Below are 57671 nucleotides of genomic sequence, written 5' to 3' on the forward strand. Positions count from 1 at the left end.
TAAGATCTCTTTTTTTATGTTGAATTGCCAGCGCTAGCGTCCCGCTCGTGAACGTTTCAATTGGTTTTTGAATTTCTTTGTGTTCACTAGCGGGACGCTTGCGTTAGCAGGGTTTATAAACAGGACGCTTGTGCTAGCGGGGAATATCCTGTAAGGTTGCTGTTGTAATCATTGGGGTAAAAAAATATTTTGCAAAAATTAAGAAACAGGTTTATTAATAACCTCTAAGATTTGTTCTAAAATTAAATCGACTGTTTTTTCTCTTATCTCATTTCTTATTTCAATTTCGTCAGTCTTGTGGAAATCTATTATTTTATCAATTTGATAAACTTCTTTATTATAATGTATGGCAATATATACTTGCCCTAATTTTTTAATTACCCCTGAGTCTTTTAATGGTTCAGATGCAACTCCTGTAACTGCTACATATAATTGTGCATTTGAATAAGTTTTTATTAAACCGTTAACCATTTCAACTGTGGTTTCAATTGATTCAGCAGAATATTTTAATAGAGTTTGTGGGTTTACCCCTAAAATAGAAATTTTAAGCTCGGGGCTATATGTTACAATACTACCTTTAAGGATACTAGAAGCTCCAGGAATAGATGCAATTGTACTAGCTAAAAGTCCTGCAGTGATGCTTTCTGCACAACATATCGTTATCTTTTTATCGGATAATTGAGAATTAAATTTTTGTATTGTTTCTATATTCATTTCTTTTAATTAAGAATGGTTTATTATTATTATTTAACGTGAGCGTCTCGCTCGTGCCGGCTCCGATTGAAATATGCATCTCTTTGCGTTCACGAGCGAGACGCTCGCGCTAGCATGGGAAATATTAGGATTTAATTTAAAAGCTAATTATAATACAGTAATTTGTTTATATAAAACTACAGATTAACAATTTAAAAAATCTTAATATACGGTTTTCCTTTTCGTTCGTGACTGTCAAGAAATTTTAATATTCTATATCATTTTCAACACTGCTATCTAAATCATTTAACTCATCATATGCTTTTCTCATATCTCTTTTTCTGAAAATTTCTAATAGGGATTTTTTAGGATAAGATTTATTATCATTTAGTTTCATAGCTTCATTTAAAATTTGTGTAGATTTTGATAAATCATTATTTACATAAAATTCATATTCTCCTTCCATACATCTGTAAACGTCTTCAGCTTTTATATCTGCACTATTTTTTACCGATTTCATTAAAGCTTCTAAAATCTGAATTTCGCTATGTGAAAAATGATTCCCTTGCCTGATTAATGAAATAAAATAAGAATGAATATGAAAAATATTTGTCTTTTTCCTTTCATAATTATCTTTTGCGAGCGATAATGCCTCTTTATATTGCCCTTTATTAAGATATATGTTAACTATTTCTCTTTTTGATATTGAATGTTCTGGGTAAACCTCTAATGCTTTAAAAAAATATTCTAATGCTTTTTCTCTATTTTTATCATGTCGGTAAAAGAAGCCAAGAAGGAAATAATAATCTAAATTATTAGTTTCATTTTTAAAATATCCTATGTAATCAAAGAATTTTTGGTTTCTTGTTCTTGCATAAGCCAACGTCAACCTGTAATTAGTTTCCCAAACTAATTGCTCATCGTAGTTTTTAGTCTGAAGTAATTGTAAACAAATCTTTATTACATATTCATAATTTCCTTTATCATATTCCCTAATTATATTTTTAATTATTAGTGCAGGAATAAAATATTTTTTTGGAATTTTTTGCTCAGTTTCAAGCATTTTTTGAATTGTTATAATAAATTCTGTATAATCATTTTTTAATAGATCATCTAGATCTTCTTTTAAAAGACCTTTGATTACAGCAGTTAATTTTTCTTCATAAATAGGATTTAATGAAAGTTTGGATCTGTTAATATAATCTGAAATGTATGAATTCAATTTTACATATTCGTAACTTGAAAACATAAAATTAAACACTGATAAATCATATAAGGTTTGTATTGCATTAGTTGTCTTTTCATTATCTCCAAAAATTTTATTTATTAGATCTAAACTAAATATTTCATTTTTTGACAAAAATATTATGATCTCATATGCTAATTCGTTCTCTTTGATGTGATTAACTACAGTGCTTGTAAATGTATCGGAGAATTGAACAATTTCATTTATATTTCTTTTTGCATCTGGTAAATTTATGGCAATTTGGTTTACAGCATAAATTATTTGTGATGGTATACCATTTAGATGATCTACAAAAAATTTTTTCTCTTCAATTTTTATATTCTCTAGATTATAAATGTTTAATAGTTTGATAAATAAATTTTTTGAATCTGGAACTGATAATTCTGGAATTCTAAATACCAAAGATTTTTTTTCCTTTTTTAATTTTATTTCATTAGGTCTATATTTTGAAATTAAGCAGAATGCTAATTGGTTATCAAAATCACTATCATTTAATAAGCTATTAAACCATTCTACTATTTGAGTGTTTGGTAATATAATCCCACCATCATCTATAATAAAAATAATCTCTTTAAAAGCTACAAATTCTTTTATTAAATCTTTTGCAATATTAATTTTTGATTCCAAAGTTTCTTCTGAAAAATCGTATTCAATTATAGAATCGTCTTGCTTAATTGTATTTAATTTGTAAATAAAATTTTCAATACTTTCTTTAGCATCAATTGATATAAATATAGGTTGATAAGAAAAGTCTACAATATTTACTTTTTTTAATGCATTTTTTAAAAAGGTTCTGCGCCCAATACCTTCGAAAAAATTATAAGCGATAATACAAGTTGGCATCCAATTCTCAAGATTGTTTATACTACTTTCAAATTTTTCCATTTGTTCATTTCTGCCTACAAAATTTCTTTCGATTTCTTCGTTATATTTATTTTTTTTAAAATTGATTTCTCTTAGACCTTGATTAATTTTTTTTAGTAATATGACTTCATTTCCAATATATTTTAAATTATAAGGTCTTGCAATCCACTTAGGAATTCGTGGATCTTCATGAGTAATTTTTTTATCAATGATTATTGGAAGAATTCTTTGAATTATATCGGAGGAGATATTATTTTTAGCTCTGTTAATTTCCTTTTTTACCCATCCTGATTCTAGGGATTTATCGGAAATAAATAGTACAAATAAATCTGTTTTATCCAATTCATTAAAAATTTGATCCAAGGTTTTGCTGCCAGCATCAAAAGTAATTTCATCTAAAACGCAATTCTGTACACCTAATTGCTTAGCTATTTTTCGTACTAACTCTTTGTCTGCACTACTATGAGATAAAAATGCTTTTGCCATATTATTTTATTTATTTATTTTGGAAATTAATTCTAGAAATATTAGTTTTTATAGCCTATTTTATTAAAATTGTCTAATCAAACATAATCATTTCCCTTACAAAAAACTAATCTTGATATAATTAAAAAACCACGAATTATAAATAACTAATCCGTGGCTTCTAAATTTATAAAGAGATAAATTATTACCCCAAAAACGCCTTCAATTCCTCATAACTCTTAATCTTCACACTAACCTTATCCTCATTCATAACACTTTCAATTTGTTCTGGAATCGGAAGTGTAATGCCTAAAGCAGGTTCAACAACATCTAAGAATTTAATAGGATGTGCGGTTTCTAAGAAAACACCAATCGCGTTATCGTGTTTTTGTAATTCTTTTTTCAAACCTAAATAACCCACAGCGCCATGAGGTTCTGCGATGTAACCATCGGTGTTGTAAATTTGTTTTAGGGCTGCGAGTGTTTCTTCATCTGTATAACTGTACGATGAGAAATCTTTTTCGAAAGCCTTTAAATCATTGTTGTACAATTCCTGAATTCTAATAAAGTTACTTGGGTTTCCAACATCCATAGCGTTTGAAATTGTTGCTTTAGAAGGTTTTGGATCGTATTGTCCGCTTTCTAAGAATCTTGGGACGGTATCGTTTACGTTAGTAGACGCTACAAAATGTTCAATTGGCAAACCTAATTTCTTTGCCATAATTCCGGCGCAGATATTCCCGAAATTCCCGCTTGGACAAGAGAAAATCAACGGTTTGTTTTGGCTCTTCAAAGCTTTGTAAGCAAAGAAGAAATAGAACATTTGTGGCAACCAGCGCGCAATATTAATGGAATTCGCCGAAGTCAGGTTTTTATGGGCTAAAGTTTTATCTAAAAACGCTTTTTTAACCATATCCTGGCAATCATCAAAAACACCATCTACTTCAAGCGCTTTAATATTTTTTCCTAAAGTCGTCAATTGCTTTTCCTGAATGTCACTCACTTTTCCTGACGGATATAAAATCACCACATCAACACCGTCAACGCCAAGAAATCCGCTAGCAACCGCACCGCCCGTATCTCCGGAAGTCGCTACCAAAACGGTATTTTTACTATCTTTTTTGTCTTTATTAAAATACGCCAGACAACGTGACATAAATCGAGCTCCAACGTCTTTAAAAGCCATTGTTGGCCCGTGCCATAATTCTAATGAATAAATGCCGTTTTCAACTTCCACAACCGGAAAATCAAAAGACAAAGTGTCTTTAATAATTTCGCGTAAGTTTTCCTCCGGAATATCATCACCCACAAATTGCTGAATCACATCAAAAGCAATATCGTTGTGGCTTAAATTCTCGATTACATTAAAAAACGCAGGATTTAAAGGCGTAATGATTTGCGGAAAATATAATCCTTTATCACTCGCTAATCCTTGTATTACAGCTTCTTTGAATGAAACTTCTGGTGCATTATGGTTTAAACTATAGTATTTCATTGTTGTTAAGTTCTTAGTTATTAGTAATTAGTCCTTAGTCTTAATCTTTAGTTTTTTTCAACTAAGGACTAATTACTAAGTACTCATTTCAAATAATTCTTAGTTATTAGTGCCTAGTCCTTAGTCTTAATCTTTAGCTTTTTTCAACTAAGGACTTTACTATGAACTAAGTACTCATTTTAAATAATTCTTAGTTATTAGTACCTACTCCTTTAGTCTTAATCTTTAGCTTTTCAAAACTAAGGACTAATTACTAAGAACTAAGTACTCTTTTTACAAAATTCTAACGCCATCTGGATTAATCTTCGAAACGTGAATTTCATACGGCAAATTCATCTTCTCATAAACGTCGCTCATGGCTTTAGCGATTTGATCGGCGGTGTTTTTTCCTCTGCTTAAAGCAAAAATCGATGGGCCAGAACCTGAAATTCCGGAACCTAAGGCACCGTTTTCAAGAGCCGTTTGTTTGATTAAATCAAAACCTGGAATCAAAACACTTCTTAAAGGTTCAACGATTTCGTCATGAAGTGATCTTCCAATCAAATCATAATCTTTGGTGTATAAACCGGCTATTAATCCGCCTACATTTCCCCATTGCATGATGGCGCTTTTCAGGGAAACGGTTTGTTTCAATACCGAACGCGCATCTGAAGTTTTCAATTCAATTTGAGGATGAACTACAGTCGCGTACAATTCTTCCGGACTATCAATTCGGATAATATCAAGCGGTGCATAACTTCTTACCAAAGTAAATCCGCCTAAAAGGGCAGGAGCAACGTTGTCTGCATGCGCGTTTCCGCTGGCTAATTTCTCGCCCTGCATCGCAAACTGCACCAAATCTTTACGGGAATATGGTCTTCCTAACAATTCATTAATCCCGAAAACCGCTCCGGCAGAACTGGCAGCACTGCTTCCGATTCCGCTTCCGGCTTTAATGTTTTTGTAAATTTCGATTTCAAATCCGCAATCGACATCCAGCGTTTCCAGCATTGCCAAAGCCGCAATACCTGAAACATTTTTCTCGGTTTCCAAAGGTAAATCGGCACCCACAATTTTAGTAATACGAACGCCTTTTTGATCGACTTTTCGAACAATCATTTCATCGCCCGCAGTATCTAAGCAAAGTCCAAGTACGTCAAATCCGCACGAAAGATTCGCGATAGTTGCCGGGCAAAATAGTTTAATTTCTTTCATTTCTGGTTGGTTTTGCCACGAAGGCACAAAGTCACAAAGTTTTTTTTGCTTTTGTGTTTTAGCCACGAATGCGCTAAGGCACAAAGTATATTTTAATTTTTAGGACACAAAGTTTTTTAGATTTAAAATTTAAAAACTTTGTGTCTTAGTGCCTTAGCGGCTAATTATTACCTATTCTGATGACGTCCGCAAAAATTCCTGATGCTGTAACCGCAGCTCCGGCTCCGGCGCCTTTGATCAATAACGGCTGATCTACGTAACGATCTGTGTAGAACAATACGATATTGTCTTTTCCTTCTAAATTATAGAAAGGATGATCTTTTGCGATGAATTGCAGGCCAACGCTTGCTTTTCCGTTTTCGAATTGCGCTACGTATTTCAATCTTGAATCTTTCGCTAACGCTTCTTCATAGATTTTCTCAAAATGAGGAGCGTGTTTAATTAACGATGCAAAAAAGGCTTCGTTATTTGTTGTGTCCAAACATTCGGCAGGTAAGAACGATTCGTTTGCGATAGCGTCAATATCCATTTCGTAACCGCTTTCGCGAATTAAGATCAGGATTTTACGGGCAACGTCAATTCCGCTTAAGTCAATTTTCGGATCTGGTTCTGTAAATCCCTGAACTCCGGCTTCTTTAACCACATCATGAAAAGAATTGTTCTTGTCAAAATTGTTGAAAATGAAGTTCAGACTTCCGGACAAAACCGCCTGGATTTTATGCACTTTATCGCCAGAAGCAATTAAGTTTTTTACCGTATCAATAATCGGTAATCCTGCGCCCACATTCGTTTCAAATAAAAACGGAGCGTTATACTGGCGGGACAAACTTTTTAGTTTTTTATAATTGTCATAAGCCGATGAACAGGCTATTTTGTTGCAGGTTACAACGGCAATACTTTCTTTTAAGAATTTCTCATACATTTCAGAAACGCTTGCATTTGCTGTAATATCCACAAAAATACTGTTACGTAAATTCATTTCTTTGGCACGAGCGATAAATTCTGTTGGAATGGCATGTTCACCTTTGTCTAAAGTCGATTTCCAGTCTTTTAATGAAATTCCGTCTTCGTCAAAAAGCATTTTTCTTGAGTTTGACAAAGCGATAACGCGAACGTTTATCTTTAAATTATCTTTTAAGAATTTTCTTTGGTTATGAATTTGCTCGATGAATTTTTCGCCCACATTTCCAACTCCCATTACAAATAAATTCAGCTGTTTTGTGTTTTCTTCAAAGAAGTTTTCATGTAAAGTATTCAATGCTTTTTTAACGTCTCTTTCGTTAATTACAGTCGAAATATTACGCTCAGAAGCACCTTGCGCAATCGCACGGATATTCACGTTGTTTTTTCCAAGAGTACTGAACATTCTACCGCTTAAACCCTGGTGGTTTTTCATGTTTTCTCCAACCAAAGCGATAATGCAAAGGTCTTTTTCTACAATGGCAGGATCGATTTTGTTTTGAAGAATCTCCACTTCAAAAGCTCTGTTGATGGCAGCTTCAGCACTTTCAGCATCCGAATTCAAAATCCCGATACAGATTGAGTGTTCAGAAGAAGCCTGAGTGATGAAAATAACGTTGATTTTTTCCTGAGATAATACTTCAAACAAGCGTCTTGATGAACCTGCAACTCCAATCATTCCCGGACCTTCAAGTGTTACAAGCGAAATATTATCAATATGGCTGATTCCTTTTACAACCGAATCTTTAGACGAAACCTGATCAGAAATCAAAGTTCCTACAGCTTCAGGTTCAAAGGTATTTTTAATTAAAATTGGAATATTTTTTCTTAAAACAGGCTGAATCGTTGGCGGATACAACACTTTGGCACCAAAATGTGACAATTCCATCGCTTCCTGGTACGAAATATTGGCAATTGGCTGCGCCTGTTTTACGATTTTTGGGTTGGCAGTAAACATTCCGTTTACGTCTGTCCAGATTTCTAATTGTGATGCATCAAGCGCTCCGGCAATAATGGCAGCAGTATAATCAGAACCACCACGACCTAAAGTAGTAGTGATTCCGTCAAGAGTTAAAGCTATAAATCCAGGTAAAATATTGATTTGCGAATCATTTTGATTAAAATATTCCTGAATCAATTGGTTTGAAATCTCAAAATTCACAACCGCTTTTCCGAAGTCAGCATTTGTTTTAATTAATTCACGACTGTCTTTATAAACTACATTTTTATCAATTTGCTGATACGCCTGTGCAATGATATAAGACGAAAGTAATTCTCCAAAACTCAAAATAGTATCAGCCGTTCTTGGAGATAATTCGCCTAACAAGAAACATCCGTCAAGCAAAGTTTCTAAGTGATTGATGATTCTTTTTATATGGCTCAACAAGCTGCTTTGTTCGCTAACCGGAATAAGTTCTTTTAAAGTGTCAAGGTGTTTTTTCTCGATTTCAGCCACAATTTCTCTAAAACTTTCGTCATTTGCTGCCGCTTTTGCTGCTGCCAATTGTAATAAATCGGTCACTTTGCTTAAAGCTGAAACCACAACAACTAATTGATCTTGTTTTGATTTTTGGTTAACAATTTCGAGAACGAGTTTTATATTTTGAGCATTGGCAACCGAAGTTCCGCCAAATTTTAATACTTTCATTTTGATGATTTTTTTCTTTTTATGCAAATATTTTTATGTATCCAATGACTTTCTTCTTTCACGAAAAAAGTATAGATAACCAGAATTATATGTAAAATGTATACCCCTAAGGGGTAGTAGTTGTTGTAGAAATTGTTGTAGCAGCAATTGCAACTCCAGTTAGAGTTGTCATTGTAGATTGATATTTTGCGCTGTTACTTTTCATTTTTGATGTTTCAAAAGTACAGATTTTTATAAAAGCGAAAAACCTTTATTTTCTTTTTGCGAATATTTTAATAATTCAAATCTCATTCATTTAATATTGAGGTTTTGTCAAGATTGAATATCATAAATTGATGTATTCGTATATTTAAACCTGTATTTGCTGGGAATACATGAGGTTAAAAGGTTGATTTTTATTAGAATATTGGATAAAAACAGTCATTAGTCTATAAATTAAGTAGGAAATTAATTTTTATAATAAGCTTTTGGGTTTGATTTTACAGAAGAAAAAATAAAGCCTTGATTTTGTATGATTAGTAATGTGAAATAGATAAATACGTAGAATTTCTTCTGTTCATTTTTTAATTATTATGAACAAATGTTGCTTTTTAATATTGATTTGTTGAATTTTGATGCCTTAAATTAAAAATGCTATGAGAGAAATCCATTATATAAGTACTGAAACCTTAAGCTTAGAAGATTTACAAGAAATCATTGTGAATCAGAAAATGCTTGAACTATCTGAAGAAGCAAAAATAAACGTTCAGAAATGCCGTGATTATTTAGATAAAAAAATGGCATCGCATTCAGAACCTATTTATGGAATAAACACTGGTTTTGGATCACTTTGTAATGTGAAAATCTCAAATGAAAATTTATCAAAACTTCAGGAAAACCTGGTAAAGTCTCACGCTTGTGGAACTGGTGAAGAAGTTCCTGCCGAAATTGTAAAATTGATGCTGTTGCTAAAGATTCAATCTTTGAGCTACGGGCATTCAGGAATTCAGTTGCAAACGGTAAGTCGTTTGGTTGATTTTTATAATAATGATATCCTTCCTATTATATATACACAAGGTTCACTTGGGGCATCGGGAGATTTGGCACCATTGGCCCATTTGTCTTTACCTTTACTAGGAGAAGGCGAAGTGCTTTTTGAAGGAAAGAAAGTGGCTTCCGCCGAAGTTTTAAAACAATTTAACTGGGAACCAATCGTTTTGCAGTCAAAAGAAGGGTTGGCTTTGTTAAACGGAACTCAGTTTATGAGTGCTTATGGAGCTCATATTTTATTGAAAGCGTATAAATATTCCTATTTAGCAGATTTAATCGGAACTATTTCTTTGGAAGGTTTTGATGGAAGAAGCGAACCTTTTAACGAATTGATTCATTTTATTCGTCCTCACAAAGGTCAAATTGTAACGGCGCAACGCATCAATGAATTTTTAGAAGGAAGTGAAATTATTGCTCAGGAAAAAAAACACGTTCAGGATCCGTATTCCTTCCGTTGTATGCCTCAGGTTCACGGCGCTTCAAAAGATGCGATTGATTACGTTAGAAAAGTATTCAAAACCGAAATTAACTCGGTTACTGATAATCCAAATATATTTATTGAAGCCGATCAGATTATTTCTGGCGGAAATTTCCACGGACAACCTTTGGCTTTAGCTTTAGATTTTATGGCAATTGCTTTAGCCGAATTAGGAAGTATTTCTGAAAGAAGAACGTATCAGTTGATTTCAGGTTTAAGAAATCTTCCGGCATTTTTGGTTGATAATCCGGGATTGAATTCTGGATTTATGATTCCGCAATATACTGCTGCAAGTATTGCTAGCCAAAACAAACAATTGGCAACTCCATCAAGTATTGATAGTATTGTTTCGAGTAACGGACAGGAAGATCACGTGAGCATGGGAGCAAACGGAGCGACAAAGGCGTTGCGCGTTATGGATAATTTAGAGCGTATTCTGGCAATTGAATTAATGAATGCTTCTCAGGCAATTGCTTATAGAGAGCCTTTAAAATCAAGCGATTTTATCGAAATGTTCTTAAGCAGTTACAGAGAGGTAGTGCCGTTGGTAAAGGAAGACAGAATCTTACATTACGACATTGAAAAGACAGTTGCATTCCTGAATAGTTTCCAAATTGAAAACGATTTGTTAACAATGGCTTAACATTATAGAATATTAATGAAGTAATTTTGCACTATCAAAAATAAAAAAATGTCAATAAACAGTATTTTCCAATTTTTAGTGCCGAAAGACAAGAAATTCTTTCCACTTTTTGAAGAGGCTTCAAGCAATTTAATTGAATTAGCTTCTAATTTACACGAAGCTGTAAACCTTCCATTAAAAGAAAGAGAAGTTCTTTTTCAAAAAATTGATGAATTAGAGCAAAGAGGAGAAGACATTACACGTCAAACCAATTTAGAATTGAGCAGAAACTTTATTACCCCATTTGATAGAGAGGATATTCACACCTTAATTACTTCTATTGATAACGTTGCTGATTACCTTCACGGCGCAGCAAGCAGAATGAGATTGTATCAGGTTGATAAGATTACAAAATCGATCAGAAAAATGACAGAAATCAATCTTGAAGCTTGTCAAAACATTGATAGTGCAGTAAAAGAATTGAGAAATTTAAAGAATTTCAAAGTCATAAAAGATGCTTGTGCCAGAATTAATAAATTGGAAAACAAGTCGGATAACGTTTATAACAAAGCAGTTTTTGAAATTTTTGAAAACGAAACAGATGCTAAAAATATTATTAAATATAAAGAGGTGTTATCTGTTTTAGAATCAGCAACAGATAAATGTAAGAGTGTTGCAAACATACTGGAATCTATTTCTGTAAAACATTCTTAAATTCAATTTATTTCATTCTGAAGTTATAATTTTATGACGCTACTTATAATTATTATAGTATTAGCTTTAATTTTTGATTACATCAATGGTTTTCATGATGCGGCAAATGCTATAGCTACCGTTGTTGCTACAAAGGTACTAACGCCTTTTCAGGCCGTTCTTTGGGCAGCATTTTTTAACTTTTTAGCCTATTGGGTTTTCGGATTTGGTGTTGCAGATACTGTTGCTAAAACAGCGCACACTATGGAGATTAATCTGGTTGTAATTCTGGCAGGTGTTATTGCAGCGATTTGCTGGAATTTATTAACCTGGTGGTTGGGAATCCCTTCAAGTTCATCTCATACTTTAATCGGTGGTTTTGCCGGAGCAGCAGTGGCGCATGCGATCGCTGTACACGGTTTTTCAGGATATGCCGGAGAAGATGGAACTACTCATTATTGGTACGAAATCGTAAGCTGGTACAAAGCAGGAAAAGATGGCGGAATGCCTTCGGGAGTTCTTATCATTATTGCATTTATTGTTTTAGCGCCATTGTTAGGAGCATTAGCTTCGTATTTAATTTCAATTTGGTTATTAAATGCTTCCCGTAAAAGTATTTTTCCTAAGATATTTACTGTAGCATTAATGATTGCGACTGTTTGGCTCGTGAGTAATCTGATGGTACCGTACGAAGAGATTCTTAAGCATGGTAAACCTAGATTTGATTCTCATTTTTGGAGTGTCGCTTTTGATCCACACAATATTAAATGGTTTTTAGTAGCCTTTATTATTTTAACTGTAAGTGCTTTTTGTTTAATATTCAGTAGTTTAAATCTTCATCAGGCTGATGCAGCTTTGAAAAAGATGCAATTACTGTCTTCTGCTGCCTTTAGTTTAGGACACGGAGGAAATGATTCTCAAAAAGTAATGGGTATTATTGCTGCAGCTGTAGCGGTTTATATCAATACAAATCCCGGAGTTCATATGGCATCCTGGTTAGACGTTGTTTTACCAAACGATGATATGGGAATAAAAGGAGTAATGCCAGGATGGATTCCATTAGCATGTTATTCTGCAATCGCAGCTGGAACTTTAAGTGGTGGATGGAAAATTGTGAAAACAATGGGTTCTAAAATTACTAAAGTAAGTTCGTTTGAAGGTGTAGCAGCTGAAACTGCTGGTGCTTTGACACTTTACTTTACAGAACATTTAAAAATTCCGGTAAGTACAACACATACAATTACAGGTTCTATCATCGGGGTTGGATTAACAAAACGTGTATCTGCTGTTCGTTGGGGAGTAACTGTAAGCTTGATATGGGCTTGGGTATTAACGATTCCTATTTCTGCTATTTTGGCAGGGTTGGTTTACTTTGTATTGAGCGTATTTATTTCTTAGAAAAATGATTTTTGTAAAATGTGAGAAGTTTTGATTGCATTTTAAAACATATAAAAAAAGCAGGTTTCATAATTTGAAACCGGCTTTTTTGTTTACAATTAAAAAATTCCAAATCCCAAAATTCGATAAGTTCTCATCTTTGGTTTGGAATTTGGAATTTAAAATATTGGAATTTCTAAATTTTATTTTCTAAAATTCTTATGATTGTGTTTTCTTTTATAGTGTGTCTGTTTGAGATGTTTTTTATCTTCAGAAATCACACTTATGGTACCGTCAATTTCTAGCATACAAAGCTTTACATCGGTAAAATGTTCTAAGCCATGTTCACGCATCGCTTCTTTTAATTCGTCGTTAGAAATGTCTAATTTGCTTAAGGCTTTAAAATCCAGCTTTCCGTCGTGAATTAAGATTTCTGGTTTATCTAAAAGCAAATCATTCAGTATTTTGTATTTGTGTGTTAGTTTTTTAATGATAAAATTAATCACAAACAAGGCTAAAGCAGCAACTAAACCTCCCCAAAGGCTGGTATCCGGACCGACCATTGCATTTTGAACCGAATTACTTATCAATAAAATCAGGATGATATCAGCCGTATTTAACTGTGAAAGTTCCTTTTTGCCGAACAATCTTAAGGCAATCGTCATGAAAAAGTAAACGGCGAGACTTCTTAAAATAATATCTAAATAGGGGTTAAGCATTGTTTTTTATTTTAAAGGTAAAAAAAAACTTTGTCAAAGTTTTAAACTTTGACAAAGTTGCTAATTTAAATATTGAATATTAAGTTCGAATGAACTAACTAATTATTTTGAAATTCTTCTCGATAGCTTTGATCATTTCTCCGGCGATATCTTTATTGGTTGCGCCTTCAATTCCTTCAAGTCCTGGCGAAGAGTTTACTTCCAGCAATAATGGGCCTTTAGAAGAACGAATGATATCTACACCTGCTACTTTTAAGTCCATTGCTTTTGCTGCCTTTATCGCGATTTTTTTCTCTTCGGCTGTAACCTTTATAACTGATGCAGTTCCGCCAAGGTGAATGTTTGCTCTGAATTCTCCCGGCATAGCTTCACGCTGAATCGCAGCAACGACTTTTCCGTCAATTACAAAACAACGAATGTCTTTTCCGTTGGCTTCTTTGATGAATTCCTGAACTAAAATGTTTGCATTTAAACTTTTGAACGCGTTGATAACACTTTCCGCCGCTTTTTTGGTTTCTGCTAAAACAACACCTTTTCCTTGTGTTCCTTCCAGTAATTTTACGATTAAGGGTGAACCCCCAACCATTTTAATTAAGTTATCTGTGTCCAAAGGAGAATTGGCAAAACCGGTTGTCGGAATGTCAATTCCACTGTTTAAAAGCAATTGCAATGAATATAGTTTGTCACGTGATTGTGTGATGGCTGTAGCCGAGTTTAAAACGAAAACCTTCAAAGCTTCAAATTGACGTGTCAGGGCACAACCATAAAAAGTAATGCTTGGTCTGATTCTGGGAATAATTGCATCAAACTGATTTAATATTTTTCCGCCTCTATAATGAATCTCAGGAGTTTTGGCATCCAGTTTCATGTAACATTCCTTGATATTCAAAAAATGCATTTCATGACCGCGCATTTCGCCCGCTTCCATGATTCTTTTGTTACTGTATAATTCAGGATTACTGGCTAAAAGTCCGATTCGTAAACCTGACGTTGCTTTCTCTGAGTTTTGATAAAGTTCTTTTAATGCTTCCGTTGTAGGTTGTCCTAAAAGATATTTTTCTTCGGGATCAACTAATACACGTCCACTCATAGCTTCACGTCCTAAAAGCATTCGAAAACCCATTGAGTCACGATTGGTCAAAGTCATTTCAATCGGCCATTTTACATCACCAATTTTTAGATTCGTTTGAATTACATAACGATGTTCTCTAAAACCACTTGAGCTTTTTACAATTCTTTTGTCAACCAACGGAGCTTCGCAATGAATGATGGTTTTAATATTATTCTGAATTGGATTAATATCAAATTTCACCCAATTGGCATCATTTTTTATAAAAGGAGCGATGTTGATGGCGTGCATTGCCGAAGTTTTGGCACCAGAATCAACACGAGCCTTGATTGTCGGGATTCCTAGTTCTGGAAATGAGCACCATTCTTCACTGCCTAAAATGACTTTGTTTTGAAGCATATGTTGTATTTTATTTATAGAATTTAAATTCAAAAGTAGCTATTTGCTTTTACTAAAGATAGCAAATTATCTAAAAAATATACCCGTTATGTTATGAAAACGTAACGGGTATATTATTTTTGTTAGAAATTTAAACTAATTTATTGATTAGTCGGCTCTTCTGCTTTGTGTATTTCTACTGACAATTCTTGAGAGTCTTCTTTCAGATCCATTAAGATTTCATCACCTGAATGTATTTTTGAAGTGATGATTTCTTCAGCTAACAAATCTTCAACATATTTTTGAATCGCTCTTTTTAGAGGTCTTGCACCAAATTGTCTGTCAAAACCTTTCTCAGCGATAAATGCTTTTGCTTTATCCGTTAAGCTTAGAGTATATCCTAATTCAGCAATACGAGAATATAGTTTTTTAAGTTCAATTTCGATAATCAAATCGATATCTGCTTTTTCTAAAGCATTGAATACAATTACATCATCAATTCTGTTTAAGAATTCAGGAGCAAAGGTTTTTTTCAATGCATTTTCGATAATGCTTTTTGAGTTTTCATCGGCCTGAGCCACTTTTGCAGCAGTTCCAAATCCAACACCTTGTCCAAAATCTTTCAATTGACGTGCTCCAACATTAGAAGTCATAATGATAATAGTGTTTTTAAAGTCAATTTTGCGACCTAAACTATCTGTCAAATAACCGTCATCTAAAACCTGAAGCATCATATTAAATACATCTGGATGCGCTTTTTCGATCTCATCTAAAAGAACAACACAATATGGTTTTCTACGAACTTTTTCAGTCAATTGACCACCTTCTTCATATCCTACGTATCCCGGAGGCGCTCCAACTAAACGAGAGATAGCAAATTTTTCCATGTATTCGCTCATGTCAATGCGAACTAACGCATCTTCAGAATCGAATAATTCTTTTGCTAAAACTTTGGCTAATTGAGTTTTACCAACTCCAGTCTGACCCAAGAAAATGAACGAACCAATTGGTTTATTCGGATCTTTAAGTCCGGCTCTGTTACGTTGAATAGAACGTGCGATTTTCAATACAGCTTCATTTTGACCAATTACTTTATTCTGAATTAACTCAGGTAGTTTGGCCAATTTATTGCTTTCTGTCTGTGCAATTCTGTTCACAGGAATCCCTGTCATCATCGAAACAACATCGGCTACATTATCTTCTGTAACTTCAATTCTGTTGTTTTTTGAATCTTCTTCCCACTGTTCTTGTGCAACAGCCAGATCTTTTTCAATACGCTTTTCATCATCGCGAAGTTTGGCAGCCTCTTCATATTTTTGTTTTTTAACTACCATGTTTTTGTTTTCACGTACTTCTTCCAATTGACGTTCTAAATCAAGAATTTGTTTAGGAACATCAATATTAGTAATGTGTACGCGAGAACCAGCTTCGTCAAGAGCATCAATCGCTTTGTCCGGTAAAAAACGCTCAGACATATATCTGTTTGTTAATTTAACGCAAGCTTCGATTGCTTCCTGAGTATACGTAACATTGTGGTGATCTTCGTATTTATCTTTTATGTTATTCAAAATAGCAATCGTTTCTTCAACAGAAGTTGGCTCCACAATTACTTTTTGGAAACGTCTTTCTAAAGCACCATCTTTCTCAATATATTGTCTGTACTCGTCAAGAGTTGTGGCACCAATACATTGGATTTCACCTCTTGCTAAAGCAGGTTTGAACATGTTTGAAGCATCAAGTGAACCAGTTGCTCCACCAGCACCTACAATGGTATGAATTTCGTCAATAAAAAGAATGATGTCATCGTTTTTCTCCAGCTCGTTCATTACGGCTTTCATTCTTTCTTCAAATTGACCGCGATATTTTGTTCCGGCTACTAAACTAGCCAAATCAAGTGTTACTACACGTTTATTGAAAAGAATGCGAGATACTTTCTTTTGGATAATACGCAAAGCCAGTCCTTCTGCAATAGCAGATTTACCAACTCCAGGCTCCCCAATAAGAAGTGGGTTATTCTTTTTTCTACGGCTTAGAATTTGTGAAACACGTTCAATTTCTTTCTCGCGTCCCACTACCGGATCTAGTTTTCCTTCTTCAGCCATTTCTGTTAAATCTCTCCCAAAATTATCTAAAACCGGAGTCTTAGATTTTTTGTTTGACTTATTGGCTGGATTATTAAAACTACTTTCTTTAAGACTGTCATCTTGTCCTGAATCGTCATTATACGATTCGTTTCTTGGCAAGTTTTCTAAGAATTCTTCTTCGTTTGGCGTCATGTTTAAATATTGTTCTTTAGCTATGTCATAATCTATTTTTAGTTTATTCAATAGCTTGGTTGTTGGATCGTTTTCGTTTCGTAAGATGCATAAAAGCAAGTGTGCTGTGCTAATCGACGAGCTTTGAAATACTTTAGCTTCAAGAAAAGTGGTCTTCAGGGCTCTTTCTGCCTGTCGGGTAAGATGAAGATTTTTCTTTTCAGCATTTACTTCAACGCTCTGGTTGGCTGGACTCAGTATTTCTACCTTCCTGCGTAAATGATCTAAATCGACTGCTAGGTTATTAAGTATATGAATAGCTTTTCCGTTACCATCTCTTAAAATGCCTAGCATTAGATGTTCAGTACCAATAAAGTCGTGTCCTAAACGAAGGGCTTCTTCTTTACTGTATGTAATAACATCTTTTACTCTTGGTGAAAAATTATCATCCATAATATATTTATTGGTATTGTAAATTTAGTGAATTACAGTTTGAAAAACAAAAACCGTACCCTTCAAGAACTACTGTCAGCTAATTGACAAAAAAAATAACAATAAAAGCGTTAAAAAACGCTTAATTTATTAACTAAAAGTAGAAATAAAGTTGTTAATAAATCATTGAAATAAGTGTAAGTAAATAGCTGAAAAAATTCCAAAAAACCGTATCTTGGCACGCTTTGAAACTAATATAATTATTTAATATAACAACTTATGTCTGAAGGAGAAAAGTTAATTCCTATTAACATAGAAGATGAAATGAAATCAGCTTACATCGATTATTCGATGTCAGTAATCGTATCTAGAGCACTTCCTGATGTTAGAGATGGCTTGAAACCAGTACATCGAAGAGTTCTTTACGGAATGTATGACTTAGGAGTAACATCAAGATCTGCCCACAAAAAATCTGCGAGAATCGTAGGAGAGGTTCTGGGTAAGTACCACCCTCACGGAGATACCTCTGTTTATGATGCGATGGTGCGTATGGCCCAGGAGTGGAGTATGCGATATTTATTAGTGGACGGTCAGGGTAACTTTGGTTCTGTTGATGGTGACAGTCCGGCAGCAATGCGTTATACTGAGGCCAGAATGCGCAAAATCTCTGAAGATATTATGGCAGATATCGAAAAAGAAACAGTTGATTTTCAATTGAACTTTGACGATACTTTATATGAGCCAAAAGTAATGCCAACAAGAGTTCCTACTTTATTAGTAAACGGAGCAACAGGTATTGCAGTTGGTATGGCTACCAATATGCCTCCACATAATTTAACTGAAGTGATCAACGGTACATTAGCGTATCTTGATAATAATGATATTGAAATAGACGAATTAATGACGCATATTAAAGCTCCGGATTTTCCAACCGGTGGTGTAATATATGGTTATGAAGGCGTTCGTGAAGCTTTTAAAACGGGTAGAGGGCGTATTGTAATGCGTGCTAAAGTTGGTTTTGAAGAGGTTGACGGAAGAGAATGTATCATTGTTACTGAAATTCCATATCAGGTTAACAAAGCCGAAATGATCAAACGTACGGCTGATTTGGTTAACGATAAAAAAATTGAAGGTATTGCGAATATTCGTGACGAATCGGATAGAAACGGTATGCGTATCGTTTATATCCTGAAACGTGATGCTACGCCAAACGTAGTTTTGAATACCTTATATAAGTTCACCTCATTACAATCTTCTTTTAGCGTAAATAATATTGCATTAGTTAAAGGTCGCCCACAAATGTTGAATCTAAAAGATATGATTCACTATTTTATTGAGCACCGTCATGATGTTGTAGTTCGTAGAACGCAATTTGAATTGCGTAAAGCAGAGGAAAGAGCGCATATATTAGAAGGTTTAATTATTGCTTCTGATAATATTGATGAAGTAATTGCTATCATCAGAGGTTCTAAAAATACAGAAGAAGCTCGTGAGAAGTTAATCGAAAGGTTCAGTTTGTCAGATATTCAGGCTCGTGCTATTGTTGAGATGCGTTTGCGTCAGTTAACAGGTCTGGAACAAGATAAGTTAAGAGCTGAGTTTGAAGAATTGATGAAGTTAATTGAGCACTTAAAAGCATTATTAGCGGATGTTAATTTAAGAACTAACTTGATTAAAGAGGAACTAGAAGAAATTCGTGAAAAATACGGAGATGAGCGTCGTTCTGTAATTGAATATTCTGGTGGAGATGTAAGTATTGAAGATTTAATTGCAGATGAAAATGTGGTAATTACAATTTCGCATGCAGGTTATATCAAACGTACAAACCTTACAGAATACAAAACTCAAAATAGAGGAGGAGTTGGGCAAAAAAGCGCCGGAACAAGAGATCAGGATTTCCTTGAGCATATGTTCGTTGCAACCAACCACCAATATATGATGTTCTTTACGCAAAAAGGAAAATGTTTCTGGATGCGTGTTTATGAAATTCCGGAAGGAAGCAAAACAGCTAAAGGTAGAGCAATCCAAAACTTAGTGAACATTGAAAGTGATGATAAAGTTAAAGCTTTCATTTGTACACAAGATCTAAAAGATAAAGATTATATCACAAGTCATAATCTTGTAATGGTTACCAAACAAGGTCAGGTTAAGAAAACTTCTTTAGAGAAATATTCTAAACCAAGAGTAAATGGTGTTGCCGCTATTACGATTAAAGAAGGTGACGAATTAATGGGAGCACAATTAACTAACGGAGAAAGCCAAATTATCTTAGCAGTTAAGTCTGGTAAATTGGTTCGTTTTGAAGAAACCAAAACACGTCCGATGGGAAGAACGGCTTCCGGAGTTCGTGGAATTACTTTAAAAGATAATACCGATGAAGTAATTGGTATGGTTACTGTTGATAAAAATGATATTAATGATTCACAAATTTTAGTTGTAACTGAAAATGGATATGGAAAACGTACCAAATTAGTTGACGAAGATGGTGAAGATGTTTATAGAATCACGAATCGTGGAGGTAAAGGTGTTAAAACGCTTAATATCACAGAGAAAACAGGAAAACTTATTTCGATTAATGCGGTTACAGATGCTGATGATTTAATGATTATCAACAAATCTGGATTAACTATCAGAATGGCTATTGAAGATTTACGTGTTATGGGTCGTGCAACGCAAGGTGTGCGATTAATTAACCTAAAAGGAAAAGATTCTATTGCTGCTGTAACGAAAGTTATGAAAGATGATGTCGAAGAGGTTATTGTTGATGAAGAAGGGAATGTAGTAGGGCCTGTTATCGAAAGAGTTAAACCAGATTTAGAAGTTCTTGAAGATGATGGAACAGTAGAAGATGACGACGATGACGATTCTGATGAAGAAATAGCAGACGAGGATGATTCTGAGGAAGAGGAATCAGAGGAATAATAAAAACCACGTAAATTAAAATTAAATACACAAATTGAATATTATGAAAAGTAAATATGTAATACTTGCATCAGCATTATTGATTTCAGTAGCTACTTTTGCTCAAAAAGATCAGATTAAAAGTGCTGAAAAAGCATTAAAAAGCGGAGATGCTCAGGGAGCAATTGCGATATTAAAAGATGCAGAAAATTTGGTGGTTAACGCCAAAGATGTGGAACAAGCACAGTACTACTCTGTACAAGGAAATGCTTATTTAGATTTAGCGAATAAAAAAGTAGAAGAGAGTAAAAACTTATCACTTGCTGCTGAAAGCTATAAAAAATTAATTGATATTGAAAAAGCGTCCGGAAAATTAAAATATTCAACTCAGGCTGCAACTTCAATCACTGAAATTAAAGGAAAATTGATTAATTCTGCTATCGCAGATAGTCAGGCAAACAAGAATGGAGAAGGTGCAAAAAAATTGTATGATGCTTATTTATTAGATAAAAAAGATACAATTAATTTATACTATGCAGCTTCTACAGCAGTAAATGCTCAAGATTATAAAACTGCTTTGCCAATGTATGAAGAATTGAAAAAATTAAATTATTCTGGTAAAGGAACTAGTTATACTGCTTTAAATAAAGCTTCTGGTAACGAAGATGGTTTTAATACTGCTAATGAAAGAGACTTAGCTGTAAAGTTAGGAACTCACGAAAAGCCTAAAACTGAAACTATCCCTTCTAAAAGAGGAGAAATCTACAAAAACTTAGCTTTAATTATGGTTCAGGAAGGTCGTACAGAAGATGCTAAAAAAGCAATTGCTGATGCGAGAAAAACGAATCCTGACGATTCTTCTTTGATTCTTACAGAAGCTAATTTATATCTTGAAACGAAAGATTTTGATACTTACAAAAAATTAGTTGGTGAAGCTTTACAAAAAGATCCAAACAATGCTGATTTAATTTTCAATTTAGGAGTTATCAGTGGTAACGCAGGTAACAAAGCTGATGCTGAGAAATATTATTTGAAAGCTATTGAAATCAATCCAAGTTACACTAATGCTTATCTTAATCTTGCAGCTTTAAAATTAGAGGCTGAGAAACCAATTATTGATGAAATGAATAAATTGGGTACCTCTGATAAAGATACAAAACGTTATAATGTTTTAAAAGGACAAAGAGAAGACGTTTTTAAAGGTGTTATTCCTTACCTTAAAAAAGCGCATGAATTAGATCCTAAAAACGAAGATGTATCTAAAACATTGTTGGGTGTTTACAAAGCGTTAGAAATGACTGCTGAAGCAAAAGCACTAAAAGCTACAATGAACTAAGAATTATTTATTTCTTGTTTAAATAAAAAAATCCTGCTAATTAGCGGGATTTTTTATGCTTAAAAATTAATGTCCTAGCTAACTAGTGTTGCTGTCAATGTAATTGTAGTATTTAAAAGTTTAGAAATCGGACAAATTTCTTTTGCTTTTGCAGCTGTTTTTTCAAATTCTTCAGCTGAAATTGAGGGTACTTTACCTTTTAAGTCTAAGTGAATTAGAGTAATGGTTCCATCTTCAAAAGTTACTGTAGCTTCTGTAGATAAGTCATCTGCAGTGAAACCTCCTTCGTTCAATAAAAAACTTAATTGCATTGTAAAACAGCCTGAATGCGCTGCTGCAACAAGTTCTTCCGGATTTGTACCAACGCCGTCTGCAAATCTTGTTTTAAAGGATAATTGTGCATTATTTAATGTAGTACTTTGAGTACTGATTGTTCCTGTTCCTTCCATGCCTGTTCCTTTCCAGTTGGCATTTGCTTTTCTAGTAAATTTCATTTTATAAAATATTAAGGTTTATAATCTTTTGATACTCAAATATAATCAATATTTTACAGAATAGTTTTATCAAATTGTATTGCAATGTTAAGTTTGGTTGGAATGAAAGTTTAACCGCAAAGAGCTCAAAGATTCACACAAATTTGCAAAGCTAATCTTAGCGTGCTTTTTGGTAAAATTATTTAGTATGAAAAAAAAAGGTGTAATGATTACTTTCATTACACCTCATTTATTTTTAATATTTAAATCTTATTCCTGACCTAAATTACGTAATTGTTTCAATTTATCTTTCCAAACATCTAAACTCTCTTTATGGATAGCAATGTTTTTTCGAACTTCAAGAACAATTGAATTTTCTTTTTTCGCGTTTTTGGTATTCGTAAAAAATTGAATATTGTTCTCTAGTTGAAAGATTTCATTTTGAACTTCTTCAATTTTACGCATTAAGAATATTTTTTCGTTATCTAATTTGCGGGTATCATTACTTTCAGATAAAGAATCAATTCTGTTAGAGAAACGCATCATCTCCGTTTCTTTTTTACTCAAACTTAGTTTTTCAAAAAGTGCATCTAAAATTTTATTGAATTTCCCTTCGATGTGTCGTCTTGAAAAAGGTACTTTTCCAAACCCTTTCCAGGTTTCAATATGTAATTTTATAGCATCCAGATCTGTTTTATGATCTCCCGTTAACTGATAAGCCCTTAAGGTATCCAGATATGCTTTTTTATTATCAAAAGCAGCTACCTCATCACCATTCTCTTCAGATTTGTGCTCTTTTAACTTGTTGAAATAATGATTGCAGGCATCTTTGAATTCTTTCCAGATTTTATCTGAATATTTTTTTGGAACATGACCAATTTGTTTCCATTCTTCCTGAATTTGTTTCATTATTGGAGTCGTAGCACCAAAATCAGTACTTTCTTGTAATTCTTTAGCTTTGGCTACAAGAGCCATTTTTTTGTTTAAGTTGTCGTTTTGATCTTTTTTAATGTCTTTATAAAATGAATTTTTAAAAGAATTAAAGTTTCTAACGGCAGTTTTAAAAGCAGCCCAGGTTTCTTCGTTTACGTCAGATGGAACTTTTCCGGCAGCAAAGAATTCATTTCTTAGTGCTTCTACTTTTTGTATTTGTACCAGCCATTGCGAATGAGATCCAACTTTTTCAGTGGCCAGAACCTCTATTGTAGCAATAATACCTTTTTTAACTTCAAGATTCTGTTGTTCGTTTGCTTTTTGGCTTTCAAATAAAAGTTCTCTTTTATCGTGAATTTTTTTAGTCAGTTCACTGAATTTATTCCATATTGCATCACGGTGTTCTTTAGAAACAGGCCCGATATCTTCTTTCCAGATTCTGTGTAAATCCTGCAATTCACGAAATGCTTTGCTGATATCAGTTTCGTTTACCAATTCTTCAACACGAGCAATTATTTTTTGCTTTTGATCAAGATTGTATTTGAAATCTAAGTCTCTTGCTTCACGATCTAAGTGCAGATAATCATAGAAATTCTCTACATGAAAATGGTAATTATTCCAAACGTGATTGTATTTATCTTTAGGGATTGATCCGGCATTTTTCCATCTTTCTCTTAAATCATTAAAATGTTTAAGAGTGTCTTTGATATTTTCCTGTGGATTTATAAGCTCTTTTAGTTCTTCAACAATGGCAAGTCGATTCTCTAAATTTGATTTTAAATTGGTTTGCAAATGTTTAAAATGGGCATTCCTTTTTTCTCTGAAAACATTATAATATTCATCAAATTTAGATTTCAGTGGAGAATGATATTCGAATTCTTCGTTTGGATCTTGTTTAGAGGCATTAAATTCCTCTTTTTTCTCCTCTATAAGATGATTGTATTGTAATAAAAATGATTTTTTGATTTCTTCAATATGATCTTTTACAGACATTACTTTATCTGTATTGACAAGCTTTTTTAATTCATCAACAAGGGCATCTAATGAAAAAGTGTCATAATCCTGCATAGGAATATCATGACGCTCTTTTAGTGTCTCATCTTCACTTTCTTCAGCATTAGAATTTGTTATAGCGTCAAGTGCTGTTTGATGATTAGTTTCTGTAACCTCGGCAGCATTTTCAGTTTCATTTTCGGTTATCGAAATTTCATTTTCTGTGGTTGCTTCAGAATCCAATGTTTCAATTGCATCATTTTGTATAGAATCGTTAGTTTCGATTCCTAATTTTCCGTCTGCTTCTTGCAGGTTATCATTCTTTTCTTCTAACATTTTAAATGTAATAAGGTTTTTATTTTAAACATTGCGAAAGATAGTAAAGGTGTTTCTAAATACAAAATAAATCGTTTGTTTATACGCTATTTTACGATTAAATCTCTATTTATTAAACTAATTTGCAATTATGTTATGTTTTTTTTATTGATTTTTTTAAAGTTAATTTAAATTAAAAATAAATACTGTTTTAAGAAAAAGAGTTGGAAATCTACATTTTAAGAGTAGAGTAATTGATTTTTCCTAATATTGAGAAGTTATTATATAATACAGACTTTTGGTCGGTCTGATAGAAAATTAGAACAAAATAAGCATGCCTACTTCAATACCGAAATTATACGTTTTATGATTTCCAAAAGCTACACTTGGATGAATATACGCCATATTATTTTTGGTTATTCTTCTGCCAAATTCTAAAAATGCATTATTAGGGAAACCTTTATTTGTGGCATTATACCGAAATGCGGCATCGGCAGCTATCCAGTTTTTCCCAATAAAATACATAAAGTAATTCTCAAATGCTGTAAGGTTTACATCATTTCGGTTGTCTGATCCGGCAAAACTTATTTGATTTTCTAAAGAGGTTATCCATAACATTCTTTCCTTTATTAAGTATTTTCCATAAAAAACAGCAGGAGAGAAAACCCATTTACCAGACCCGAGTGCCGGATCAACAGCAGAATTAGAAATTATTCTGGCTCGAAAAGCCATCCCTTCATTTTTATATTTCATATAAGGAATGTAACTAAGACCTACTCCTATATCACCTATTCCTGTTTGGTTTATAGAACTGGTATTGGTAGAAATTAAGGGAAGATCTACTCTTAAATTCCATGCACCATTGGCAATAGGATGTAAAAAACGGAGTTGGGTGGTATTAAAAGATCCTGTATCTGTATCTAAATATTCATTAAATAATAAAATGGTTTTTAGATAGTAGTGATAGCGCGCTTCTGTATAAATATTTTTTTTCTGCTCAATGGTATCCTGAGCTAATAGAGGAATTGTAAACAAAAAAAATAGCAGGAAAAAGCGTAGAGTTTTATTCATAACTATCTATTAATGAATAGACTAAGTTACGAAAATTACTTTAAGATTTAATTTCCCCGGATTTTTTTATTTATTCCATATTTTCCAGGCTTTCTCCGCTTGGAAAATAAGCATATCATACCCGTTTTTAGTAATTGCTCCGTATTTTTTTGCGTTTTTCATAAACTGCGTTTCTGCCGGATTATAAATTAAATCGTATGCAATATGTTTATCAGTAAAGAATTCGTACGGCAAATCAGGACAAGCTTCAATATTTGGACTTGTTCCAACAGGTGTACAGTTGATTATGATTTGAAAATTGTCAAAAGTTGTGGCATTAATTAAGTCGTAATCAATAATATTTTCCTTTGCTTCTCTCGATACAAAAGTATAGGGAATATCAAGTTCATCAAGAGCAAAAGCAACACCTTTTGATGCTCCTCCGGTTCCTAAAATAAGTGCTTTTTTATGATATGGTTGTAATAATGGCTTTAATGATTTTTTAAAGCCATAATAATCGGTATTATAACCTTTCAGTTTTCCATTTTTGGTAAACTTAATGGTATTAACAGCACCAATTAATTTTGCCTTTGTTGATAGTTTATCTAAATAAGGAATTACTTGCTCTTTGTACGGAATCGTAACATTAAGTCCCTTTAGATCCGGGTTGTTTTTTAATAATCCGGTGAAATGATTTATTTCAGATATATCGAAATTTTCATAGCTGTTGCCGACAAAAACTTCATCACTAAATTTTTCTGTAAAATATCCCTTTGAAAAAGAGTAACTTATATTACGACCCAATAAGCCAAAACGCCTTCTTAAAATATCAATCATTATTGTTTTCTATGTTTTTCAATATAATTTTTAACCATTTTTTTTGTCCAGACTACAGGAAATAAATCTTCGATCAAAATATAATTGTCAAAGTTTAAACGTAATCCGTTGCTTAAATGAAATTTCGCTTTTGTGTTATCCTGAACCATAAAATACAGTCCGGCTAGACGATATTCGATTTCGTTTTCTTCCGGAAAATATTCTGAAGCTTGCAATAAGGTTTGAATTGCACTTTCAAATTCACCTAAGAACTGTAAAATATCAACCCAAAACAACCACGTATCTAAAGCATAATCACCAAATTCAACCGCTTTTCTGTATCCAAATTCAGCTTCTTCAAAAAAGTTCATTTGCTTGTTGATCGTTGCATAACGCTTCCAATACAAACGATTTTGATTGTCAATAGCCAAAGCTTTATTCACAAAAAATAACGCTTTTTGAAAGTTTTTCTGGCGAACATAAAAGTCGGTAATCGCAATCCATCCTTTGTCTAAAAGAGGATCTTCATGAACGGTTTGGTTATAATATTGAAGTGCTTTTACGGCATTCCCCAATTTTTCATAACATTTTCCGATACGCAATAGAGCATATGAAGTTGCATCATCTAATTCGATGGTTCTGTTATAGCTTTCAATAGCTTCATGATATTTTTTCAAACGCTCATGCGCTTTTGCTTTTTCCATGAAAGCGCCTAAAAATTCGTCATCAATTAAAGTTGCATAATCAAAGGCACGAATAGCATTTTCATATTCTTTTACACCATAATGCAAACGGCCAAGCTGATGCCAGGCAATTTCACTATATGGGTTTTTGTTGATATAATCGTTCAGATAAACAATGGCTTCTTGGTTTTGATCTAAAAATTCAAAACAATAAACCACGTTATACAAGGCAGATTGATCTTCTAAATCTTCTTCCAGACATTTGATAAAACTGTCTTTTGCCATCTCAAGGTTATCCATAAAAAGATATTCCATACCAATCAAGTTGTACACGTCAGCGTAGTCGTCAGTATATTGCAAAGCAATTTTAAGCAATTCTACCGCTTTTTCGTGTTGATCTCTTTTGGAACAGATATTGGCTTTCTGGATGTAAATTTCCTCGTTGTTAGGTTCGATTGCATATAACTCATTCAAGAGCTTTTCGGCGATCTCGAGTTTGTCATCATAAACCAGCATTTCTACTTGTACTAATTTTAAGCCCGTAGATTTTGGGTGTTGGTCCAATGCAAGTTTTAAGGCCTTTTTTGCTAAATTAGCCTTGCCTATGTCTAAATAATGAAGAATAATTTCTTCAAATTCTTCAGAATCAAAAAAGAGTACTTTGTTAGTTTTTAACATTGACTCAAATTTGGATAGGGATAGGTTATAATCTTCTTCTTCGTTGCTTAATTGCATACTGTCTTTATTTGAAATTAGCCTGTTATAAATTTAGGCAACCATATTATTGTTGTGGGGAAAGGAAATTAATTGTTTTGAACAATTTAATTAACAATATGGACAGAATTTTTATTCTATTTTTAGTCATAATCTTCTGATATGTAAAAGATTATTTTGTTATTATTCTAATTTTATTTTTAATGGAAACACGTTCCAATAGCTTTAAATTAGCTTTTACTCTTTTTCATGATTTCATCCATAACGTTTAATATTATGGCACAACCTTCTTTTATTTCTTCTTCAGAAATGGTTAATGGCGGTGTTATTCGTATAGCGCATCCTTCAAACAACAGCCAGAATAAAATCAATCCTTTATCCTGACAATTTAAAATAACCTGATCAGTTATTTCAGCTGTTTCAGTCATCGCAGCAAGCATTAATCCTTTTCCTCTAACTTCCTTTATCAAAGGATGTACCAAAAGCGATCTGAAGAGTTTTTCTTTCTCTAAGGTCTCTTGCATTAAATTAGTCTCAGTTAATTCCTGCAAAGTCGCTAAACAAGCTGACGCAATGACAGGGTGACCTCCAAAAGTAGTGATATGCCCTAATTTCGGGTTTTCTGTTAAAAGATCCATTTTTTCTGCAGAAGCAGTGAATGCACCTACTGGCATTCCGCCTCCCATTCCTTTTCCCATGACCACAATATCCGGAACGACATCGTAGTTTTGAAAGCCGAAAAGTTTTCCGGTTCTGCCGAAACCGGGCTGAATTTCATCTACAATCATCATAGCACCAACTTCATCACAACGTTTACGAACTTTCTGCAAAAAGTTGTTTTCAGGCTGAATAAATCCGGCACCGCCCTGAATTGTTTCTAAAAGAATTGCGGCGGTTCTGGTTGTTATTTTCTGTAAATCCTCTTCATTATTAAAAGTAATAAAATCGACATCCGGAAGTAATGGGCGAAAAGCTTGTTTGCGTTCTTCAAATCCCATAACACTCATCGATCCCATTGTGTTGCCATGATACGCATTATGGCACGAAATAAGCTGACTGCGACCAGTTGTTCGTTTGGCCAATTTAAGAGCACCTTCAATTGCTTCTGTGCCTGAATTGACTAAATAGGTTTTATTTAAAGATTCGGGCAGGAGAGAAGCTAATAATTTACAATATTGAACGGCTGGACTTTGTGAATATTCACCATAAACCATTACATGTGAATATTTGTCTAACTGATCTTTTATGGCCTGATTAACTCTCGGATGTTGATGTCCAAGTGTACACGCAGAAACGCCGGCAACAAAATCTAAATATTTTTTATCGTTTGTGTCGTAAATATAGGAACCAATAGCGTGCGAAACTTCCATTCCGAGTGGATATGGGGAGGTTTGTGCCTGGTATTTTATAAAATCTGAATTCATTTTTTGAGGTTCTAAGTTGCTGAGCTTCTAAGATTCTGAGTTTTAAAACTGCGACTAAATTTTAACCGCAAAGATCGCAAAGCTATACGCTGAAAACTGAGACTGAGACTGAAAACTATTTCTTAGCCTTTGCACTGGTTTTTGTCGAATCTGCTTTGGCAGTCTTTGTTTTTACCGCGGGTTTCTTTTTATCGTAGTCGAGAGTTTCTTTCCTAACTTTCATCGGGACGTCTTTGTCTTTTGCTTCCTGGTCTTTTCCTTCCTGAATTAATTTGTCATTCATTTCATTATCCTCGGCGGTAAAAATATCATCTTTTGATTTTATTCTTTCATCGCCGCGCCAGACGAAACCTCTTAATTTTCGGGCATTTTCAGGTAAATCGACTTCGGGGTAAATATCGCCGTCAACATTCTTAAAAAAAGTAATGGTTTCAATAGCATTATTTTCTAAGATAAGATTGATTTTACTACTTACGCTTTTATTAATTCCCACAAGTTCGTTAGCGTCATTCCGCGAATAATAAATCACTTCTGTATTTTTGATAATATCAACATCATGGAGTTTTCCATCCCTGAATTTTCCAAATAAATTGAGCCCTTTTACCTGATTAAATCCTGTTCCAAGAGTGTCCTTCGAAATCAGGAAAGTGTTATTTAGGACTTTTAAGGAATCTAATTTTTTGGTAGTATTATCTCCAATTAAATGCATGACATCACCGGTAATCTGGTTATCACCATTCCACAGAATTGGATTTCCTATCAATTTTGTTAAGGCAGTTTTAGAATTTGAGTGTATTGAATCGCATTTACCACTCATGTCTATTTTAAAGAAACGAACATTGTTATAGGCTCTCAAAATTCGTTCGCCTTCCTTTCCGGTAACCATTAATTTTTTTCCGTGAATGTAAACCGAATCATTTTCTACAAAATTAATAGCCACTGCTCTTTTGGTTACAAACATGGAATCTTTCAGCTTATAAACTTCGGCATAATGTCCTTTTACGACTCCACGATTAATTGAATCAGTAATTTTTACATTTCGTGTCGCCGATGCAAATTCCGTATTCCGATTGTAATATAAACTGTCGCCTTCTATAAGTCGGTCGTCATATTTTATATAAGATTTTCTGAGGAAATGGGCCAGGTTTTTCTTGGTGTCATAAAAGCCTTTTTCGGTATAAATATAATTTGCTTTACTGGTAATAGTTGAGGGTCCAAGTAAATAGGTGTGTCCTGAATTGCTGTAATAATCTAAATGATTTGATTTTACAACGTATTTAGGATTCGTTAGTGTTACTTCTGTCAAAAACTGGAACTTTTTTTCGGCTACATAATATCTTCCGGATTTACTAACCAGAGTGTTATCCTTATTAACGATGGTACCTTTTGTGTTATAAAAAACCTCCTGAACATTTCGGTCAAAATTTATAGTATCAGTTGCTAGAGTTGCATCTGGAGAGGTCATAACGGCATTTCCGGTAGCAAATGCTTTTTTTATGTTTCCGTTATATTCGGCATATTTACTATTTAAAAATAAAGTATCGCCCTGAACCAATTGTACATTACCAAAGGCTTTAAGATAATTTTCTTTTTGAAAAAAATAGGCCTTATTGCAAGTTAGTACCACACCGTCATGATTTACCTTTACATTTCCTGTAAGTAAAAGTGCATCTGGCATTAATTCTTGATTGACATCAGAAAAATCGGCATTTTCTACAATGATTTTTTTAGGTGCCTGCGCAAAAATGCTCTGAACACTTAAAAGAAGTAAACAATAAGATATGAAAAACAGTAATTTCTTCAATTGATTAATTTTTTGTCAAATTTATGAAAAAGGATACAACCTTAATGGATATTAGGATTAATTTATAATTGTTTCTTTTTAGGTGCAGAGGTTCATAGTAGCAAAGGTTCAAAGGTTTTTTTAGTTTAGGATTTGATAAAATCCTGAAATCGATTTGAAAATTAATTTAAGTTACAAACAAAACGAATAACTATTACGTTGTAGTTTAACTTTTTAATTAGAAGTTAAAATCAGTTTCTTTGAATTTTAAAAATTAAACTAAATTTAGAAAATGGTTTTAGAGGAATAATTTAGCTCAGGGACGTAAAAAGATCAGATTATAAAAAAAAATATGATAAATAAACGATTTATAGTTACAGGAATGGCTGTAACCGTGCTGTTTTCGGCATGTAAAACAAAAGATTTAAAAATGAATACGGCTCAAGAAGAAAGTACTGCAGAAAAGAAAATTGTAGTGTATCAGGTTTTTACACGCTTATTTGGAAATAAAAACAAAACAAACAAACCCTGGGGAACTATTGAAGAAAACGGAGTCGGAAAGTTTAATGATTTTACAGATACAGCACTTCATGAAATTAAAGATTTGGGTGTAACCTATATTTGGTATACTGGTGTTCCTCATCATGCTTTAGTTCGTGATTATACAGCTTACGGAATTTCAAATGATGATCCTGAAGTAGTAAAAGGTCGCGCCGGATCGCCTTATGCAGTTAAGGATTATTATAACGTAAATCCTGATTTGGCTGTAAATCCAGCGAATAGATTACAAGAATTTGAAACACTGATTGCTCGTACACATAAAGCTGGTTTAAAGTTAATTATTGATATTGTGCCAAATCATATTGCCCGAAAATATGAAGGAAAGAATAATCCGGAAGGTGTAAGAGATTTTGGTGCAGATGATGATGTAAATGTTGAATACAAAAGAGATAATAATTTCTATTACATACCGAAAGTGCATTTTGAAATTCCGGATGGTGATATTCCATTAAATGGAGAAAAAAATCCAATGATTGATGGTGTATTTGATGAAAATCCTGCAAAATGGACAGGAAATGGTTCCCGAAAAGTGAAGCCGGATCAAAATGATTGGTACGAAACCGTAAAAGTAAATTACGGAATTCGCCCGGATGGCTCGAAAGATTTTCCAGAACTTCCGACCGGATTTGATCAAAAGTCTTATCAGGAACATTTTGCTTTTTGGCAGGATAAGGATGTTCCGGATTCGTGGAAGAAATTTAAATCTATTGCTTTGTATTGGACAGCAAAAGGAGTTGATGGTTTTAGATATGATATGGCTGAAATGGTTCCATATGAATTTTGGAGTTATATGAACTCGGCAATCAAAATGAAAAATCCAAAAGCTTTCTTATTGGCAGAAGTTTATAATCCGAATGAATATCGGAATTATATTCGTTTAGGAAAAATGGATTATTTATATGATAAAGTAGAAACTTACGATAAACTGAAAGATGTTATTAGAGGAAAAACATCTCCGGATGGTTTATCTAATATTCAAAAAGGGATGTCGGATATCGAGCATCATATGCTTCATTTTTTAGATAATCATGACGAACAACGTTTAGCAAGTCCTGAATTCGCCGGAACTCCCGAACGTGGAAAACCTTTGATGGTTGTTTCCACTACAATTAGTACATCGCCAACAATGATTTATTTTGGACAAGAAGTAGGAGAGGCCGGAAATGAAAATGCCGGATTTGGAATCCATTCCAGAACTTCTATCTTTGATTATATTGGAGTTCCAAATCATCAACGTTGGATGAATAATGGCAAATTTGATGGAGGACAACTTTCTGATTCTGAGAAAAATTTGCGTGATTTTTACAAACGATTATTAAATTTTTCGATTAGTAGTTCTGCTTTAATGGGAAGTTTTCAGGAAATTCAATCTGTAAACCGTCAGAATAATATTGGTTATGACGAATTAATTTATTCATATGTTCGTTGGTCTGAAAATCAAAAATTAATTGTTGTTGCCAATTTTTCTTCTGAAAAAACAAGTGAGTTTGATTTAAAAATACCATCTGATATTATTTCAAAATGGAAATTGAAAGATGGCCAATATCAGTTAACTGATCAACTATATCAAAAGAATACAGTTCAGTTAAAAGTCAATAATGGAGAAGGAATAGCAAAAGTAAAAATTGCACTTTCTGAATCGTTTATTTTCGAATTGAAATAATTCGATATAGAAATACATAAAAAAAGCTGATACATTGTGTATCAGCTTTTTTTATACCTTTTTGACTTTCTTCAAAGCTTCTTTATAATTTTCGTTTACTTTTTCCCAATTAATATGTTTGTAAAAAGCATCGATATAAGTTCCTTTTCTATTTTGATAATCTAGATAATAAGCATGTTCCCATAAATCAATTCCCATTATTGGAGTTCCCGGAATCAAAGCATTTTTCATTAATGGATTATCCTGATCTCCTGTAAGAGTCACCTGAAGTTTTCCATATCTGTCAACAACCAGCCAAACCCATCCCGAACCAAATTGTTTCGTGGCCATAGCTTTAAATTGGTTCGTTAAGTTATTAAAAGAACCAAATTCTTTATTTATAGAACCTGCTAAAGTGTCTTTGGGAGTTTGCTCTTTTGGGGTCAAAAGATTAAAATACATAGTATGATTGTAATACCCTCCTGCGTTTTGACGAAGTTTAGCATTACTAAGATCCATTTTTTTTAGAATATCTTCAATCGGCATGTTTTCAAATTCCGTCGAAACAATTTCTTTATTTAAATTATTGGTATACGATAGATAATGTTTCGAATAATGTGTTTCTAAAGTAAGAGAACGTATGTCAGGAGCTAGTCCGTCATAAGCAAATGCTAATTTGGTAAGTTCAAACGAACCGGGATCAGCTTTTACATCATCAGGTGTACCGATCGTTATTTTTTCTTCTTTTGTTGGTAGAGGAACTTCAACAACTTCCGTTAGTTTATTGCTATCATTACAAGAAAATAATATGAAGAATGAAGTTAAAATACCAAAACGAATAATTTTTTTCTTCATAATGTAATTTATTTTGATGTTAGAGAATCTATAATTTCGATGTAATTTTCTTTTGCTTCGTCAATTGATATATGACTAATTTGCATCCACGCATTTGTTTTAAACGCATCACGTAAATCAAAATTCTCAGATTGATTATATACAGCCGTTCCGAAAGTTGCCTGTTTATAATATGCATAAAGTCGTAGCTGCACATCTTGTGGCAGTGAGGACTGAGTCATTTTTAAAGCGATTTCTACAGCCTCTGAAAAACGAGTATCTAAATCTTTTTTGGTCATTTAAGCTTTTGTAGCAATGATGGTTTTTCCTCCAATTGCTTTTTGATTCAACTCTACGTTAATTTCGGTACCTAAAGGTAAAAATAAATCTACTCTTGAACCAAATTTTATGAAACCAGCATCAGTACCCTGAACAACCTGCATTCCTTCTTGTGCATAGTTTACAATTCTGCGAGCTAAAGCACCGGCAATTTGTCTGTATAATATCTGACCAAAGGTCTCGTTTTCAATAACAACAGTAGTTCTTTCGTTTTCTTCGCTAGCTTTTGGATGCCAGGCTACTAAAAACTTACCTGGATGATATTTACTAAATTTGATAATTCCATCCATTGCATAACGCGTAACGTGTACGTTTATTGGAGACATAAAAATAGAAACCTGTAAACGTTTGTCTTTAAAGAATTCACCTTCATAAACTTCTTCAATAACTACAACTTTTCCGTCAACCGGAGCAAGTATGTGGTCGCTGTTTCTGATTGCTATTCTTTTAGGGTTTCTGAAAAATTGCAGAATAATAATCAAAATTACTACACCAGCAATTTGTACCAGAATTCTTAACCAACTAATATCAATGAATTTGTCGGCAATTAAAAGCACAGCAACTGCAAAAACAGTACCTAATAAAATGGATGGGCCTCCTTCTTTATGAAACATAATATAAAATTTGATAAAATAAAAATATAATTGGTGCTACAAATATAACACTATCTAATCGATCTAGGATACCTCCGTGGCCAGGCATTATGGAGCCACTGTCTTTTACACCGGCAATTCTTTTAAATTTGGATTCAATCAAATCTCCAATGGTTCCAAAAACACTAACAATCAAAGCGATTATTGTCCAAATCAGGATAGATTTACTACTGAATTCAGGTTTTGGCTGAATGTATAATTTGGAAATTAAAAATCCGGCAAAAGCTGCAAAAACAACTCCACCGATAAATCCTTCAATTGTTTTTTTAGGAGAAACACGTTCAAATAATTTATGTTTTCCTATTGATTTTCCAACCAAATAAGCAAAGGTATCATTGGTCCAGATTAAGATGAATAATCCAAGAATAATTTTTGGATTATAATCATTAGTACCAAAAGAAATTTTGACAATAAATATAAATGGAAGAGTGATGTATCCTAATAGGTATAAGTATTTTGAAGATGTGCTGACACTTTGAACATTGTCATAAAACAAAAATAAAATACATTTAACAGAAATAACTAGTGTTACAGCAAGCAATACAAGGTCTAATTGCTGAATATTGGTAGTTAAATTTAGATTTGAATTAAATTGCTCATTCAAAAACAAGGTAGTCTGTTTGTTGTAATGACTAATTAACAAAATAGTGGTGTACAACAGGATTCCAAACAGGATAGAAAAGACTTTGCTAAGGTTAACTAAATTGCAAAATTCGTAAATTGTAATTATTAAGAAAAGACCAAAAAGGATAATAAAGCTTTCAGTAGAAAACAGAATTGCGGTTAATAATAAAGCGATATAAACAGCACCAGAAATGGTTCTCTTGAGTGTTTCGTTCATCTTAAAGGTCTTCTAAAAGCAATAAATAGAGATTTTTTGCAACGCTTCCGTATTGTGTAAAATCTTCCTCTTTTGCTTTTTCGAAATATTTTATAGTGGTAATGTTAGTTGGATAGTCTCTTTCGTATTTTCGTTTAATAGCACTCAAACCATCACTTTTCATGGGTAGAATCTGACTTGTTGTGGCTATTATAACAATATTTGCAGGTAACTCGTTTGGTTTGTCTTGTCTGATTTGCTTTGATGAAAACAAAATAGAACCTTCATCAGCAATAAGGTTTTCGCAGGAAGCTAATAAAAATTTAGGAGCTTTTGGTGCAATATAAATAAGTTTGTTTTCTTCTAATAAATGAAAAAGACCTGGTTCATAGCATAAAACTTCATTTTCAAACCAGTCGTTTTCTTCTAAAATATTTTCAAATTGTTCTGCAACTTCTTGCTTGTTCTCACAATACAAAAATTTACCACCATTTTTCTTAAAATTGAAAATGAATTGTTCGTCAAGAGATAAATGACTGTTCGGAATTGGATTTCCTCCTCCATATTCGCTTTCATGTTCTTCGTCAGATGCGGCGTCGCCAGAACCAAATATTTTTTTGAAAAAATTCATTTTATATGAAATACTTTACATGTTAATTGAAAACGTTCAAAGATAAAAAAATCTTAATTCAAAAGCCTGTTTTGAATTAAGATTTTAAAAAATATTACATATTTCTGAATAATTTACGAAACCACTTCTTCCAGATTTTTGTCAAAAGTACGTTTTCCGAAAATTGTTTCTAAGTCATCTTTAAAAATAACTTCTTTTTCTATTAGTATATCAGCAAGTTGATTAAGTTTGTCTTTGTTCTCTTGCAGGATTTGAATAGCTCTTTGATATTGTCCTTCAATTAATTCTGAAATTTCTTTATCAATAACTTTTGCAGTTTCATCAGAATATGGCTTAGAAAAGTTGTATTCGCTTTGTCCTGTTGAGTCGTAATAAGTAACGTTTCCGATTTTTTCATTCAAACCGTAAATAGTTACCATAGCACGGGCCTGACGAGTAACTTTTTCTAAATCGCTCAATGCACCAGTCGAAATTCTGTCAAAAGTTACTTTTTCAGCAGCTCTTCCACCCATAGTTGCACACATTTCGTCTAACATTTGATCTGTTCTAACGATTTGTCTTTCTTCTGGTAAGTACCATGCAGCTCCTAAACTTTGTCCACGAGGAACAATTGTTACTTTAATAAGTGGTGCGGCATGCTCTAACATCCAGCTTACAGTAGCATGTCCGGCTTCGTGAATTGCAATTGCTCTTTTCTCTTCCGGAGTAATGATTTTATTTTTCTTTTCAAGACCACCAATGATTCTGTCAACAGCGTCAAGGAAATCTTGTCTGTCAACTGCAGTTTTATTGTTACGGGCAGCAATTAAGGCAGCTTCGTTACAAACATTAGCGATATCAGCACCAGAGAATCCCGGTGTTTGTTTTGCTAAGAAATCTAAATCAAGACCTTCTATTTTTTTGATAGGCGCCAAGTGAACTTTAAAGATTTCAGCTCTTTCGCGAATGTCCGGTAAGTCAACAAAAATTTGTCTGTCAAAACGCCCGGCACGCATTAAAGCTTTGTCAAGAACATCAGCTCTGTTTGTTGCAGCCAAAACAATTACGTTAGAGTTTGTACCAAAACCATCCATTTCTGTCAATAATTGGTTCAAAGTGTTTTCTCTTTCGTCATTTCCGCCTGACATATTGCTTTTTCCTCTTGCTCTACCAACAGCATCAATCTCATCGATGAAAATGATAGCAGGAGATTTTTCTTTAGCTTGTTTGAATAAATCACGTACACGTGAAGCACCAACTCCAACGAACATTTCCACGAAATCAGAACCTGATAATGAGAAGAATGGTACTTGGGCTTCACCGGCAACAGCTTTAGCTAATAAAGTTTTACCGGTTCCGGGAGGCCCTACAAGTAAAGCCCCTTTTGGAATTTTACCTCCAAGATTCGTATATTTTTCTGGGTTTTTAAGGAATTCTACAATTTCTTGTATTTCTTCTTTTGCACCTTCTAAACCAGCAACATCTTTAAATGTTGTTTTGATATCTGTTTTTTCATCAAACAATTTAGCTTTCGATTTTCCGATGTTGAAAATTTGTCCGCCACCGCCACCAGCGCCGCCTGACATTTTACGCATAATGAAAATCCATACACCAATAATAATGATGATAGGAAGCAGACTAATTAAAATGTCGCTCCAGTTGTTTTTCTGCAAGAAATTAAAATCTTTCAGTTTGCCTTCGCCAACTGCTTTTTCTAATTTAGTTTGAAAAATTTGATCGTTACCAATTTCTAAAGTATAGTGAGGACCTTTGTTTGCTCTGTCAAAAATATCTTTAGCTACTTTTTTATTGGCAGCATCTTTAAGGGCCGCAGCAGTTAAATATACTTCAGCTTCAGCTTTATTATAAACGATAACTTTTTCGATTTGTCCTTTTTCTAATAATACATTGAATTTAGAAGAAGTTAATTGAGCAGGTTCGCTTAAGTTAGATCCTCCGGTTGCAAAACTTATAAATAAAAAAACTAAAAGTATTGCAGTATATATTAACCAGGGACTTATTTTAAATTTACTCGGATTTGGATTATTATCTTTAGCCATTAGAAAAAATTTTCTTTAGTATTTGTTTTCGATTGTAGTTATTTTGGCGTCACCCCAAAGGCTTTCGATATTATAGTATTCACGAATGTGTTTTTGGAAAACATGTACCACGATGTGCACATAATCCATAAGAACCCATTCCGCGTTATCGGTTCCTTCTACGTGCCATGGTTTATCTTTTAAATCTTTAGATACTGTTTTTTGGATAGAGTTCACAATGGCGTTAACTTGAGTGTTAGAACTTCCGTTGCAAATAACAAAATAGTCACAAACAGCCGTGTCTATTTCTCTTAAGTCAAGAATATCAATATCATTTCCTTTTACTTCTTCAATCCCTTTGATTATGTTCGCCAGTAGAACATCATTATTAATAGTCTTTTTCGCCATGAATTATTTTATATGAATTTGTAAAGTTACCAAAATTTGTGATTATTTTTGAACCTTAACAAAATATTAAATTAAGTTATTTAAATTACTTGAATGAAACTAATCAAACTCGATGCCATAGATTCTACAAACGACTTTCTTAAGGCATTATCAAGTCAGGATGAACTTGATAATTTTACTGTGGTAACAGCTGAAAATCAGACAAAAGGCAAAGGGCAAATGGGAGCGAAGTGGGAATCAGAATCGGGTAAAAACTTAATTATGAGTGCCTTGGTAAAGGATTTTCTATATGATAATGAGCAGGTTTTTAATTTAAGCTTAATTGTTTCCTTGTCCGTAATTGAAGCTTTAAAATCATTAAATATTCCTGATTTAAGCATAAAATGGCCAAACGACATTATGTCATACAATAAAAAGATTGGTGGCATACTAATCGAAAATACCATCAAAAGTGATGGCAGAATCGTGTCAGTAGTCGGATTAGGGCTAAATGTTAATCAAACAAATTTTGATGAATTGCCAAATGCTTCTTCCTTGGCAGTCATTTCAGGTCATACTTTTGATAAAGAGATGTTGCCAGCTTTAATTATTGAAAAAATACAGCAGAATACAGAATCATGGGAATCAAATTCGGCTATTTTCTGGAAAGAATATTTTAATACGTTATTCCGAAAGGGCGTGCCAATGCCTTTTAAAAACCTTAATTCCGAATCACGAGAAAACTTTATGGGAATCATTCAGGGCGTTTCTTCAGTAGGAAAAATACAAATTATGCTCGAAGACGATTCTGTTTCAGAGTTTGATATTAAGGAGGTTCAAATGCTTTACTGAGAGGTTCAAAGATGCAGAGTTACAAAGGTTCATAGGTTTTGAAATCTTTGTGTCTTAGTGACTTCGTGGCAGATTACACTTTTATTAGATTTTCTTTTTTCGGTGCTATTTTTCTATTCCAATAGATGATATAAATTGTACCTAAAACAGAGGGCAGCATCCAGGAAATTATATTCCCGATTCCCATTCCGGCAACAATAAAAGCGGTAATGGAAGCTATTAATGCGCCAACCATTTTTCCGATATGTTTAGAAAGCCACTTCTTCCTGAATTCTGAAGCATTCTTGTAAAAAATAAAATCTTTTATGGTCATAAAGAGGCCAAATCCCCCAAAAAAAGTAAATAAAATACCATTTTCAATTGCGTTTAGTTGACAATATAGTCCGATGAAAATCATTACAACAGAAAAAAACAACATAGTTCCAGAGATTAATTTGTCCATAAAATTAGCTTCCGATTTGTATTTGAAAGACGATGCCCTGTTTCCTGAAATCACAAGATAAATGGTAAATAATCCAATCAGGAATAAAAAGATATTCTGATGATTAGGTAACCAACAAATAGGCAAGGATATTAAGCAGCTTACTAACATGCCGATAGTAAATAATTTCCCCATTTTTTTATGCAATGAACTTCCTTTTTTTACCAAAACACTTCCAATTCCGGTCATTAAACCGATTCCTCCAAAAAACGCGTGAATGTAAATTAAAATCTTAATAGCTGTTTCCATTTTAGTTTGAGTTAGTTTATGGATCAAACTTCGATTAATTATTTTTTCTGCTATAATTTATAATTCCCAACTGTTGTTTTTTGAGGATGAAGTGTGGGTTTTGCCACAAAGTTGCTAAGACACAAAGAAAACTAAACTTTGCAACTTCGCGACTTTGCGAGATTATTCTAAAAAAAAAAACTTTGTGTCTTAGTGTCTTCGAGGCAAAAAAAAGCCTGATCGTAAAATCAGGCTTTAATTTTTTATGTAAATAGCGAATTAACAATTTACCATTTATAATTCACAATTATAACTTAGTCATATTGTTGGCTAGAGTTTCAATGAATTTACTGATTGGTCCTTTGATCATCATGGCCATCATGGCATTGAATTCTCCTTCAAAGAATAATTGTACAGCACTTTCTGAATCAGAAACACTGTCAATGTTTGAAGTCAAAGTAAAAGGAAGTTTATCGCTTGCAGCTCCTAAAACAATTTTGTTTGGTGCTGTTTTTTCCTTCATTTTTAGTTTTATTTCCGGCATTCCTTTCAATCCAAAAATAAAAGCATCTTCGCCAATGACTTCAAATTTAGCGATATTATCCGGCATTAATTTTTCAAAATTCTTTACATCAGATAATTGATCAAATAGATCTTGAGCTGATTTCTGAACAGTAACTTTTGGACTTTCTAAGTTCATATTTTATTTTTTATTTAAATAACATCGTGTTTTTTAACCGCAAAGAACGCAAAGGTTTTTTTCTATTGTAAACCTATCATAAATGAAAGTTCGCAAAGCTTTGTAGAAAAGGTTAATCTAAAATCTACAATCTAAAACCTAAAATTAATCCTGTCCCCAAGTTGATGGAATTGCGTTCCATTCTTGCAAAGTAGACTGTTGCTCTTCAGTAATATATTGTTTTTGAACTGCTAATTCCAATAAGTTCTCGTAGTTGCTCAAGGTATATAAATCGATGTTTGCATTTTTGAAGTTTTCTTCGGCAACACCAAAGCCGTAGGTAAAAATCGCTGCCATTCCTTTAATATTGGCACCTTCGTTACGTAAAGCTTCAACAGCCATCAAACTGCTGTTTCCGGTACTAATTAAATCTTCAACGACAACTACATTTTGTCCTTTTTGTAAAAAACCTTCAACCTGGTTTTGTCTTCCGTGTTTTTTAGCTTCCGGGCGCACATATACAAATGGCAATCCAAGGCTTTCAGCAACAAGAATCCCAATTCCAATAGCTCCAGTGGCCACTCCGGCAATTACATCTGGTTTTCCAAATTGTTTTTCAATGTTCTTCGCAAATTCATCACGAACATAATTTCGGATGATCGGAAATGAAAGAATTAACCTATTATCACAATAAATAGGTGATTTCCATCCAGAAGCCCATGTAAAAGGATTTTCTGGATTCAATTTAATTGCATTTATTTGCAAAAGCAATTCGGCTGTTTTTTCGGCAGTATCTTTATTAAAAATCATAATACAAATGTATAAAGTTTTTGTGAACGACAAACCACTTTTTTTGACAAATGAAATCTCAAGAGAGACTAATTTTCAATTATTCTTGTTGGAGAGTATTGATATTGAGCAGCTTATAGTGAAAATTTTTCAAAATAAAATTCAAAAGGCTTACTTGTATCATCCCGACGAAAGAGAGATTATGAAGACTCTCAAAGCTAAAATCCCTGTTAATAAAGCGGGAGGAGGCTTTGTATACAATAAAAAAGGCGAAGTTTTATTCATTTTTAGAAACGGAAAATGGGATTTGCCAAAAGGCGGAATCGAAAAAGGCGAGGAAATTGAAAACACTGCCATGCGCGAAGTTGAAGAAGAAACCGGCGTAGGCAAACTCCGAATCACAAATAAACTCCAAAAAACCTATCACGTTTTTAAGCGAAACGGAAAATACAAACTCAAAATAACGCATTGGTTCGAAATGTTTTCTGATTTCGAAGGAACACCGCAAGGTCAAATCGAAGAAGGAATCGAAAAAGTGGCCTGGCTAAATCCGGAACAAATCAAAGAAGCATTGAAAAACTCTTATGAAAATATTAAACTGCTTTTTGAAGAAGAGAGTAAGATTTCAATTGAAGAATAAAGAATAAAGAGTATAGAATATAGATTTTTCAAACTTAGCGCCTTAGAATCTTACATTGGGCGTGCCACCATTTAAAAAAAGGCCTAATCAACTTTGCGTTCATTAGGCCTTTTTTTAAATGCTGTCGGGCTTTCGCTGCTACTTCGGTAGCTTAGCTCTATCCCTCACGCAGAGCTACACTTTGTGGTTAACTATATTTTTTAAATCATTTAGAAGTTTACAAAATCAGGATAAAGTTATTTGGTAATAAGTAAAGTTGGTCCGCACAATTCTCCTTTTTCACTTTCGCCAGTTACATTTATCATGGCTCTTTCAAAGTTAGATCCAAAAGTAATACTTATTTCAGATTGGTTATCATTTCCATTTACAATGACACATCCATTTGGCTCTGCCGAAATGATAGTCCATTTTGTACTTTTAGATTTAAAAGAGCTATTGTAAATAAAATTAGCTGTAGAACCTGGTTTTGCAATACAACTGCCAATATTTGTTACTTGATCATAAAAAACCGTCCTGCCAGAAATAAAGCAATAAGTTCCTTTTAGATTAGATGGCTGACTAAATTCTGTAGCAGTTTCTATAGATTTCTCATCATTAGAACAAGAAACAATTAAAAGTGCAGCAAACAATGTTATTATTTTTTTCATTTCGTTTTTCAATTTGATTTATATTCCTTAGTAAAATATCTTCAAAAAAGTTGCGTACTAAAATGTTAAAAATATAAAAGGTAAAAAGTTGGGCGTGCCACCATTAAAAAGAGGCCCAACAAACTTTGCGTTCATTGGGCCCTTTTTTAATGCTGTCGGGCTAGTCGCTCCGCCGCGGCGGACAGCTTCTATCCCTCACGCGATTTTCGTTTTCAAAAGCTCGTTTCAGTTTTCATATTAATTTTCATTTTCCATTTATTCAAATTACTCAAAGCTAAAGAAGATAAAAATCCACATAAAGCTAGCAGAATTAAAAACAAACTTCTTAGAGGTCTTTCATTAAATGCTGATAATGGTAAAATGCTAGTTAGAATTAAAAGACAAAATGCGATCCAATAAATATTTCTTCTGAAAAATTCCAGATAAAAATTGAATACAAAAATTGAAAATATAAAAACATATCCAGTGGATAATATGGTCAATCCAAAACCAACCGATTTATGTTTTATTGGATAGAAATGATTTAAACTGTCATGAATAATTACTATAACAACAATTTGAATTATTGAAATTAATATTGATCTCAGCATTTTTATAATCATTTCTAATCCTCTTTTAGTTTAACAAAGATTTTCTACAAAGCTTTGCGATCTTAGCTTTTTTCAAAACATTCAAAATCAAAAAAAATCTTAGCGCCCTTTGCGGTTAAATAACTCACAGTACGCGATAAACAGGATACTGCATATGAGCCTTTTCATAATACACAGAATTTTTATAAATCCAATTTAACTGCGCTTCAGAGTTCTTCGCAAATTCGCGATCGTTTTGTTTTTTGGTTTCTAATTCAGCTTTTAATTGTGGATTCTCTTTTAGCAATTTCGCCGCGGTATCCTCAAAAATATATTCTGAGTAATGCTCTTTTTGCTGTAGAATCGGATCAAAGAAATTCCAGTTAAAAAATGAGTCAACGCCTTCTGGTTCAAAAGCTTCTACGAGATATTTTACACCTTTCTGTTTTGTTGAAACGAGATAGTCACCTTTGGCGAAAGCTATTTTTATAATTTTAGAATTTACTGTTGTGTTGTAGTGTAAATAATGTCCTTCATAGGCACTTGAAAATGTTTTAAAATCGGCAATTTTATAACTTTCTACTTCAATAATCGTATCGTTTTTAAGCTGCGTAAACGAAATATTATTGTTCTTTAAAAGATCAATAATATTCCAATAACCACGCGGAATGATATAAGCAGACGGAATAACAACGTCTTTTAGTGATTTGAATTCTTTTATGTACGGAACATCTTTTTTATAGGGTTTGCTACGATCGTAATACAAGCGGCTTCCTGTTGTAGCATCACTTTTTTTGTATCCGGCCTCGTATCCTAAAAAAGAAAAAGTCGTGGCTTTTGTGCTGTCCATTTCCCATTTTAAAGTATAGGTTTTTTTAGGCTGATATTGCTCCAGATTTTTTACACGCAATTCTTTGATTTTTTGATAATTGGCATCGGTAAAATCCATAGTCGATTTCATGTATTCGTAAGTCATTTTTACACGTTCGGCATATTTTTTCAGCATATGTGTTTCAACTACAAATCCAATGGTATTGAACAAGGAAGTATAGCCCGTAGTATATCTAGGACTATCGACAAACTGCCCAAAACCTTTATCCGGAGTGTCTTTAAAAGAATCTACATAAGGCGTTGTTTCGATTTTCTTTTGCTGTAAATCTTTGACCAAAGCCGGCATCATTACATCATTCATGTAATCACCCAAAACAGTTCCTAATTTATTATGCTGTGTCATAATATAAGTCAGTTTGTATTGGTAATCTGAGCCATTGCTCACGTGATTGTCAATAAAAACATCAGCATTTATTTTTTGGAAAATCTCCACAAAACTCTTGGTATTTCGAGTGTCCGATTTCATTAAATCACGATTCAAATCATAGTTTCTGGCATTTCCTCTAAAACCATAAACTTCCGGCCCGTCTTGGTTTGCGCGTGTTGTAGAATTTCGGTTTAAAGCACCGCCAATATTATAAACCGGAATACAAACTAAAATCGTGTTTTTAGGCGCTTTCATTTTTCCGATGGCTAAATCTCTATAAAATTGCATAGTGGCATCGATTCCATCAGGCTCACCAGCGTGAATGCCGTTATTGATAAAAAGAACGGCCTTAGTTTTCTGAATTTTATCAAAATCAAATTCTTTGTCAGGATTAAAAGTTACCATATGTAATGGTTCTCCTGAATCAGTCAATCCCATTTCTTTAATCTGAATGGTCGGAAAATCATTGGCTAAAAGTTGAAAGTATTTAATCGTTTCCTCATAGGAGGCCGATTGATTCCCATTCCCTTTTTCAAAAAAAGTATCGTATTTTTTAGTGTTTTGAGCGAAAATTGAGATTGTGAAAAGTGAAATGAAAATGGTAAAAAGTTTCATGAATTTGGGTTTTTAATAGGAATCAAATATAAAAAAAATAGTTTCAGGTTTTTCTTGTTTCAGGTTTCAAGTTGAAGTGAGAATAAAACCACTTGATATTTTACCGCAAAGTGCGCAAAGGTTTACGCAAAGTTCGCAAAGCTTTGCGAACTTTGTGTTTTTCAATACATTATGAACATAATCTATTTAAAAAACCTTTGCGAACTTTGCGGTAAAAATTTTAGACAAAGTTTGGGAAACTTGAAACCTGAAACAAGAAAAACCTGAAACAACTTTTTTTACCTACTTTTGCAAAATGAATAAAAATCACCATTCCAACAACATACTTTCGAATTTAGGAATTGAGAGCCTGAACGAAATGCAAGAAGTTGCTCAAGACGCAATTTTAAACGATAACAATGTTTTACTACTTTCTCCGACAGGATCCGGAAAAACATTGGCTTTTTTGCTTCCGGTTTTAGAATTATTACAGCCTGAAATTCTTTCAGTTCAATGTTTAATTTTAGTGCCTTCTCGCGAATTAGGTTTGCAAATTGAGCAAGTTTGGAAAAAAATGGGAACGCAATACAAAGTAAATATTTGTTATGGTGGACATTCCATAGATACTGAAATTAAGAATTTAAGCAATCCGCCAGCAGTTTTAATTGGAACTCCAGGCCGAATTGCAGATCATATTGACAGAGATACTTTTCGCACGGATAAAATCCAGACGTTGATTTTAGATGAATTTGACAAATCATTGCAATTGGGCTTTCATGAGCAAATGTCTTATATCATTGGAAAATTGACGAAACTGAACAAACGTGTTTTGGTTTCAGCAACTTCAGATATTGAGATTCCAAGATATACAAGAGTGGTTAATCCGACGGTTTTAGACTTTATTCCAGAGGAAGAAGAAAAAGCAAATCTATCTATGAAAATGGTGGTTTCGCCAGCAAAAGATAAATTAGAAAGTTTATTCAATTTGATTTGTTCACTTAAATCACAGTCAGCTATTATATTTTGTAATCATCGTGATGCGGCGGAACGTATCAGTGATACTTTAAACGAAAAAGGAATCTACGCAACCTATTATCACGGCGGAATGGATCAGGACGAGCGTGAACGCGCTTTGATTCAATTCAGAAATGGAAGTATGAGTTATTTAATTACTACCGATTTAGCAGCACGTGGATTGGATATTCCGGAAATGAAACACGTAATTCATTATCATTTACCTCTAAAAGAAGATGAATTTACACATCGTAACGGTCGTACCGCACGTATGCAGGCTTCCGGAACGGCGTATATAATCATCCACGAAAGTGAAAAAAAAATGGATTATATCGACTATGGAATGGAAGTTCTAAAAGTAGAAAACAGTACAACATTGCCAAAACCACCAGAATACCAAACAATCTACATTAGTGGCGGAAAGAAAACAAAACTGAATAAAATTGATATTGTTGGCTTCTTTTCACAAAAAGGAAAATTAGAAAAAGGTGATTTGGGATTGATTGAAGTGAAAGATTTCATTTCGTTTGCAGCAGTACGATACAATAAAGTAAATGACTTGTTGAAAAACGTTAAAGATGAAAAAATGAAAGGCAAGAAATTTAAAATTGAAGTTGCCAGAAAAGTAGTGAAGAAGGAAGAAGAAAGATAGTTTTTTGTTTCAAGTATCCGTTTTCAGGCTTTTTTGAAGGTAATTTGATATAAATTTCAAAACCTAATCATTGATTTTTAGTGCTTTTTGTAGTAAAATTTTTTCTTTTTTTAAGTGTTTTAAGCCTTATAAATTCGAGATTTTAAAGTGTTTTTGATACCATTTTAGATGATTATATGTGGTTTAATTTATTGTTTTTCAGTACTTTAATTCGTTATTGTGCTCGTGTTAAATCAATTTTAAACAACTATCTTAATCTTTTGTTAATAAATTAACCAGTAACGCTTTATTTTATCATAATTTCTGCGTTTATTGTGCTAGTAAATAATAAACCCCAAATTAATTATGAAAAGAATTATTACGATTGCCGTTTTGTTGATGAGTGTTGTCTCTTTTGCACAAATTAAAGTTCTTGAAACTGTTCCGGTTGAGAAGTTAGGAAAAGTAAATAACAACTACATTCAGAAAATCGGAGATGAATATACTGTATACTACACAAGTATTCAAAACGATGATGAAGAAGGTTCAACTTTGAGAAAATTTACGTTTAAAAACGTTAATAACGATTACGCAAGTCTTTACAGTATTATCATGAATGGTTTTGGTGCAAGTCCGTTATATGATATCAAATTAGAATTGCCAAACAATTATATTTGGTTGCATTACACAGGAAGTGTTATTCCTGAAAAAGCGACAGTTCAGTTTATGGTTTCAAGCAAAGAAGCTTCTTCAGCAACAAGCAGTGTTTCTGAGCCTTTCGTAAAAGACCAAATCAATAAATTATTCCAAAAATAATTTTTTTTTAGTTTCAGGTTTCAGGTTTTATTTGTTTCAAGTTAAACCTTTGTCATGAAATTTTAAATTCAATAATAAAAAAGGCTATTCAAATTTGAATAGCCTTTTTTATTTGTTTCAAGTTTCAAGTTTTTTTAGTTTCAAGTTAAAAACCTTTGAGCCTTTGTTGTTCTGTACCTTTGAACCTTTAAAGATTATATCTTTTTTACGTACTGTGTGATAATCACAATCTGTTGCCCATCAACTTTTCCTTCAATATATTCGGCATTTTCGTGGTCTAAACGGATGTTTCTAACAGCTGTTCCCTGTTTAGCAACCATGCTTGAGCCTTTTACTTTTAAGTCTTTGATTAAAACAACAGAATCTCCGTGTTCTAAAATTACACCGTTACTGTCACGGTGAACCAGTTTGTTTTCGTCGTCTTCGCCTTCGCCAGTGGCTTGCGCCCATGCCAAAGTATCTTCGTCTAAATACATCATATCAAGTAATTCCTGAGGCCATCCTGCAGCGCGCATACGGCTTAACATTCTCCATGCAACCACTTGTACGGAAATATTTTCATTCCACATACTGTCGTTTAGGCATCTCCAGTGATTTAAATCAACATTATCCGGATTTTCAATTTGGTCAATACAAGTAGTACAAGCTAATATACTTTCATCAAGTCCACCTTTTTTAGTTGGTAATACCTGATATACTTTTAGATTTTCTTCGGCGCCACAAAGTTCACATTTAGATCCGCTTCGTTTGTTCAATTCTCTTTCGATGCTCATTATTTCTGTTTGTTTTAAAAATGCGAAATTACTTATAATTGCTTTCGCTTGCAAGTTTATGTTTTGAGGTTTGCCTTAAACTCTTTACTATTTAGATTAAAAAATTTAAATCTTGAATTAATACTTTTATTTATTTCTTGACTTAGTTTCTAATTTTAGAACTTTCTTTTTTAGATTTTTTATTTCTTTATTTTGTTCAATAGTATATAATGTTAGTTCTTCAATTTTTTGTAATAATTTAAGTTGAAAGTCTTTCATATTGAGCCCCCTTTCAATCATTTCTTTTTCAGATGCTATTTCAGGAAGGTGCTTATTTGTATTTACATAAGTTTCAAGCTCCTCTAGCTTGATTAATTTATAGTCTTTCTCAAAAACAAAATCGCAGCCACCTAATAAATCTACTTTTATTTCTTTTGCTCTAATTGTTCCGCAAACATCAAGTTTGTAAGCCGGTGAAGTAGTTCCAATTCCCATATTGTTATTTAAGAAACTAACATCTTCCATTATAGATACATTTACGTTCGTTCCCAGAGGATAATCATTGTTTATTTCAGGAATTGCCATTGCATCAGGATTATAGTTTCTATTAATGGTAGCCTTATAGATATTTTGATTCAGTCCATTAGTTTCTTCTACAAGTATAGTTTTATTGCTATAAAGAGACCAGTCATTTGTTTTTTCTAAATGGCCACTGATTACAGTTGCCTGAATTTGGTTGGAAATAATTCCGCTGATTTTTGTTTTTAGAACATATACCTTAACTTGCGAGCCTTGTTCGAAGTCATTGTTCAGGCCTTCTACATACATTGCATCAGGGTTTATAGGTCTTATTGATGAAAAGTAGTATGTTTTCCTTTTGCTTCCATCCACTTTTTCTACTACTATGCTTTTAGTATTAAATTTTGACCAATCAGTAGTCAATATTAAATGTGGTCCACTATAAACTGTTGCAACTACGCTTTGAGGGAATAAATTATAACTAATAAATATAATTATTATAACTAGAATTTTTTTCATTGTCTTTTTTTAATAAAAAATATAAAATTTTTATTGTTTTTAACTGTGTTTTTATTTTATTTCTTAACTCGAACCGCATCAGGAACCAACATTTCATATTCACCGCCATTTCGCAATACGTCACGAACAATACTTGAACTGATATAAGATGTTTTTGCAGCAGTTAATAAAAATACCGTTTCAATTTTAGATAAACGTCTGTTAGTATGTGCAATGGCTTTTTCGAATTCGAAATCGGCTGGGTTGCGCAGACCTCTTAGTATGAAATGTGCTTTTTCCTTGTGTGCCAAATCTATTGTCAATCCTTCATAAGTGATGACCGAAATTTTGGGCTCGTCTTTGAAAGTTTCTTCGATAAAACGCTTTCTTTCTTCTAATGAAAACATGTATTTTTTTTCGGCATTGACACCAATGGCAATTACGATTTCATCAAAAAGGGAAATTCCTCTTTTGATAATGTCTTCGTGACCGAGTGTTATTGGGTCAAATGATCCCGGGAATATGGCTTTTCGCATTTCTTTTTAAGGTTCTAAGGTTCTGAGTTGCTAAGTTTCTAAGTTTTAATTATTGAAACTTAAATTTGGTTATTTTCTCGTGATTTTTATTATTTCATCTTCTTCATAAAGTTTTACAATTTCTCTTTTTGAATAGGACATTTTTTTATTTGAATAATTTTCATCTTTATCCAAATTATCGACTTCATATGGTAAGTAGGCATCAAAATCATTATGCGTTGTGAAAATACTATCTTTAGTTACTTTATCAATTCTCATGCTTGAGTAATAACCATTCGATAATTTTAAATTATAAATATCCCCTTCGACTGGATTTTTTATCAGATGACTGGTTTCATCTTTTTTATCAAAATAACTATTGATTGTAAAAATAAGGAATAATGCTAGAATAGTAGAGCCTGAAAACATCCAAATTGAACTTTCTAATTTTTCATTTCGGAGTTGTAGTTGTCCACTTTCAGTTAAATCTTCATAAGCAAAGTTATTTTCACAATTATTACATTTTATGAAAACTGATTTTCCAACTGGAAATAAGGGAATTAAAGTTATATGAGTATACTTCCTGTAAATGCTGAAATGTAATTCGTTTTCCATTTTACATTTAGGACATTCTTGATTTAAAATGATTCCATTTTTTACATTTGAATCCCGGGTTCCAATTAGAAATAGCATAAATTATTTTGATTAAAGTAATTAAGGTTTATGTTATCCTAAGCGTTTTTATAGCCGGAACCCATTCGTCTTTTTGACAAACTTTACATTTTGCGGTTCCTGGTTTTTGTTCTTCAGTATGACCGCAAAAGGTGCAGGCGTGAATCCCATCGTTTATGATCTGTTTGTTTTTGTCGTTAAATAAGCCCGGTAGAATAGGTAAACCGTACTTTACATCCTTATCTTCATAAAAAAAGACACTTACTTCTCCACTGGTTTCTAAAAAAGCATGTTTTATCTGACCCAAATGCTCAATAGACTTGATACGGAGTTCAGAGAAAAATTCGTCCTGTGCCAAACTTTCTTTTTTAAAAGTTGCTATAGAAAATTTACCATCCTGAATAAGACATTCTGTTTTACCTTCAATAAATTCTTCAAATTTTTTGCTTTTTCCTGTCAGCCAGGTTACGGAACGATAAAGAATGATGATAACTAAAAATACAATTGCGGCAGGTATAATACCGACATCTTCGTAAAACATTGGGTCGCCGGCTGCAGATCCTAATGCAATAATAATTACGGTTTCGAAAATAGACAATTGTTTGACACCTCGTTTTCCTGCTAATTTTAAAGTCAGCAATAAAATGATGAACATGACAGTAGAACGAAATACAACTTCCAGGGCAAAATTTGCTGGTAAATCGTTGTAAAATAATCTATTCCATTCGAAGATTTCTTTCATTTTTTTTAAGTTGCTAAGAGTCTGAGATGCTAAGATTCTAAGTTTTTTTTATGACAATACTAATTTAAAAAACTAAGGTTCTGAAATCTTAGCATCTCAGAACCTTAGTATCTTAGCAACTTATAAGAGTGCTAACTCAATCGCATTTGTGAATAAATCTTCAAGAGAAATTCCGGCTGCTTTTGCTTGTTGCGGAATTAAACTTTCAGTTGTTAAACCTGGGATTGTATTCATTTCAAGCATGTAGGGCTCGTTGTCTACGATGATGAATTCGCTTCTTGAGAAACCTTTCATTTTTAAGACTTCGTAAGCACGTTTTGCAGTTTCGCCAACTTTTTGTGTTAGTTCATCTGAAATTCTTGCTGGTGTAATTTCCTGTGATTTTCCTTCGTATTTTGCTTCGTAATCGAAGAAATCATTGTCAGAAACAATTTCTGTGATTGGCAACACTTTAATTTCTCCTTTGTAATTGATTACACCGACAGAAACTTCAGTTCCGTCAAGGAAGCTTTCGATGATGATTTCGTTGTCTTCTTTATAGGCTACTTCAATCGCAATCGGTAATTCGGCTTCTGATTTTACTTTTGAAATTCCGAAACTTGAACCCGCTTTATTTGGTTTTACGAAACATGGCAAACCAACTTTTTTAACGATTTCTGCCGTATTGATTGCGTCACCTTTGTTTAGATAATATGAAATAGCTGTTTTGATTCCGTATGGCTTTAAAACTGATAATAAATCACGTTTATTGAAAGTCAGTGCCGACTGATAATAATCGCATGACGATTGCGGAATTCCCAATAATTCAAAATAAGCCTGCATTAATCCGTCTTCTCCCGGAGTTCCGTGAATGGCGTTAAAAACACAGTCAAAAGTGATTTTTTGATCGTTTACAGTAACAGAAAAATCATTTTTATCAATAGCATATTCGGCGTTGTTTTCATCTACATAAACCCATTTTTCTTTAAAAATATGAATGCGGAATCCGTTGTATTTTGTTTTGTCAAGATATTGATGAACGACGTTTCCTGAGATTAGAGAAATTTTATATTCGCTTGAATACCCGCCCATGATAATGGCAATATTTTTCATGTTTTACTGTTTATTTGTTTAATCGAACTGTTGTTTTATTGTTTATTGTTGATTTGTTAAATCGTTTAATCGAGATGTTCTTTTGAAACTGAGTCTCCTAGCCCTGATGGGAGCGGCATCCTTTTGTGTCCGCCGCGGCGGACGCAAAAGATACAGCGGACAGCAGGAAACAGCTCCTAAAAATTATCCTTCTCCCGAATGTTCGGGACGCTCAGGATGACAATCATGCGACTTTCTTCCTTAAAACAAAATTATCATTTTTTTTGAAACGAAATAGCTTTATCTTTGCGACTAATAAAAATAAATTTATGAGTTTACGTCAGTATTTAACAAGCCGGGTTTTTTTCGTGCAAATTTTAATAGCGTTTGCTATTATTGCTGTTTTAGGTTATTTGTTTATGCATTGGTTGACTTTTACGACCGATCACGGACATGAAATTGAGGTACCGAATTTAGCAAAATTAACTGAAGAACAAGTCGAAGAGAAATTGGACGAATTAGACTTAGATTACGTGCTTTTGGATAGTGTTGATTATAGAAGTCAATTCCCAAAATACAGTGTTGTTGAGCAAGATCCGTTGCCGGGAACGAAAGTAAAAGTGGGAAGAAAAATATATATTAAAATTAATTCTTCAGGATTTTCATCAGTTAAAATCCCTGACTTAATTGAGAAAACGTATCGTGAAGCGGTTCCGACTTTGAAGGCTTTAGGTCTTGAAGCGGGAACGATTACTTATATTCCGAATCTTGGAAAAGATATGGTTTTGGAGATGCGTTACAAAGGAAGAAATTTAAAAGTAGGAGACCGTGTGCTGAAGGCTTCTAAAATCGACTTGGTTTTAGGGGACGGAAAAGCAACGTATGTAGATGATAGTCAGGCAACAGATAGTTTAGCAGTGCCGGAGACAGAAACCCCAAAAGATGAATAATAATATTGAAAATTTAGATCTGGAAGACGAATTATTCGAACATTTCAGATTTGAAGTCCCTAAAGGTCAGGCATTTTTGCGTATTGACAAATATTTAATGAATTTGATTCAGAATGCGACACGAAATAAGATTCAGAATGCCGCTACTGAAGGAAACATTTTTGTAAATGATATTCCGGTAAAATCAAATTATAAAGTAAAACCGTTTGATGTTGTAACGGTTATGTTATCGCATCCGCCCTTTGAAAACCATATTCTACCGGAAGATCTTCCGTTGAATATTGTTTATGAAGATGATGCTTTGTTATTGATTAACAAAGAGCCGGGAATGGTGGTACATCCGGGTCACGGAAATTATACCGGAACTTTGGTAAATGCTTTGGCACATCATTTTGATAATTTGCCAATGAATAGCAGTGAGCGTCCAGGTTTGGTTCATAGAATTGACAAAGACACGTCCGGACTTTTGGTTGTTGCCAAAACGGAAGCTGCCATGACGCATTTGGCTAAACAATTTGAAGCTAAAACATCTGAACGTGAGTATATTGCACTTGTGTGGGGAAATGTTGCCGAAGAAGAAGGAACGATTGAAGGAAACCTTGCCAGACATTTAAAAGACCGCATGCAAATGGCTGTTTTTGCTGATCCTGAAATAGGAAAACCAGCGATTACACATTATAAAGTTTTGGAACGTTTTGGTTATGTGACTTTGATTTCTTGCAGATTAGAAACCGGAAGGACGCACCAGATTCGTGCGCATATGAAACATATCGGGCATCCGTTGTTTAATGACGAACGTTACGGAGGTCATTTGATTTTGAAAGGAACAACGTTTACGAAATACAAACAGTTTATAGAGAATTGTTTTAAAGCATTGCCACGTCAGGCATTGCATGCGAAAACACTTGGTTTTGTGCATCCAAATACAGGAGAAATGATGCGTTTTGATACAGAACTGCCTCAGGATTTTCAGGATTGTATTGAGAAATGGCGTAACTATGGAAAGACGCATAGTATTGAAGAAGAGGAAAATTAATTAGATAATTTGTCAATTAGAAAATTAGATAATTTCTTAATAGTGATAAAAAAAAGCTCCAACAGGAGCTTTTTTTATTGGATACTTTTAATTGTTAAGTCTATTATTTTGGCTTCACCGTTGGTTAGGAAACCTAATTTTCCTTGTTGGCTTAAATTGCTTTTCTCGATGGAACATTCCAGGAAAGTTTCGTTATTGACTGAAAAGTAAAGTTGATTATTAGCAACTCTAATTTTAACCGAATACCATTTGTTATTTTCTAACTTCATTGGTTTTTTGAATAGAGTTGGACCGCCGCGTTTACCGTATTCGTCGCTGTTTTTATTGTAAACTCCTTGACCAATCACGATATTTTGATCGATTTGATACAGATAGGTTCTGATGTATTTCTCTTTGTCGATATTTAACATAACCTCAAACAAGGATTCTTTGGTCATGTTAACTTTAAAATCGATTTCATAATTTTCAGGAAGTTGTTTTTTAGATTCTATAACTCCCCAATGCATTGGTCCTCCAGTTCCGATTACGGTATCTTTCTGCAACAACCATTCTTTTGGAGTAAAATCCCAATCTGATGTGAGCTTAGAAACTTTGGTGATTTTATATTCTTTATTTGCTGTTGATATTGTTGTAGAACACGAAATTGCTATTTGTGCAATTGCTAGTAGCGCTATTAATTTGATTTTCATTTTTATATTTTAACTTAAATCCAAACTCTATTATTCTAAGAAAATTGAATACTCACTCTCAAAACATTCATTAAAATGAAATAGAATTATCTTTTAGGAGTTTTTGTAGACGTATAATTTCGTTTACTAATTTAGGTACCTGATTTCTTGACATCGCAATAAAATCTTGATCATCTTTTCGGATATTAAAAAATTCTATATCGTAATCTCTGTCATTTTCTTCTCCTGTCATAATAAAACTTGATCCGCTTTCATGATTTCTTCCCTCTATGAATGAATTCCAAGGTGATCTTGTGGCTTTATTGCACGTACTAATAATGTTCTCTAGTTCTTTAGTTTCTATATTTTTAATTTAACTCCGAATGGTATTTTATTTTTCCAATTGATCCCGTAGCTGCTGGCAATAATTCAAAAACAGAAGTAGGAGCGAGGCCGGATTCTATGCGGTGCGAAACGTATAATATACTGACATTCGTTTCCTGTTTTATGGTGTTGATAAGCTGAATAACCATATCTACATTTTCATCGTCTAATCCTTCAACAGGTTCGTCTAAAATTAATAATGGTGGGTGTTTTAAAACGGCACGAACAATCAATCCAACTCTTTGTTGACCTATGGAAAGATCTATGAATCGTTTTTTTCTTAAATGTGTCATTTCGATTACTTCAATCCATTGCGAAACGATTTGTTTTTGATGTGTCGTTGGCTCGATATAAAGTCCGATGGAGTCAAAGAATCCTGAAAGAATCATTTCTTCTAAAGTGTGACCTTTCTGAAATAAATCGGTCATTGATGTTGTGAAGATTCCGATTTGTTTTTTAATGTCCCAAACACTCTCTCCAGTTCCTTTTTTTCTTCCGAATAAATATAAATCCTGACCAAATCCTTTTGGGTTATCGCCTGTAATCAATGATAAAATCGTGCTTTTTCCAGAACCATTCGGGCCTATTAATTGCCAGAATTCACCTTGCTTTATCGTCCACGAAATGTTGTCTATAATTTTTCTGTCATCATAGCTAACTGAAACATTTTCCATTTTAATTAATACACTTTCGTGGAAAGTATATGGTTCAATCGCTTTTGGAATTGCAGCTGTATTTAATGTTTTAAAATGATTTTCTGTTTTTGAAATAGGATGTAACTCAAAAGAGTTGTCTTTGATCTGCGCTTTGTTTGGAACAAAAGGAAGAATATCAACAACACGATTTACGATTTGAATAATAGCAATTATATTAGCTAAATCCTTTAAAGATTCTGCTAAGATTACTCGTGAAGCCTGATCTAGATGATCAAAAGGATTATCAAAAATGATAAAATCCGGTTTTTGATTGATGCAGTATTTTAAGAATTCTTTTTTGCGCTCACCTGATGAAAAAGTTCGAAGTTGTCTGTGTGATTCAGGAGAAGCTTCTACCGAATCATATTGATATTCCTTTTCGATAAATTTCTCAATAGCAATGTCTGAAAACAGAATTCCTTTTTGATTGTTAAAAACGGCTAATTCTCCTTTGGCGCTGCCGGAAAGCAATAGATCTATAAAGGCTTTTTTATTTACTAAGTTTGATAAAAGGATATCCCAATGTTGCATTTCTGTATTTTAAAATAATTATTCTGTTTCTTTTGTAAACATTTCGCGATCATTTCTAGACCACTCGCTCCATGATCCCACATAAAGTTTCGGAATTTCAATTCCGGCATAATCCATTGCTAATAAAGTATGACAGGCTGTAACACCCGAACCACAATGTACAATTACATTCTCCGGTTTTGTATCGCCTAAAAGGGTTATATATTTTTTATTTAAATCTTCGGCTGATTTATAAAATCCGTTTTCATTTAAATTTTCGCTAAACGGAACATTGATTGCACCCGGAATATGTCCTGCGATCAAATCCAGCGGTTCTGTGAGGCCATCAAAACGATTCTTGTCTCTAACATCGATTACTATGTTTTCGCTATTTTTTCGGGCTTTTTCGACTTCTTCAATATCGGCTACAGCCAATTTCCAATTTGAAATTTTATAATCAGTTGGGACGAAATCTTCTATTGCTGAACTTGTTGGAAAACCAGTTTTTATAGCTTCCTGCAAACCGCCATTTAAAACC

50 protein-coding genes (1 of these 50 running past the window's edge) are annotated in these 57671 nt (G+C 33.3%); 13 read left to right on the forward strand and 37 right to left on the reverse strand.

Annotation, left to right across the window (positions count from 1 at the left end; translation table 11 throughout):
* Positions 1-198: 198 nt before the first annotated feature.
* From AC6CH4_RS04690 to thrA, 5 genes are all read right to left on the reverse strand, one after another.
* The gene (locus AC6CH4_RS04690) at positions 199-714 is read right to left on the reverse strand and encodes a CinA family protein (RefSeq protein WP_498100620.1); all 516 of its coding nucleotides are present in this window, start codon (positions 712-714) and stop codon (positions 199-201) included.
* 244 nt (positions 715-958) lie between these two features.
* On the reverse strand, positions 959-3289 hold the full coding sequence (locus AC6CH4_RS04695) for a TIR domain-containing protein (protein ID WP_498100622.1): 2331 nt from the start codon (positions 3287-3289) through the stop codon (positions 959-961).
* A gap of 184 nt (positions 3290-3473) precedes the next feature.
* Positions 3474-4763 carry a threonine synthase gene (gene thrC, locus AC6CH4_RS04700; protein WP_498100624.1) on the reverse strand — a complete coding sequence of 430 codons (1290 nt, stop codon included), beginning with the start codon at positions 4761-4763 and terminating at the stop codon, positions 3474-3476.
* A 273-nt stretch (positions 4764-5036) separates the two neighbouring features.
* Positions 5037-5957 carry a homoserine kinase gene (locus tag AC6CH4_RS04705; protein ID WP_498100626.1) on the reverse strand — a complete coding sequence of 307 codons (921 nt, stop codon included), beginning with the start codon at positions 5955-5957 and terminating at the stop codon, positions 5037-5039.
* A gap of 160 nt (positions 5958-6117) precedes the next feature.
* On the reverse strand, positions 6118-8565 hold the full coding sequence (thrA, locus tag AC6CH4_RS04710) for a bifunctional aspartate kinase/homoserine dehydrogenase I (protein WP_498100628.1): 2448 nt from the start codon (positions 8563-8565) through the stop codon (positions 6118-6120).
* Positions 8566-9200: 635 nt separating this feature from the next.
* On the opposite strand from thrA, the gene hutH reads away from it, so the two are divergent.
* Genes hutH through AC6CH4_RS04725 form a run of 3 tightly spaced genes read left to right on the forward strand, consistent with a single transcriptional unit; the run spans position 9201 to position 12785 of the window.
* A complete protein-coding gene (hutH, locus tag AC6CH4_RS04715; protein ID WP_498100630.1) occupies positions 9201-10715 on the forward strand; it encodes a histidine ammonia-lyase in 1515 nt (504 codons plus the stop codon).
* Positions 10716-10763: 48 nt separating this feature from the next.
* Positions 10764-11408, forward strand: coding sequence for a DUF47 domain-containing protein (locus AC6CH4_RS04720; protein WP_056250900.1), 645 nt, complete (start codon positions 10764-10766; stop codon positions 11406-11408).
* A 33-nt stretch (positions 11409-11441) separates the two neighbouring features.
* Complete coding sequence (locus AC6CH4_RS04725) at positions 11442-12785, forward strand: inorganic phosphate transporter (RefSeq protein WP_498100632.1); 1344 nt, start codon at positions 11442-11444, stop codon at positions 12783-12785.
* 182 nt (positions 12786-12967) lie between these two features.
* Here AC6CH4_RS04725 and AC6CH4_RS04730 read toward each other — a convergent pair whose 3' ends face one another.
* The 3 genes from AC6CH4_RS04730 to AC6CH4_RS04740 all read right to left on the reverse strand — a co-directional run bounded on the left by AC6CH4_RS04730 (position 12968) and on the right by AC6CH4_RS04740 (position 17638).
* Positions 12968-13483, reverse strand: coding sequence for a DUF421 domain-containing protein (locus AC6CH4_RS04730; RefSeq protein WP_498100634.1), 516 nt, complete (start codon positions 13481-13483; stop codon positions 12968-12970).
* Between the two features lie 94 nt (positions 13484-13577).
* Positions 13578-14951 carry a 30S ribosomal protein S6--L-glutamate ligase gene (gene rimK / locus AC6CH4_RS04735; RefSeq protein WP_072971218.1) on the reverse strand — a complete coding sequence of 458 codons (1374 nt, stop codon included), beginning with the start codon at positions 14949-14951 and terminating at the stop codon, positions 13578-13580.
* Positions 14952-15091: 140 nt separating this feature from the next.
* Positions 15092-17638 carry an ATP-dependent Clp protease ATP-binding subunit gene (locus tag AC6CH4_RS04740; protein ID WP_498100636.1) on the reverse strand — a complete coding sequence of 849 codons (2547 nt, stop codon included), beginning with the start codon at positions 17636-17638 and terminating at the stop codon, positions 15092-15094.
* A gap of 258 nt (positions 17639-17896) precedes the next feature.
* Between AC6CH4_RS04740 and gyrA the strand changes: the two genes are divergently transcribed.
* Together gyrA and AC6CH4_RS04750 are read left to right on the forward strand one after the other, a co-directional pair.
* Complete coding sequence (gene gyrA, locus AC6CH4_RS04745) at positions 17897-20539, forward strand: DNA gyrase subunit A (protein ID WP_498100638.1); 2643 nt, start codon at positions 17897-17899, stop codon at positions 20537-20539.
* A gap of 43 nt (positions 20540-20582) precedes the next feature.
* Positions 20583-21854, forward strand: coding sequence for a tetratricopeptide repeat protein (locus AC6CH4_RS04750; RefSeq protein WP_498100640.1), 1272 nt, complete (start codon positions 20583-20585; stop codon positions 21852-21854).
* Positions 21855-21928: 74 nt separating this feature from the next.
* Here AC6CH4_RS04750 and AC6CH4_RS04755 read toward each other — a convergent pair whose 3' ends face one another.
* The 7 genes from AC6CH4_RS04755 to AC6CH4_RS04785 form a co-directional block, all read right to left on the reverse strand.
* Positions 21929-22348, reverse strand: coding sequence for an OsmC family protein (locus AC6CH4_RS04755; RefSeq protein ID WP_498100642.1), 420 nt, complete (start codon positions 22346-22348; stop codon positions 21929-21931).
* A 249-nt stretch (positions 22349-22597) separates the two neighbouring features.
* A complete protein-coding gene (locus AC6CH4_RS04760; protein ID WP_498100644.1) occupies positions 22598-24589 on the reverse strand; it encodes a DUF349 domain-containing protein in 1992 nt (663 codons plus the stop codon).
* A 297-nt stretch (positions 24590-24886) separates the two neighbouring features.
* The gene (locus tag AC6CH4_RS04765; protein ID WP_498100646.1) at positions 24887-25639 is read right to left on the reverse strand and encodes a lipid A phosphoethanolamine transferase; all 753 of its coding nucleotides are present in this window, start codon (positions 25637-25639) and stop codon (positions 24887-24889) included.
* A 66-nt stretch (positions 25640-25705) separates the two neighbouring features.
* Positions 25706-26455: a shikimate dehydrogenase family protein gene (locus AC6CH4_RS04770; protein ID WP_498100648.1), complete on the reverse strand. Its 750-nt coding sequence runs from the start codon at positions 26453-26455 to the stop codon at positions 25706-25708.
* Complete coding sequence (locus AC6CH4_RS04775; RefSeq protein WP_056185668.1) at positions 26455-27852, reverse strand: tetratricopeptide repeat protein; 1398 nt, start codon at positions 27850-27852, stop codon at positions 26455-26457. The genes AC6CH4_RS04770 and AC6CH4_RS04775 overlap by 1 nt, the downstream gene beginning before the upstream one ends.
* 209 nt (positions 27853-28061) lie before the next feature.
* Complete coding sequence (locus AC6CH4_RS04780) at positions 28062-29255, reverse strand: aspartate aminotransferase family protein (RefSeq protein WP_498100650.1); 1194 nt, start codon at positions 29253-29255, stop codon at positions 28062-28064.
* 115 nt (positions 29256-29370) lie between these two features.
* Entirely contained in the window at positions 29371-31059 is a 1689-nt protein-coding gene (locus AC6CH4_RS04785; RefSeq protein ID WP_498100652.1) for an OstA-like protein, read from the reverse strand.
* Between the two features lie 331 nt (positions 31060-31390).
* On the opposite strand from AC6CH4_RS04785, the gene AC6CH4_RS04790 reads away from it, so the two are divergent.
* On the forward strand, positions 31391-33262 hold the full coding sequence (locus AC6CH4_RS04790; protein WP_498100654.1) for an alpha-amylase family glycosyl hydrolase: 1872 nt from the start codon (positions 31391-31393) through the stop codon (positions 33260-33262).
* 51 nt (positions 33263-33313) lie between these two features.
* Here the strand turns inward: AC6CH4_RS04790 and AC6CH4_RS04795 are convergent, their stop codons facing one another.
* From AC6CH4_RS04795 to rsfS, 7 genes are all read right to left on the reverse strand, one after another.
* Positions 33314-34096 carry a superoxide dismutase gene (locus AC6CH4_RS04795; RefSeq protein WP_498100656.1) on the reverse strand — a complete coding sequence of 261 codons (783 nt, stop codon included), beginning with the start codon at positions 34094-34096 and terminating at the stop codon, positions 33314-33316.
* Positions 34097-34104: 8 nt separating this feature from the next.
* Positions 34105-34374: an acyl-CoA-binding protein gene (locus tag AC6CH4_RS04800; RefSeq protein WP_056185655.1), complete on the reverse strand. Its 270-nt coding sequence runs from the start codon at positions 34372-34374 to the stop codon at positions 34105-34107.
* Entirely contained in the window at positions 34375-35028 is a 654-nt protein-coding gene (locus AC6CH4_RS04805; RefSeq protein ID WP_056185652.1) for a phosphatidylserine decarboxylase family protein, read from the reverse strand.
* Complete coding sequence (locus AC6CH4_RS04810; protein WP_498100658.1) at positions 35018-35908, reverse strand: phosphatidate cytidylyltransferase; 891 nt, start codon at positions 35906-35908, stop codon at positions 35018-35020. The genes AC6CH4_RS04805 and AC6CH4_RS04810 overlap by 11 nt, the downstream gene beginning before the upstream one ends.
* A 1-nt stretch (position 35909) precedes the next feature.
* On the reverse strand, positions 35910-36518 hold the full coding sequence (locus tag AC6CH4_RS04815; protein ID WP_498100660.1) for a lactate utilization protein B/C: 609 nt from the start codon (positions 36516-36518) through the stop codon (positions 35910-35912).
* A gap of 113 nt (positions 36519-36631) precedes the next feature.
* The gene (gene ftsH, locus AC6CH4_RS04820; RefSeq protein ID WP_056185642.1) at positions 36632-38557 is read right to left on the reverse strand and encodes an ATP-dependent zinc metalloprotease FtsH; all 1926 of its coding nucleotides are present in this window, start codon (positions 38555-38557) and stop codon (positions 36632-36634) included.
* 15 nt (positions 38558-38572) lie between these two features.
* Entirely contained in the window at positions 38573-38944 is a 372-nt protein-coding gene (rsfS, locus tag AC6CH4_RS04825; RefSeq protein WP_007809313.1) for a ribosome silencing factor, read from the reverse strand.
* Between the two features lie 93 nt (positions 38945-39037).
* Here rsfS and AC6CH4_RS04830 point away from each other — a divergent pair, with 93 nt between their 5' ends.
* The gene (locus tag AC6CH4_RS04830; RefSeq protein ID WP_498100663.1) at positions 39038-39775 is read left to right on the forward strand and encodes a biotin--[acetyl-CoA-carboxylase] ligase; all 738 of its coding nucleotides are present in this window, start codon (positions 39038-39040) and stop codon (positions 39773-39775) included.
* A gap of 73 nt (positions 39776-39848) precedes the next feature.
* Here AC6CH4_RS04830 and AC6CH4_RS04835 read toward each other — a convergent pair whose 3' ends face one another.
* The 3 genes from AC6CH4_RS04835 to pyrE all read right to left on the reverse strand — a co-directional run bounded on the left by AC6CH4_RS04835 (position 39849) and on the right by pyrE (position 41973).
* Complete coding sequence (locus tag AC6CH4_RS04835; RefSeq protein ID WP_498100665.1) at positions 39849-40505, reverse strand: DUF2306 domain-containing protein; 657 nt, start codon at positions 40503-40505, stop codon at positions 39849-39851.
* A gap of 286 nt (positions 40506-40791) precedes the next feature.
* A complete protein-coding gene (locus AC6CH4_RS04840) occupies positions 40792-41184 on the reverse strand; it encodes an SRPBCC family protein (RefSeq protein ID WP_192185128.1) in 393 nt (130 codons plus the stop codon).
* Positions 41185-41328: 144 nt separating this feature from the next.
* Positions 41329-41973, reverse strand: coding sequence for an orotate phosphoribosyltransferase (pyrE, locus tag AC6CH4_RS04845; protein WP_089354431.1), 645 nt, complete (start codon positions 41971-41973; stop codon positions 41329-41331).
* A gap of 7 nt (positions 41974-41980) precedes the next feature.
* Here pyrE and AC6CH4_RS04850 point away from each other — a divergent pair, with 7 nt between their 5' ends.
* Positions 41981-42592 carry an NUDIX hydrolase gene (locus AC6CH4_RS04850; RefSeq protein ID WP_498100668.1) on the forward strand — a complete coding sequence of 204 codons (612 nt, stop codon included), beginning with the start codon at positions 41981-41983 and terminating at the stop codon, positions 42590-42592.
* Between the two features lie 236 nt (positions 42593-42828).
* Here AC6CH4_RS04850 and AC6CH4_RS04855 read toward each other — a convergent pair whose 3' ends face one another.
* Both AC6CH4_RS04855 and AC6CH4_RS04860 read right to left on the reverse strand, forming a co-directional pair.
* A complete protein-coding gene (locus AC6CH4_RS04855) occupies positions 42829-43239 on the reverse strand; it encodes a hypothetical protein (protein ID WP_498100670.1) in 411 nt (136 codons plus the stop codon).
* Between the two features lie 714 nt (positions 43240-43953).
* A complete protein-coding gene (locus AC6CH4_RS04860; protein WP_498100672.1) occupies positions 43954-45681 on the reverse strand; it encodes a M14 family metallopeptidase in 1728 nt (575 codons plus the stop codon).
* A gap of 295 nt (positions 45682-45976) precedes the next feature.
* On the opposite strand from AC6CH4_RS04860, the gene AC6CH4_RS04865 reads away from it, so the two are divergent.
* Positions 45977-47326: a DEAD/DEAH box helicase gene (locus AC6CH4_RS04865; RefSeq protein WP_498100675.1), complete on the forward strand. Its 1350-nt coding sequence runs from the start codon at positions 45977-45979 to the stop codon at positions 47324-47326.
* A 345-nt stretch (positions 47327-47671) separates the two neighbouring features.
* A complete protein-coding gene (locus tag AC6CH4_RS04870) occupies positions 47672-48121 on the forward strand; it encodes a hypothetical protein (RefSeq protein WP_498100677.1) in 450 nt (149 codons plus the stop codon).
* Between the two features lie 194 nt (positions 48122-48315).
* Here the strand turns inward: AC6CH4_RS04870 and AC6CH4_RS04875 are convergent, their stop codons facing one another.
* From AC6CH4_RS04875 to AC6CH4_RS04900, 6 genes are all read right to left on the reverse strand, one after another.
* Positions 48316-48894 carry a PhnA domain-containing protein gene (locus AC6CH4_RS04875; protein WP_498100679.1) on the reverse strand — a complete coding sequence of 193 codons (579 nt, stop codon included), beginning with the start codon at positions 48892-48894 and terminating at the stop codon, positions 48316-48318.
* 126 nt (positions 48895-49020) lie between these two features.
* The gene (locus tag AC6CH4_RS04880) at positions 49021-49911 is read right to left on the reverse strand and encodes a hypothetical protein (RefSeq protein ID WP_498100681.1); all 891 of its coding nucleotides are present in this window, start codon (positions 49909-49911) and stop codon (positions 49021-49023) included.
* Positions 49912-49967: 56 nt separating this feature from the next.
* Positions 49968-50426 carry a pantetheine-phosphate adenylyltransferase gene (gene coaD / locus AC6CH4_RS04885; protein WP_056185597.1) on the reverse strand — a complete coding sequence of 153 codons (459 nt, stop codon included), beginning with the start codon at positions 50424-50426 and terminating at the stop codon, positions 49968-49970.
* Positions 50427-50495: 69 nt separating this feature from the next.
* Positions 50496-51098, reverse strand: coding sequence for a zinc-ribbon domain-containing protein (locus AC6CH4_RS04890; protein WP_498100683.1), 603 nt, complete (start codon positions 51096-51098; stop codon positions 50496-50498).
* A 28-nt stretch (positions 51099-51126) separates the two neighbouring features.
* Positions 51127-51819: a DUF421 domain-containing protein gene (locus AC6CH4_RS04895; protein WP_498100685.1), complete on the reverse strand. Its 693-nt coding sequence runs from the start codon at positions 51817-51819 to the stop codon at positions 51127-51129.
* A 120-nt stretch (positions 51820-51939) separates the two neighbouring features.
* Positions 51940-52911: a D-alanine--D-alanine ligase gene (locus tag AC6CH4_RS04900; protein ID WP_498100687.1), complete on the reverse strand. Its 972-nt coding sequence runs from the start codon at positions 52909-52911 to the stop codon at positions 51940-51942.
* A gap of 82 nt (positions 52912-52993) precedes the next feature.
* Here AC6CH4_RS04900 and AC6CH4_RS04905 point away from each other — a divergent pair, with 82 nt between their 5' ends.
* From AC6CH4_RS04905 to AC6CH4_RS04915, 3 genes are all read left to right on the forward strand, one after another.
* Positions 52994-53131, forward strand: coding sequence for a hypothetical protein (locus AC6CH4_RS04905; protein ID WP_498100689.1), 138 nt, complete (start codon positions 52994-52996; stop codon positions 53129-53131).
* A gap of 88 nt (positions 53132-53219) precedes the next feature.
* Complete coding sequence (locus AC6CH4_RS04910) at positions 53220-53840, forward strand: PASTA domain-containing protein (protein WP_498100691.1); 621 nt, start codon at positions 53220-53222, stop codon at positions 53838-53840.
* On the forward strand, positions 53833-54876 hold the full coding sequence (locus tag AC6CH4_RS04915) for an RluA family pseudouridine synthase (protein WP_498100693.1): 1044 nt from the start codon (positions 53833-53835) through the stop codon (positions 54874-54876). The genes AC6CH4_RS04910 and AC6CH4_RS04915 overlap by 8 nt, the downstream gene beginning before the upstream one ends.
* A 74-nt stretch (positions 54877-54950) precedes the next feature.
* Here AC6CH4_RS04915 and AC6CH4_RS04920 read toward each other — a convergent pair whose 3' ends face one another.
* The 4 genes from AC6CH4_RS04920 to AC6CH4_RS04935 form a co-directional block, all read right to left on the reverse strand.
* Positions 54951-55565, reverse strand: a complete 615-nt coding sequence (locus AC6CH4_RS04920; protein ID WP_498100695.1) for a hypothetical protein — start codon at positions 55563-55565, stop codon at positions 54951-54953.
* 70 nt (positions 55566-55635) lie between these two features.
* Entirely contained in the window at positions 55636-55797 is a 162-nt protein-coding gene (locus tag AC6CH4_RS04925) for a hypothetical protein (protein WP_498100697.1), read from the reverse strand.
* Between the two features lie 115 nt (positions 55798-55912).
* Positions 55913-57154 (reverse strand): ABC transporter ATP-binding protein, encoded by a 1242-nt coding sequence (locus tag AC6CH4_RS04930; protein ID WP_498100699.1) that lies wholly within the window; start codon positions 57152-57154, stop codon positions 55913-55915.
* An 18-nt stretch (positions 57155-57172) separates the two neighbouring features.
* Positions 57173-57671, reverse strand: the 3' portion of a protein-coding gene (locus tag AC6CH4_RS04935; protein WP_498100701.1) for a sulfurtransferase. Its footprint extends 353 nt past the window's final position; the window shows 499 of its 852 coding nt (coding positions 354-852); its start codon lies off the right edge, out of view; it ends in the stop codon at positions 57173-57175.

This window comes from Flavobacterium sp. GQ95 (genome assembly GCF_059758655.1).

Coding starts and splice junctions, on each gene's coding strand:
- AC6CH4_RS04690 (WP_498100620.1), bottom strand. CDS start 714: ATGAATATAGAAACAATACAAAAATTTAATTCTCAATTATCCGATAAA.
- AC6CH4_RS04695 (WP_498100622.1), bottom strand. CDS start 3,289: ATGGCAAAAGCATTTTTATCTCATAGTAGTGCAGACAAAGAGTTAGTA.
- thrC (WP_498100624.1), bottom strand. CDS start 4,763: ATGAAATACTATAGTTTAAACCATAATGCACCAGAAGTTTCATTCAAA.
- AC6CH4_RS04705 (WP_498100626.1), bottom strand. CDS start 5,957: ATGAAAGAAATTAAACTATTTTGCCCGGCAACTATCGCGAATCTTTCG.
- thrA (WP_498100628.1), bottom strand. CDS start 8,565: ATGAAAGTATTAAAATTTGGCGGAACTTCGGTTGCCAATGCTCAAAAT.
- hutH (WP_498100630.1), top strand. CDS start 9,201: ATGAGAGAAATCCATTATATAAGTACTGAAACCTTAAGCTTAGAAGAT.
- AC6CH4_RS04720 (WP_056250900.1), top strand. CDS start 10,764: ATGTCAATAAACAGTATTTTCCAATTTTTAGTGCCGAAAGACAAGAAA.
- AC6CH4_RS04725 (WP_498100632.1), top strand. CDS start 11,442: ATGACGCTACTTATAATTATTATAGTATTAGCTTTAATTTTTGATTAC.
- AC6CH4_RS04730 (WP_498100634.1), bottom strand. CDS start 13,483: ATGCTTAACCCCTATTTAGATATTATTTTAAGAAGTCTCGCCGTTTAC.
- rimK (WP_072971218.1), bottom strand. CDS start 14,951: ATGCTTCAAAACAAAGTCATTTTAGGCAGTGAAGAATGGTGCTCATTT.
- AC6CH4_RS04740 (WP_498100636.1), bottom strand. CDS start 17,638: ATGGATGATAATTTTTCACCAAGAGTAAAAGATGTTATTACATACAGT.
- gyrA (WP_498100638.1), top strand. CDS start 17,897: ATGTCTGAAGGAGAAAAGTTAATTCCTATTAACATAGAAGATGAAATG.
- AC6CH4_RS04750 (WP_498100640.1), top strand. CDS start 20,583: ATGAAAAGTAAATATGTAATACTTGCATCAGCATTATTGATTTCAGTA.
- AC6CH4_RS04755 (WP_498100642.1), bottom strand. CDS start 22,348: ATGAAATTTACTAGAAAAGCAAATGCCAACTGGAAAGGAACAGGCATG.
- AC6CH4_RS04760 (WP_498100644.1), bottom strand. CDS start 24,589: ATGTTAGAAGAAAAGAATGATAACCTGCAAGAAGCAGACGGAAAATTA.
- AC6CH4_RS04765 (WP_498100646.1), bottom strand. CDS start 25,639: ATGAATAAAACTCTACGCTTTTTCCTGCTATTTTTTTTGTTTACAATT.
- AC6CH4_RS04770 (WP_498100648.1), bottom strand. CDS start 26,455: ATGATTGATATTTTAAGAAGGCGTTTTGGCTTATTGGGTCGTAATATA.
- AC6CH4_RS04775 (WP_056185668.1), bottom strand. CDS start 27,852: ATGCAATTAAGCAACGAAGAAGAAGATTATAACCTATCCCTATCCAAA.
- AC6CH4_RS04780 (WP_498100650.1), bottom strand. CDS start 29,255: ATGAATTCAGATTTTATAAAATACCAGGCACAAACCTCCCCATATCCA.
- AC6CH4_RS04790 (WP_498100654.1), top strand. CDS start 31,391: ATGATAAATAAACGATTTATAGTTACAGGAATGGCTGTAACCGTGCTG.
- AC6CH4_RS04795 (WP_498100656.1), bottom strand. CDS start 34,096: ATGAAGAAAAAAATTATTCGTTTTGGTATTTTAACTTCATTCTTCATA.
- AC6CH4_RS04800 (WP_056185655.1), bottom strand. CDS start 34,374: ATGACCAAAAAAGATTTAGATACTCGTTTTTCAGAGGCTGTAGAAATC.
- AC6CH4_RS04805 (WP_056185652.1), bottom strand. CDS start 35,028: ATGTTTCATAAAGAAGGAGGCCCATCCATTTTATTAGGTACTGTTTTT.
- AC6CH4_RS04810 (WP_498100658.1), bottom strand. CDS start 35,908: ATGAACGAAACACTCAAGAGAACCATTTCTGGTGCTGTTTATATCGCT.
- AC6CH4_RS04815 (WP_498100660.1), bottom strand. CDS start 36,518: ATGAATTTTTTCAAAAAAATATTTGGTTCTGGCGACGCCGCATCTGAC.
- ftsH (WP_056185642.1), bottom strand. CDS start 38,557: ATGGCTAAAGATAATAATCCAAATCCGAGTAAATTTAAAATAAGTCCC.
- rsfS (WP_007809313.1), bottom strand. CDS start 38,944: ATGGCGAAAAAGACTATTAATAATGATGTTCTACTGGCGAACATAATC.
- AC6CH4_RS04830 (WP_498100663.1), top strand. CDS start 39,038: ATGAAACTAATCAAACTCGATGCCATAGATTCTACAAACGACTTTCTT.
- AC6CH4_RS04835 (WP_498100665.1), bottom strand. CDS start 40,505: ATGGAAACAGCTATTAAGATTTTAATTTACATTCACGCGTTTTTTGGA.
- AC6CH4_RS04840 (WP_192185128.1), bottom strand. CDS start 41,184: ATGAACTTAGAAAGTCCAAAAGTTACTGTTCAGAAATCAGCTCAAGAT.
- pyrE (WP_089354431.1), bottom strand. CDS start 41,973: ATGATTTTTAATAAAGATACTGCCGAAAAAACAGCCGAATTGCTTTTG.
- AC6CH4_RS04850 (WP_498100668.1), top strand. CDS start 41,981: ATGTATAAAGTTTTTGTGAACGACAAACCACTTTTTTTGACAAATGAA.
- AC6CH4_RS04855 (WP_498100670.1), bottom strand. CDS start 43,239: ATGAAAAAAATAATAACATTGTTTGCTGCACTTTTAATTGTTTCTTGT.
- AC6CH4_RS04860 (WP_498100672.1), bottom strand. CDS start 45,681: ATGAAACTTTTTACCATTTTCATTTCACTTTTCACAATCTCAATTTTC.
- AC6CH4_RS04865 (WP_498100675.1), top strand. CDS start 45,977: ATGAATAAAAATCACCATTCCAACAACATACTTTCGAATTTAGGAATT.
- AC6CH4_RS04870 (WP_498100677.1), top strand. CDS start 47,672: ATGAAAAGAATTATTACGATTGCCGTTTTGTTGATGAGTGTTGTCTCT.
- AC6CH4_RS04875 (WP_498100679.1), bottom strand. CDS start 48,894: ATGAGCATCGAAAGAGAATTGAACAAACGAAGCGGATCTAAATGTGAA.
- AC6CH4_RS04880 (WP_498100681.1), bottom strand. CDS start 49,911: ATGAAAAAAATTCTAGTTATAATAATTATATTTATTAGTTATAATTTA.
- coaD (WP_056185597.1), bottom strand. CDS start 50,426: ATGCGAAAAGCCATATTCCCGGGATCATTTGACCCAATAACACTCGGT.
- AC6CH4_RS04890 (WP_498100683.1), bottom strand. CDS start 51,098: ATGCTATTTCTAATTGGAACCCGGGATTCAAATGTAAAAAATGGAATC.
- AC6CH4_RS04895 (WP_498100685.1), bottom strand. CDS start 51,819: ATGAAAGAAATCTTCGAATGGAATAGATTATTTTACAACGATTTACCA.
- AC6CH4_RS04900 (WP_498100687.1), bottom strand. CDS start 52,911: ATGAAAAATATTGCCATTATCATGGGCGGGTATTCAAGCGAATATAAA.
- AC6CH4_RS04910 (WP_498100691.1), top strand. CDS start 53,220: ATGAGTTTACGTCAGTATTTAACAAGCCGGGTTTTTTTCGTGCAAATT.
- AC6CH4_RS04915 (WP_498100693.1), top strand. CDS start 53,833: ATGAATAATAATATTGAAAATTTAGATCTGGAAGACGAATTATTCGAA.
- AC6CH4_RS04920 (WP_498100695.1), bottom strand. CDS start 55,565: ATGAAAATCAAATTAATAGCGCTACTAGCAATTGCACAAATAGCAATT.
- AC6CH4_RS04925 (WP_498100697.1), bottom strand. CDS start 55,797: ATGACAGGAGAAGAAAATGACAGAGATTACGATATAGAATTTTTTAAT.
- AC6CH4_RS04930 (WP_498100699.1), bottom strand. CDS start 57,154: ATGCAACATTGGGATATCCTTTTATCAAACTTAGTAAATAAAAAAGCC.